At 71.7% G+C, this 55,865-nt stretch carries 62 protein-coding genes and 1 riboswitch (2 of these 63 cut by a window edge); of the genes, 9 read left to right on the top strand and 53 right to left on the bottom strand.

From position 1 onward, the window contains the following. Window positions 1–143, top strand: partial view of an ABC transporter substrate-binding protein gene (locus ACVCAH_RS04255; protein WP_447134686.1) — the final stretch only. 1,039 nt of this gene lie to the left of the window's left edge; the window shows 143 of its 1,182 coding nt (coding positions 1,040–1,182); the start codon falls outside the window, past its left edge; its stop codon occupies window positions 141–143. Window positions 144–503: 360 nt separating this feature from the next. Next, window positions 504–911, top strand: coding sequence for a peptidoglycan-binding domain-containing protein (locus ACVCAH_RS04250; protein WP_447134685.1), 408 nt, complete (start codon window positions 504–506; stop codon window positions 909–911). Between the two features lie 187 nt (window positions 912–1,098). Here ACVCAH_RS04250 and ACVCAH_RS04245 read toward each other — a convergent pair whose 3' ends face one another. Together ACVCAH_RS04245 and ACVCAH_RS04240 are read right to left on the bottom strand one after the other, a co-directional pair. Then, window positions 1,099–1,992, bottom strand: coding sequence for an ABC transporter permease (locus tag ACVCAH_RS04245; protein ID WP_447134684.1), 894 nt, complete (start codon window positions 1,990–1,992; stop codon window positions 1,099–1,101). Window positions 1,993–2,092: 100 nt separating this feature from the next. After that, window positions 2,093–3,124, bottom strand: a complete 1,032-nt coding sequence (locus ACVCAH_RS04240; RefSeq protein WP_447134683.1) for an ABC transporter substrate-binding protein — start codon at window positions 3,122–3,124, stop codon at window positions 2,093–2,095. A 267-nt stretch (window positions 3,125–3,391) separates the two neighbouring features. Between ACVCAH_RS04240 and ACVCAH_RS04235 the strand changes: the two genes are divergently transcribed. From ACVCAH_RS04235 to ACVCAH_RS04220, 4 genes are all read left to right on the top strand, one after another. Then, a complete protein-coding gene (locus ACVCAH_RS04235) occupies window positions 3,392–4,177 on the top strand; it encodes an ABC transporter ATP-binding protein (RefSeq protein ID WP_447134682.1) in 786 nt (261 codons plus the stop codon). Between the two features lie 49 nt (window positions 4,178–4,226). Continuing rightward, complete coding sequence (locus ACVCAH_RS04230) at window positions 4,227–5,177, top strand: LLM class F420-dependent oxidoreductase (RefSeq protein WP_447134722.1); 951 nt, start codon at window positions 4,227–4,229, stop codon at window positions 5,175–5,177. Next, window positions 5,174–5,482: a cupin gene (locus tag ACVCAH_RS04225; RefSeq protein WP_447134681.1), complete on the top strand. Its 309-nt coding sequence runs from the start codon at window positions 5,174–5,176 to the stop codon at window positions 5,480–5,482. Before ACVCAH_RS04230 ends, ACVCAH_RS04225 begins: the two co-directional genes overlap by 4 nt. Before the next feature lie 77 nt (window positions 5,483–5,559). Further along, window positions 5,560–8,397, top strand: coding sequence for a hypothetical protein (locus ACVCAH_RS04220; RefSeq protein ID WP_447134680.1), 2,838 nt, complete (start codon window positions 5,560–5,562; stop codon window positions 8,395–8,397). Window positions 8,398–8,474: 77 nt separating this feature from the next. Here the strand turns inward: ACVCAH_RS04220 and thiC are convergent, their stop codons facing one another. From thiC to thiE, 7 genes are all read right to left on the bottom strand, one after another. After that, complete coding sequence (gene thiC / locus ACVCAH_RS04215; RefSeq protein WP_447134679.1) at window positions 8,475–10,067, bottom strand: phosphomethylpyrimidine synthase ThiC; 1,593 nt, start codon at window positions 10,065–10,067, stop codon at window positions 8,475–8,477. Window positions 10,068–10,084: 17 nt separating this feature from the next. Beyond that, window positions 10,085–10,873: a bifunctional hydroxymethylpyrimidine kinase/phosphomethylpyrimidine kinase gene (gene thiD, locus ACVCAH_RS04210; RefSeq protein WP_447134678.1), complete on the bottom strand. Its 789-nt coding sequence runs from the start codon at window positions 10,871–10,873 to the stop codon at window positions 10,085–10,087. Then, a complete protein-coding gene (locus ACVCAH_RS04205) occupies window positions 10,870–11,553 on the bottom strand; it encodes a thiamine phosphate synthase (RefSeq protein WP_447134677.1) in 684 nt (227 codons plus the stop codon). Before ACVCAH_RS04205 ends, thiD begins: the two co-directional genes overlap by 4 nt. Window positions 11,554–11,657: 104 nt before the next feature. Beyond that, the gene (locus tag ACVCAH_RS04200) at window positions 11,658–12,428 is read right to left on the bottom strand and encodes a thiazole synthase (RefSeq protein ID WP_447134676.1); all 771 of its coding nucleotides are present in this window, start codon (window positions 12,426–12,428) and stop codon (window positions 11,658–11,660) included. Further along, window positions 12,425–12,625: a sulfur carrier protein ThiS gene (gene thiS, locus ACVCAH_RS04195; RefSeq protein ID WP_447134675.1), complete on the bottom strand. Its 201-nt coding sequence runs from the start codon at window positions 12,623–12,625 to the stop codon at window positions 12,425–12,427. The genes ACVCAH_RS04200 and thiS overlap by 4 nt, the downstream gene beginning before the upstream one ends. Then, the gene (gene thiO, locus ACVCAH_RS04190) at window positions 12,616–13,896 is read right to left on the bottom strand and encodes a glycine oxidase ThiO (RefSeq protein WP_447134674.1); all 1,281 of its coding nucleotides are present in this window, start codon (window positions 13,894–13,896) and stop codon (window positions 12,616–12,618) included. Before thiO ends, thiS begins: the two co-directional genes overlap by 10 nt. Further along, window positions 13,890–14,516, bottom strand: a complete 627-nt coding sequence (thiE, locus tag ACVCAH_RS04185) for a thiamine phosphate synthase (protein WP_447134673.1) — start codon at window positions 14,514–14,516, stop codon at window positions 13,890–13,892. Before thiE ends, thiO begins: the two co-directional genes overlap by 7 nt. Next, a riboswitch (TPP riboswitch) is annotated at window positions 14,511–14,620 on the bottom strand. Its footprint overlaps the gene before it by 6 nt. A 313-nt stretch (window positions 14,621–14,933) precedes the next feature. Here thiE and ACVCAH_RS04180 point away from each other — a divergent pair. Beyond that, a complete protein-coding gene (locus ACVCAH_RS04180; RefSeq protein ID WP_447134672.1) occupies window positions 14,934–20,759 on the top strand; it encodes a ThuA domain-containing protein in 5,826 nt (1,941 codons plus the stop codon). Window positions 20,760–20,830: 71 nt separating this feature from the next. Then, on the top strand, window positions 20,831–21,373 hold the full coding sequence (locus ACVCAH_RS04175) for a hypothetical protein (protein WP_447134671.1): 543 nt from the start codon (window positions 20,831–20,833) through the stop codon (window positions 21,371–21,373). A gap of 17 nt (window positions 21,374–21,390) precedes the next feature. Here ACVCAH_RS04175 and ACVCAH_RS04170 read toward each other — a convergent pair whose 3' ends face one another. The 3 genes from ACVCAH_RS04170 to ACVCAH_RS04160 are packed head-to-tail and all read right to left on the bottom strand — an operon-like array spanning window position 21,391 to window position 24,718. Further along, window positions 21,391–22,335, bottom strand: coding sequence for an aldo/keto reductase (locus ACVCAH_RS04170; RefSeq protein WP_447134721.1), 945 nt, complete (start codon window positions 22,333–22,335; stop codon window positions 21,391–21,393). A gap of 56 nt (window positions 22,336–22,391) precedes the next feature. After that, on the bottom strand, window positions 22,392–24,071 hold the full coding sequence (locus ACVCAH_RS04165; protein ID WP_447134670.1) for an ABC-F family ATP-binding cassette domain-containing protein: 1,680 nt from the start codon (window positions 24,069–24,071) through the stop codon (window positions 22,392–22,394). A 41-nt stretch (window positions 24,072–24,112) separates the two neighbouring features. Beyond that, a complete protein-coding gene (locus ACVCAH_RS04160; RefSeq protein WP_447134669.1) occupies window positions 24,113–24,718 on the bottom strand; it encodes a class I SAM-dependent methyltransferase in 606 nt (201 codons plus the stop codon). A gap of 298 nt (window positions 24,719–25,016) precedes the next feature. On the opposite strand from ACVCAH_RS04160, the gene ACVCAH_RS04155 reads away from it, so the two are divergent. After that, window positions 25,017–26,072 carry a hypothetical protein gene (locus ACVCAH_RS04155; protein ID WP_447134668.1) on the top strand — a complete coding sequence of 352 codons (1,056 nt, stop codon included), beginning with the start codon at window positions 25,017–25,019 and terminating at the stop codon, window positions 26,070–26,072. Between the two features lie 66 nt (window positions 26,073–26,138). Here ACVCAH_RS04155 and truA read toward each other — a convergent pair whose 3' ends face one another. The 41 genes from truA to rpoB all read right to left on the bottom strand — a co-directional run. Beyond that, the gene (gene truA, locus ACVCAH_RS04150) at window positions 26,139–26,969 is read right to left on the bottom strand and encodes a tRNA pseudouridine(38-40) synthase TruA (RefSeq protein ID WP_447134667.1); all 831 of its coding nucleotides are present in this window, start codon (window positions 26,967–26,969) and stop codon (window positions 26,139–26,141) included. A 69-nt stretch (window positions 26,970–27,038) separates the two neighbouring features. Further along, entirely contained in the window at window positions 27,039–27,602 is a 564-nt protein-coding gene (rplQ, locus tag ACVCAH_RS04145) for a 50S ribosomal protein L17 (RefSeq protein ID WP_447134666.1), read from the bottom strand. Window positions 27,603–27,636: 34 nt separating this feature from the next. Further along, window positions 27,637–28,659: a DNA-directed RNA polymerase subunit alpha gene (locus ACVCAH_RS04140; protein WP_447134665.1), complete on the bottom strand. Its 1,023-nt coding sequence runs from the start codon at window positions 28,657–28,659 to the stop codon at window positions 27,637–27,639. Window positions 28,660–28,755: 96 nt separating this feature from the next. After that, complete coding sequence (gene rpsD / locus ACVCAH_RS04135) at window positions 28,756–29,382, bottom strand: 30S ribosomal protein S4 (protein WP_447134664.1); 627 nt, start codon at window positions 29,380–29,382, stop codon at window positions 28,756–28,758. A gap of 14 nt (window positions 29,383–29,396) precedes the next feature. Continuing rightward, window positions 29,397–29,804, bottom strand: a complete 408-nt coding sequence (gene rpsK, locus ACVCAH_RS04130; RefSeq protein ID WP_020513613.1) for a 30S ribosomal protein S11 — start codon at window positions 29,802–29,804, stop codon at window positions 29,397–29,399. Between the two features lie 18 nt (window positions 29,805–29,822). Next, the gene (gene rpsM / locus ACVCAH_RS04125) at window positions 29,823–30,203 is read right to left on the bottom strand and encodes a 30S ribosomal protein S13 (RefSeq protein ID WP_091290326.1); all 381 of its coding nucleotides are present in this window, start codon (window positions 30,201–30,203) and stop codon (window positions 29,823–29,825) included. Between the two features lie 261 nt (window positions 30,204–30,464). Further along, window positions 30,465–30,578 carry a 50S ribosomal protein L36 gene (gene rpmJ / locus ACVCAH_RS04120; RefSeq protein WP_012184307.1) on the bottom strand — a complete coding sequence of 38 codons (114 nt, stop codon included), beginning with the start codon at window positions 30,576–30,578 and terminating at the stop codon, window positions 30,465–30,467. Between the two features lie 91 nt (window positions 30,579–30,669). Further along, a complete protein-coding gene (infA, locus tag ACVCAH_RS04115; RefSeq protein WP_007073013.1) occupies window positions 30,670–30,891 on the bottom strand; it encodes a translation initiation factor IF-1 in 222 nt (73 codons plus the stop codon). 336 nt (window positions 30,892–31,227) lie between these two features. Continuing rightward, the gene (locus ACVCAH_RS04110) at window positions 31,228–31,782 is read right to left on the bottom strand and encodes a DUF1707 SHOCT-like domain-containing protein (protein ID WP_447134663.1); all 555 of its coding nucleotides are present in this window, start codon (window positions 31,780–31,782) and stop codon (window positions 31,228–31,230) included. A gap of 356 nt (window positions 31,783–32,138) precedes the next feature. Next, window positions 32,139–32,990: a type I methionyl aminopeptidase gene (gene map, locus ACVCAH_RS04105; RefSeq protein ID WP_447134662.1), complete on the bottom strand. Its 852-nt coding sequence runs from the start codon at window positions 32,988–32,990 to the stop codon at window positions 32,139–32,141. Between the two features lie 83 nt (window positions 32,991–33,073). Beyond that, window positions 33,074–33,727 carry an adenylate kinase gene (locus tag ACVCAH_RS04100; protein ID WP_109905663.1) on the bottom strand — a complete coding sequence of 218 codons (654 nt, stop codon included), beginning with the start codon at window positions 33,725–33,727 and terminating at the stop codon, window positions 33,074–33,076. After that, a complete protein-coding gene (gene secY / locus ACVCAH_RS04095; protein ID WP_447134661.1) occupies window positions 33,728–35,056 on the bottom strand; it encodes a preprotein translocase subunit SecY in 1,329 nt (442 codons plus the stop codon). A gap of 234 nt (window positions 35,057–35,290) precedes the next feature. Beyond that, window positions 35,291–35,734, bottom strand: a complete 444-nt coding sequence (gene rplO / locus ACVCAH_RS04090; protein ID WP_447134660.1) for a 50S ribosomal protein L15 — start codon at window positions 35,732–35,734, stop codon at window positions 35,291–35,293. Further along, a complete protein-coding gene (gene rpmD, locus ACVCAH_RS04085; protein ID WP_012015110.1) occupies window positions 35,734–35,916 on the bottom strand; it encodes a 50S ribosomal protein L30 in 183 nt (60 codons plus the stop codon). The genes rplO and rpmD overlap by 1 nt, the downstream gene beginning before the upstream one ends. After that, window positions 35,916–36,530, bottom strand: a complete 615-nt coding sequence (rpsE, locus tag ACVCAH_RS04080) for a 30S ribosomal protein S5 (RefSeq protein WP_088997381.1) — start codon at window positions 36,528–36,530, stop codon at window positions 35,916–35,918. Before rpsE ends, rpmD begins: the two co-directional genes overlap by 1 nt. Window positions 36,531–36,563: 33 nt before the next feature. Next, window positions 36,564–36,953 carry a 50S ribosomal protein L18 gene (gene rplR / locus ACVCAH_RS04075; RefSeq protein WP_447134659.1) on the bottom strand — a complete coding sequence of 130 codons (390 nt, stop codon included), beginning with the start codon at window positions 36,951–36,953 and terminating at the stop codon, window positions 36,564–36,566. Continuing rightward, window positions 36,950–37,492, bottom strand: coding sequence for a 50S ribosomal protein L6 (rplF, locus tag ACVCAH_RS04070; RefSeq protein WP_447134658.1), 543 nt, complete (start codon window positions 37,490–37,492; stop codon window positions 36,950–36,952). The genes rplR and rplF overlap by 4 nt, the downstream gene beginning before the upstream one ends. 16 nt (window positions 37,493–37,508) lie before the next feature. Then, the gene (gene rpsH / locus ACVCAH_RS04065) at window positions 37,509–37,916 is read right to left on the bottom strand and encodes a 30S ribosomal protein S8 (RefSeq protein WP_013288624.1); all 408 of its coding nucleotides are present in this window, start codon (window positions 37,914–37,916) and stop codon (window positions 37,509–37,511) included. Window positions 37,917–38,012: 96 nt separating this feature from the next. Beyond that, window positions 38,013–38,198 carry a type Z 30S ribosomal protein S14 gene (locus tag ACVCAH_RS04060; protein ID WP_007465272.1) on the bottom strand — a complete coding sequence of 62 codons (186 nt, stop codon included), beginning with the start codon at window positions 38,196–38,198 and terminating at the stop codon, window positions 38,013–38,015. Between the two features lies 1 nt (window position 38,199). After that, complete coding sequence (gene rplE / locus ACVCAH_RS04055; protein WP_167179817.1) at window positions 38,200–38,769, bottom strand: 50S ribosomal protein L5; 570 nt, start codon at window positions 38,767–38,769, stop codon at window positions 38,200–38,202. After that, window positions 38,769–39,089, bottom strand: coding sequence for a 50S ribosomal protein L24 (rplX, locus tag ACVCAH_RS04050; protein WP_210406058.1), 321 nt, complete (start codon window positions 39,087–39,089; stop codon window positions 38,769–38,771). The genes rplE and rplX overlap by 1 nt, the downstream gene beginning before the upstream one ends. Continuing rightward, window positions 39,086–39,454 (bottom strand): 50S ribosomal protein L14, encoded by a 369-nt coding sequence (gene rplN / locus ACVCAH_RS04045; protein WP_007073026.1) that lies wholly within the window; start codon window positions 39,452–39,454, stop codon window positions 39,086–39,088. Before rplN ends, rplX begins: the two co-directional genes overlap by 4 nt. A gap of 97 nt (window positions 39,455–39,551) precedes the next feature. After that, the gene (gene rpsQ, locus ACVCAH_RS04040) at window positions 39,552–39,827 is read right to left on the bottom strand and encodes a 30S ribosomal protein S17 (RefSeq protein ID WP_091262798.1); all 276 of its coding nucleotides are present in this window, start codon (window positions 39,825–39,827) and stop codon (window positions 39,552–39,554) included. Then, window positions 39,824–40,060, bottom strand: a complete 237-nt coding sequence (rpmC, locus tag ACVCAH_RS04035; RefSeq protein ID WP_007073028.1) for a 50S ribosomal protein L29 — start codon at window positions 40,058–40,060, stop codon at window positions 39,824–39,826. The genes rpsQ and rpmC overlap by 4 nt, the downstream gene beginning before the upstream one ends. Continuing rightward, window positions 40,060–40,485 carry a 50S ribosomal protein L16 gene (rplP, locus tag ACVCAH_RS04030; RefSeq protein ID WP_073834927.1) on the bottom strand — a complete coding sequence of 142 codons (426 nt, stop codon included), beginning with the start codon at window positions 40,483–40,485 and terminating at the stop codon, window positions 40,060–40,062. The genes rpmC and rplP overlap by 1 nt, the downstream gene beginning before the upstream one ends. Before the next feature lie 3 nt (window positions 40,486–40,488). Next, window positions 40,489–41,343: a 30S ribosomal protein S3 gene (gene rpsC, locus ACVCAH_RS04025; protein ID WP_088997378.1), complete on the bottom strand. Its 855-nt coding sequence runs from the start codon at window positions 41,341–41,343 to the stop codon at window positions 40,489–40,491. Further along, window positions 41,343–41,801: a 50S ribosomal protein L22 gene (gene rplV, locus ACVCAH_RS04020; RefSeq protein WP_447134657.1), complete on the bottom strand. Its 459-nt coding sequence runs from the start codon at window positions 41,799–41,801 to the stop codon at window positions 41,343–41,345. The genes rpsC and rplV overlap by 1 nt, the downstream gene beginning before the upstream one ends. A gap of 40 nt (window positions 41,802–41,841) precedes the next feature. Further along, window positions 41,842–42,123: a 30S ribosomal protein S19 gene (gene rpsS / locus ACVCAH_RS04015; protein WP_007073032.1), complete on the bottom strand. Its 282-nt coding sequence runs from the start codon at window positions 42,121–42,123 to the stop codon at window positions 41,842–41,844. A 12-nt stretch (window positions 42,124–42,135) separates the two neighbouring features. Beyond that, a complete protein-coding gene (gene rplB, locus ACVCAH_RS04010; RefSeq protein ID WP_447134656.1) occupies window positions 42,136–42,975 on the bottom strand; it encodes a 50S ribosomal protein L2 in 840 nt (279 codons plus the stop codon). A 12-nt stretch (window positions 42,976–42,987) separates the two neighbouring features. Continuing rightward, window positions 42,988–43,290, bottom strand: coding sequence for a 50S ribosomal protein L23 (rplW, locus tag ACVCAH_RS04005; RefSeq protein WP_447134655.1), 303 nt, complete (start codon window positions 43,288–43,290; stop codon window positions 42,988–42,990). Further along, complete coding sequence (rplD, locus tag ACVCAH_RS04000) at window positions 43,287–43,937, bottom strand: 50S ribosomal protein L4 (protein WP_447134654.1); 651 nt, start codon at window positions 43,935–43,937, stop codon at window positions 43,287–43,289. Before rplD ends, rplW begins: the two co-directional genes overlap by 4 nt. Then, on the bottom strand, window positions 43,934–44,599 hold the full coding sequence (rplC, locus tag ACVCAH_RS03995) for a 50S ribosomal protein L3 (RefSeq protein WP_447134653.1): 666 nt from the start codon (window positions 44,597–44,599) through the stop codon (window positions 43,934–43,936). Before rplC ends, rplD begins: the two co-directional genes overlap by 4 nt. Window positions 44,600–44,610: 11 nt before the next feature. Then, window positions 44,611–44,919 (bottom strand): 30S ribosomal protein S10, encoded by a 309-nt coding sequence (rpsJ, locus tag ACVCAH_RS03990; RefSeq protein ID WP_007073037.1) that lies wholly within the window; start codon window positions 44,917–44,919, stop codon window positions 44,611–44,613. A gap of 350 nt (window positions 44,920–45,269) precedes the next feature. Next, on the bottom strand, window positions 45,270–46,463 hold the full coding sequence (gene tuf / locus ACVCAH_RS03985; protein WP_447134652.1) for an elongation factor Tu: 1,194 nt from the start codon (window positions 46,461–46,463) through the stop codon (window positions 45,270–45,272). Window positions 46,464–46,675: 212 nt separating this feature from the next. Next, window positions 46,676–48,772, bottom strand: coding sequence for an elongation factor G (gene fusA, locus ACVCAH_RS03980; RefSeq protein WP_447134651.1), 2,097 nt, complete (start codon window positions 48,770–48,772; stop codon window positions 46,676–46,678). Between the two features lie 75 nt (window positions 48,773–48,847). Next, on the bottom strand, window positions 48,848–49,318 hold the full coding sequence (gene rpsG / locus ACVCAH_RS03975) for a 30S ribosomal protein S7 (protein ID WP_076466673.1): 471 nt from the start codon (window positions 49,316–49,318) through the stop codon (window positions 48,848–48,850). Between the two features lies 1 nt (window position 49,319). Further along, the gene (gene rpsL / locus ACVCAH_RS03970) at window positions 49,320–49,640 is read right to left on the bottom strand and encodes a 30S ribosomal protein S12 (protein ID WP_447134650.1); all 321 of its coding nucleotides are present in this window, start codon (window positions 49,638–49,640) and stop codon (window positions 49,320–49,322) included. A 622-nt stretch (window positions 49,641–50,262) separates the two neighbouring features. Then, the gene (locus ACVCAH_RS03965; RefSeq protein ID WP_447134649.1) at window positions 50,263–50,643 is read right to left on the bottom strand and encodes a hypothetical protein; all 381 of its coding nucleotides are present in this window, start codon (window positions 50,641–50,643) and stop codon (window positions 50,263–50,265) included. A 680-nt stretch (window positions 50,644–51,323) separates the two neighbouring features. Further along, complete coding sequence (locus ACVCAH_RS03960; RefSeq protein ID WP_447134648.1) at window positions 51,324–51,692, bottom strand: hypothetical protein; 369 nt, start codon at window positions 51,690–51,692, stop codon at window positions 51,324–51,326. Between the two features lie 104 nt (window positions 51,693–51,796). Then, window positions 51,797–55,687, bottom strand: a complete 3,891-nt coding sequence (locus ACVCAH_RS03955; protein ID WP_447134647.1) for a DNA-directed RNA polymerase subunit beta' — start codon at window positions 55,685–55,687, stop codon at window positions 51,797–51,799. 80 nt (window positions 55,688–55,767) lie between these two features. Next, window positions 55,768–55,865 carry the 3' portion of a DNA-directed RNA polymerase subunit beta gene (gene rpoB / locus ACVCAH_RS03950; protein ID WP_447134646.1) on the bottom strand. It continues 3,334 nt past the right edge of the window, so only the last 98 of its 3,432 coding nucleotides appear in the window; the start codon falls outside the window, past its right edge; the stop codon is at window positions 55,768–55,770.

Genomic DNA, 55,865 nt, shown 5'->3' with positions numbered 1-55,865 from the left:
CGCTGCGCGACGTCCTGGAGACCGCGCAGCTCGACGGCCTCTCCGGGCCGATCCGGATGACGCCGGACAACCACTCCGGGCTGATGCCGCAGGCGCTGACGACGCTGGTCGCCCGTGCGGGCCGCTGGCGTCTGGCCGGCTAGTGGCGTCGCCAACCAGCGGGACGGCTGTCAGGGCGTGTTGATCAGCAGATGGAGAGCCACAGTTCTGGCAGCAGGGTTGCCGCTGCGAGACGCCCTGAGCAACCCGGAACTCCGTTCGAGGATCAGATTGCCACAACCCAGGGGAACAAGGCAGCATCTCGTTACGGGGTGTAAATATGTACATCCCTCACTCTAATCCATGAGGTGGGACGGCATATGCGACATGCGAAAAGAGCCGGGCGTAGGTGGGCGCGGGTTGCCGCCGCCGGCGTGGCTGCAACGGCGCTGACCGCCGGGCTGGTCAGCCCCGCACCAGCGCGGGCTTCGGCCGCCCAGGGCGTCATCTCCGGATCTGGTGCCGTGACCGACGACTTCGGCGACGAGGCCACGCTGAGCCGATACGGTTCATATCGCTACAGCACGGCTGTCGCGCTGTGGCAACGGATCCTGGTCGCCGAGGGCTACCTCGCCACCTCCGGCGTCGACTGCGACTTCGGGCCGGCCACCCAAGCCGCTACCGTGAAGTACCAGCAGCGGTACGGCCTGACGGCCGATGGTGTTGTCGGCACGCAGACTTGGAGCAAGGCGGACAACTTTCTGGTCAACGAGTACCAGACCGTAGGCTACGAGTCGATCGTGTACAAGTCGCCGAACAGGGTCGAGGAGATCTCTTTCCGTCGCGGGGGCAACGGTTACTACGAGACATTCCTGCCGGGGGGCAGGGTCTGGGCAACCGCCTGGAACACCTCCGCGTCGCCGTACTGCTGACCGACCGGAGACGAGCGGCAGCGTGGGGCGAGCCCCGGACCTTCATGGTCCGGGGCTCGTCGCTGAGCAGCTGACCCGACCTGCTGCGACGCAGGCAGCACTCTGTCGGGCAACGCGGAGAAGCGTTGCACCAGCGGCTTGCCCGGCCGTTGCGGACCGAGCTGCCCCCGGCGGGTGGCAGGGGTCGTCACCTGGCCGAGGTGGTTTCGCGGACCCAGGGCAGAGCGAGGCGTTCGACCAGGGAGAGAGCGCTGTAGAGCACGATGCTCATCGCCGCGATCAGCACGATCGCGGCCCAGGCCGTCGCCGTGTCCCCGATGCCGTTGTACTGGAGGATCTGGTAGCCCAGCCCCGGCAGGTCCGAGTAGAACTCGCCGATCACCGCGCCGATCGCGGCCAGCGGCATGGCCACCTTGAGCCCGACGAAGATCTGCGGCAACGCGGCGGGGAAGCGCACCTTGCGGAACGCCTGCCACCACGAGGCGTTCAGCGACCGGGCCAGCTCGGCCAGGTCCGCCGGGGTGGTGGTGAGCCCGGTCGCCGTGGAGAGCACGATCGGGAAGAAGCAGAGCAGGAAGACCATGGTCAGGATCGGCTTCTCGCCCCAGCCGACCGAGACCACCAACAGCGGACCGAGGGCGATCTTCGGCACCGCGTTGACCGCCACCAGCAACGGGGCGAACATCCGCTCGACCCGGCGGGAGGCGGCCAGCGTCATCCCGATCAGCACCCCGGCGACCGCCGAGAGCAGGAAGCCCACCAGCGTCATCAGGGTGGTGCGCCCCAGCGCCGGCAGCAGCACGTCGGCGGTCGAGGTCAGTGCGGTCCACACCGCCTGCGGCGGCGGCAGGGACGCCGGGTGCACCAGCTCCAGCACCGACGTGACCAGCCACCAGGCGGTCAGCGCGATCACCAGGCCGAGCAGCGGCAGGCCGACCGCCGCCGGGCGTACGTCCGGCCGGCGTCCGGCCGCGACAGCCGGCGGCGTGCCGGGCGTCGCCACCCCGGGTGCGCCGGTCGGGGCGTCGGCCCCTCGCTCCGCCCCCGCAGGGCCGGATCGGGTACCGGTCGTCTCCGTCACGGGTCCTCCTCTCCTGCCGGCCACCGCCGGCACGCGACGGGGGTGCGGCCCGCGGGTCATCCCGCTGGGTCGCACCCCCGTGGCACGGGTCGGCGTCGCCTCAGGCCTTCGGCGCGAGGTTGAAATCGATGATCTGGTCGGGGGTGAGGTTCTGCTTGAGGGAGCCGGCGCCCTGCAGGATCGCGATGCTCTTGGCGACCCGGCCGCTGTCCAGGGTGCCGAGCGCGGTGCCGGAGTTGCTGGACCGGACGTACCCGGCCATCAGCTGCAGCTCCGCGGCGGCGGCGTCGACGTTGGTCGCGTCGACGTTCTTCTTCAACAGCTCGGCCGCCTCCTTCGGGTTGGCCAGGCTGTACTCCAGGCCCTTCAGCAGGGCGGCGGTGAACCGCTTGACCATGTCCGGCTTCTCCTTGGCGATCTTCGCCGAGGTGATCAGCACGTTGCCGTAGAGGTCCTGCATCACGTTGCTGTACGGCAGCATGACGGCCTTCTTCTTGGTGACCGTCTCGATCGTCGGCTGCCCGACGACGAACTGGCCGATGCCGTCGACCTGCCCGCTGGCCAGGGTGCCCATCAGGGTCTGCGCCTCACCGTTGACCCAGGTCACCTTGCTGGCGTCCACGCCGGCCATCCGGGCGTACGTCGGGAAGAGGTTGCGGACCACGGAGCCGGGGGTGTCGGCGAGCTTCTTGCCCTCCAGGTCCTTCGGCGACGCGATGTTCTTGCCCTCGACGGTGGCGATCGCGGCCATGGTGCGCTGCTGGATCGCGGCCACCGCGACGAAGTCCTTCGCCTGGCCGTTGCCGAGCTGGAGCAGGCCGCCGGTCAGGTCGATCGGGCCGAACTGGGCCTGGCCGCCGACGATCGTCTGGATCACGGCGCCGGTGCCCTGACCCGGCTTGATCTCCACGTCGAAGCCCGCGTCCTTGAAGAACCCCTTCTCCTTCGCCACCCAGGCGTAGGAGTCGCGGCCGAAGTTGCCGAACGAGGTGAGGTAGGTCACCTTCTCCAGCGCCGCGCCCTCGGGGCCCTTGGCGTCGTCACCGGAGTCCGAGCCACCGCTGCATGCCGTGACCAGGGCCAGGGCGGTGGCCAGGGCGGCCGTGGCGACCGTACGGGTCAGCCTTCTCATCAGTGCACCATGTCCTTTCCGACCGGGGCCGGCAGGGCCACCGGAGGGGTTGTCTGGCGGGGTCGGCGGAGGGGGTGAAGCCGACACCACCGTCGTGAGGGGACTCTTCGCGCGCACAGCGTACGAGAAACAGACCTTTGTGATGCCAGGCGTACCGGGTTGCGGAACGGAAACAAACTGACGTCCACCCCGGACGGTGCGTGATGGGCACGAGCCGGATACCCTTTGCCGCGTTCCTGATCGCCCACTCAGGGGAGGCCGCCGGAGATGATCCGAGTGTCCGGGGTGTCTCGCACCTTCGACGGTCGCGGCGGCCGGGTCGAGGCGCTGCGCGGCATCGAACTTGACGTCGCCGAGGGCGAGTTCGTGGCCGTGCTCGGCCGCTCCGGCTGCGGCAAGTCCACCCTGCTGCGGCTGATCGCCGGCCTGCTCCCGGTGACCAGCGGCGAGATCACCGTGGCCGGTACGCCGATCACCCGCCCGCGCCGGGACATCGCGATGCTCTTCCAGCGGCCGGCCCTGCTCCCCTGGCGCACGGTGCTGGACAACGTCCTGCTGCCGGTGGAGATCTTCGGCTGGAAACGGGCCAGGCACCGGGAGCGGGCCCGGCAACTGCTCGACCTGGCCGGGCTGGCCGGCTTCGAGAAGCGCCTGCCGCACGAACTCTCCGGCGGCATGCAGCAGCGGGTCTCGCTGTGCCGTTCGCTGATCGGCGAACCGCGGGTGATGCTGATGGACGAGCCGTTCTCCGCGCTCGACGCGCTCACCCGGGAGGAACTCTCCGGCGAACTCCAGCGGATCCACATGGAGAGCTCGCCCACCGTCGTCTTCGTCACCCACTCGATCGACGAGGCGGTCCTGCTGGCCGACCGGGTGGTGGTGCTCAGCCCCCGCCCCGGCCGGATCCGCAGGATCGTCGAGGTGACCATCCCCCGGCCACGCACCCTGGGCCGCAACGCGCACCTGGCGGACGTCGCCCAGGTCAGCGCCGACCTGCACGAGCTGCTGATGGAGCGGGACGCGCCGGCGCCCGCCGGCGCGGAGGAACGATGAGCGAGCGCAGCGAGCGAATCAGCCAGCTCAACGGAGTGGCGTCATGAGCATGCGGGTCTGCGTCTTCACCGAGCCGCACCGCGGCGCCAGCTACGACGACCAGCTCCGCTTCGCCCGGCTGGCCGAGGCGGGCGGCTTCGAGGGCTTCTTCCGGGCCGACCACTACCAGTCGATGGGCGACGACCCGGGACTGCCCGGTCCCACCGACGCCTGGCTGACCCTGGCCGCGCTGGCCCGGGAGACCACCCGGATCCGGCTCGGCACGCTGGTCACCTCCGCCACCTTCCGGCCGCCCGGCCCGCTGGCCGTGATGGTGGCCCAGGTCGACCAGATGAGCGGCGGCCGGGTGGAGCTGGGCATCGGCGCGGGCTGGTACGAGCGGGAGCACACCTCGTACGGGATCCCGTTCCCCGCGGTGGGCGAACGGTTCGACCGGCTCGCCGAACAGCTCGAGGTGATCACCGGGCTGTGGCGCACCCCGCCCGGCGAGACGTACAGCTTCACCGGCGACCACTACCGGCTGCTGGACGCGCCCGCGCTGCCGAAGCCGGTGCAGACGCCCGGGCCGCCGGTGATCGTCGGCGGGCGCGGCCCGAAGCGCACCCCGGAACTGGCCGCCCGGTACGCGGACGAGTTCAACATGCCGTTCAAGTCCGTCGCCGAGACCGCCGAGGCGTACGAGCGGGTGCGGGAGGCCAGCGAGCGGACCGGCCGATCCGCCTCCGGGCGGCCGCCGCTGGTCCTCTCCGCCGGGATCGTGGTGGCGATCGGCCGGACCGACGCCGAGGCCCGGCGGCGGGCCGCTCCGCTGCACGTGAAGAGCGCCCTGCCGCCGGAGGACCCGGTGGTGGGCTCGCCGGCGCAGCTGGTCGACCGGATCGGCGAGTTCGCCGCCGCCGGCGCCACCCGGGTGCACCTGCGACTGATCGACTTCGCCGACCTGGACCACCTCGAGCTGATCGCCGCCGAGGTGCTCCCCCACCTGGACGGAGACCGATGACCGACGTGATCGACGAGCACGAGCTCGGGCCGGTGGGCCAGGAGATCGTGTACGAGAACGACCGGGTGCGGGTGTGGCACATCCGGCTCGAACCCGGCGAGCGCCAGCCGCTGCACCGGCACGACCACCCGTACCTGGTGGTGGCGATCCAGGGCGCGAAGAACGTGGTGCAGACGATCGACGGCACCCGGATCGACGCCGACGAGCCGACCGGCGGGGTGGTCTACCGGGACCCGGGCGCCGTCCACATGCTCACCAACGTCGGGGAGACCACCTACCTGGCCCGCCTGGTCGAACTCAAGTAGACCCGCCGCGAGCAGGGCCGGCACGCCGCACGGCGTGCCGGTGGCGATCGGGCGCACCGGACCGTAACGTGCCGGACATGGCCTTTCGGACCTGGAGCAGACTGCTGCTCACCGCGCTCGGGGTGAGCCTGCTGGCCGGCGCCGGTCAGCTCGGCCTCGCGTACGGCTTCGGCATCCTGCGGCTCACCGGCAGCTTCACCGGCGTCACCGTCAACCAGTGGCCGGCCCAGCTGGTCTGGGTCGGCTGGTGCGCGGCGAACGCCGCCGTGGTCGGTGCCGTCCTCACCGAACGGATGGCCCGGCGGGACGGTCCGCTCACCGGCACCGGGCGGCAGTTGGCCGTCGCGGCCGCCGCCGCGCTGGGCGCCACCGTGGTCGCGCCGCTGTGCATGCAGCCCGCGCGGGCCGCTGAGCTGGTCTCCGTCGACCCGGTCTGGGCGGTCGGCATCTGCGCCGTCCTCGGCGCGGTGGTGGGTGCGGGCGCCGCGCTGGCCGTACTGGTCAAGCCGCCGGTCGGCTGGAACATGGCGGCGGTCGCCGGCGTGCTCTGGCTGCTCGCGCTGCTGTCGGTCGCGCCGTCGCTCGCCGCCACCGGGCCGCTGCCGATGGTCCGGCTCGGGGTCCTCGAGCCGGCCTGGCTCGACGCCGACGCGGCGCAGCGCCTGGCGATGCTGGTCCTGCCGACGACCGCCCTGCTCGCCGGCGCGGCGACCGGGGCGGCGGCCCGCTGGCGCGGGCACCCGCCGCTGGTGGCCGGGGCCACCGGGGCGGCGGGGCCGGTGCTGGTGGCGTTCGCCTACCTGACCGCCGGTCCCGGCGACGTCGTCGACCGCTACCAGCTCGCGCCCTACTACGGCGCCCTGCTCGCGGTCGCCGCCGGCGCGCTCGGCTCGGCCGCCGCCGCGCTGGCGCGCTGGCCGCTCGGCGCGCACGCCGCCGGCACGCCGGCCCCCGGCACGCAGGCCATCGAACCGACCGACATCCTGCGACCGCTGCCCGCCGGTCCGGACCTGCCGACCGCCGGGGCGCCCGCCGAGGCCGGATCGGCGCGGACCGAGCCGGCCGCCGAACCGGCCGGCGCCGACCTGGCCGCCCGGACCACCGGCACGGACGCGATCGGCACCGTGCCCACCGCCGGCGGATCCACGGGCCGGGCCGCCCCGGCGCACTGGGACTGGCCGGCGGCCGGCCCGACCGGCGACCTGCCCCCGCGCGCCGGCGACCACCACCCGGCCGGCCGGGACACCACCGGCGCCCCGCTGACCGCCGCCGGGGTGGCGGACCGGCCACGCGGCGGCGGCACGACGGCGGCACCCGCCCCGCGGACCGCGTCGCCGGACCAGCCGGCGGAGAGCCGGGCGACCCTCGCCGAGCCGACGACGTTCCCCGCGACGCCCGGGGCGCCGGCCGGGTCCACCCGCGGCGCGGCGCGGTCCACCTCGCCCACCGAGCCCGCCCCGGCCGCGGCGACGTCGACCGTCGCCGGGACGACGGACCCCGCGGCGGCGACCGGCGGCGACCGGGCCGCGTCGGACGCGCGCCCGGAACCCGTCCCGGCGGACGACGCGGCCGAGCAGGCGAGCAGCGCCAGGAAGGCCCGGTCGTCCCGCCCCGCCGGCACCCCGGCCGCCGGCCGGACGAGCCGCCGCCCGGCCGCCTCCGGTCCGCGCGAGGAGTCGGTAGCCGCCGAGCCGGCCGACGGCGCCGCGGACGCCGCCGAACAGCCCGCCCCCCGACCCCGGCGGGCGCGCAAGGCGAAGGCCGCCACCAAGCGCGCCGACCCGCCCGCCCCGGCTGCCGCCCCGGCGACGCCCGCCACCGCTGCCGCCGGCGCTGCTGCCGAGCCAGTGGTGCCCGGCGGCACCCCGACCGGTCCGACCGCGCCCGGCAGCGTCTCGACCGGTCCGACCGCGCCCGGCAGCGCCTCGGCCCCTCCGACCGAGCCCGGCAGCATTTCGGCCCGTCCGACCGCGCCCGGCAGCGCCTCGGTCGCCCCGACCGGACCCGGCGGCGTTTCGGCCCGTCGGACCGGGCCCGGCAGCGTTTCGGCCGGCCCGGAAGCGGCCGCCGGCTCCGCAGCCACCGCCGGCCGCGATGCCCCCACCGCGGCCCGCACCCCGGGCGCCGCCCCGGCCCACGCCGGGGACACGGCCGCCACGCGCACGCCGGCCGCCGCAGCGGCCGTCCCGCCCGTGCCCACCACCGCGGACGCCAACGCTGCGCCCCCGCCCCCGATCGTGGACGCCACCGGCACACCGGCGACAGCCAAGGCTCCCGAGGTGGGTGAGCGGCACGGCGTGACGCCCGAGCCCGCCCGGCCGGTGTACAAGGCGGTGCCGGAACCCGCCACACCCACGCCCGACCGGCCGGCCGCGCCGCGCTCCACCGGGCCGGTCGCGCCGGCGTGGTCGGCGCCGCCCCGGCCCGCGCCCGCCGTCCGGGACGAGGCGACCGGACCGGCCCCGGTCGAGGAGACGCCCGAGCCCACCCGTCGGCCCCGGCACCGGGCTCCGCTGCCCGACCTGGATCGGGCCGCCAGTTGGGAGGCCCTCGCCACCGCCCGGCGCGCCGGTCCGGTGTCGCCGGCGGACGGCGCCTCGCCCGACGGATCCACCCCGGACGGAGCGGCCGACGACGCGGCCGAGACACCCGCCGACGCGGACCCGGGGTCGACGCCCGCCGGGACGGAGCAGAACGGCGGCCGGGTCCGCGGCCGGCTGGGGCTGTTCCGGCGCAACCGCGCCCGGACCGGCGAGGAGAGCCCCGACGAGGCGGACGAGGAGCCGCTGCCGGCGCAGGACGAGGAGTACGTCGACTGGGTGGCCGGGCTGGGCCGGCCCCTGGCGGACAACGAACCGGAGCAGGAGAGCGGCCGCCGCTCGCTGCGCTCCACCGGCCGCCACCACCGCGACTGACCGTTCTCCGGGTGCGGTTGTTGCTGCTCCAGCGACAACAACCGCACCCGAAGGAACGTCGCCAGCACCGCCGGGCGTCAGGCCAGCGGCAGGTAGACCCGGCCGCCGGAGGAGACGAACTCCGCGGACTTGTCCTGCATACCGCGCGCCGCATACTCCTTCAGCTCCTGGGTGATCTTCATGGAGCAGAACTTCGGCCCGCACATCGAGCAGAAGTGCGCGGTCTTCGCCGGCTCCGCCGGCAGCGTCGCGTCGTGGTACGACCGCGCCGTCTCCGGGTCCAGCGAGAGGTTGAACTGATCCTCCCAGCGGAACTCGAACCGCGCCTTGGACAGCGCGTCGTCCCAGGCCTGCGCGCCGGGGTGCCCCTTGGCCAGGTCGGCGGCGTGCGCCGCGATCTTGTACGCGATCACGCCGGCCTTCACGTCGTCCCGGTCCGGCAGCCCGAGGTGCTCCTTCGGGGTCACGTAGCAGAGCATCGCGGTGCCGAACATGCCGATCATCGCGGCGCCGATCGCCGACGTGATGTGGTCGTACGCGGGCGCGATGTCGGTGGTCAGCGGGCCGAGCGTGTAGAACGGCGCCTCGTGGCACCACTCCTGCTGGAGGTCCACGTTCTCCTTGATCTTGTGCATCGGCACGTGCCCGGGGCCCTCGATCATCACCTGCACGTCGTGCTCCCAGGCGACCTTCGTCAGCTCGCCCAGGGTGCGCAGTTCGGCGAACTGCGCCTCGTCGTTGGCGTCCGCGATCGACCCGGGCCGCAGCCCGTCGCCGAGCGAGAAGGTCACGTCGTAGCGGGCCAGGATCTCGCAGAGCTCGGCGAAGTTCGTGTAGAGGAAGTTCTCCCGGTGGTGCGCCAGGCACCAGGCGGCCATGATCGAGCCGCCCCGGGAGACGATTCCGGTCACCCGGTCGACCGCCATCGGCACGTACGGCAGCAGCACCCCGGCGTGCACGGTCATGTAGTCCACGCCCTGCTCGGCCTGCTCGACGACGGTGTCCCGGAACACCTCCCAGCTCAGCTTCACCGGGTCGCCACCGACCTTCTCCAGCGCCTGGTAGATCGGCACGGTGCCGATCGGCACCGGCGAGTTCCGGACGATCGCCTCGCGGGTCTCGTGGATCCGCTTGCCGGTCGACAGGTCCATCACCGTGTCCGCGCCCCACCGGGTCGCCCAGGTCAGCTTCTCCACCTCCTCGGCGACCGACGAGGTGACCGCCGAGGTGCCGATGTTCGCGTTCACCTTCACCAGGAACGCCTTGCCGATGATCGCCGGCTCGCACTCCGGGTGGTTGACGTTGAGCGGCAGCACCGCCCGCCCGGCCGCGATCTCGTCCCGGACGAACTCCGGCGCCATCCCCTCCCGGATCGCCACGAACTCCATCTCCGGGGTCACCACGCCGGCCCGGGCGTAGGCGAGCTGGGTGGGACGTCGGCCGTCCGCGCCCGCGAGCGGAGTGCCCGCGCCCCGCACCGGCGCGACGTCCCCGCGCTCGGCGATCCACGGTCCGCGCAGCGGCGGCAGCCCGACCGCCGGGTCGGAGCCGGGCCCGGAGGTGTCGTAGAGCCGCACCGGCGGGTTGTCACCGGTCAGCACCACCTCGGCGAACGGCACCCGGACGTCCGGCCGCGAACCCTCGACGTACACCTTGCCACGTGCCTGCATGACAGCCTCCCTGGTGATCAACCGGACCAACCGAAGTGGTCCAGCGGGCCGCGTCCCGCGCCCAACTCCCAGTCCCGCGCGCCGGTCAGCGCGCGGGTCACGTACTCCTTGGCGGTCCGCACCGCCGCCGGCACCGGATCGCCGAGGGCCAGCCGGACGGCGATGGCCGCCGAGAACGAGCACCCGGTGCCGTGGTTGTGCCGGGTGGCCACCCGGGGCGCCCGCAGCAGGGTCGTGACGCCGCCGCCGTGCAGCACGTCGACCGCCTCGCCGTCCGCGTCCACGTCGCCGCCGGTCACCACCACGTGCGCCGGGCCGCCCGCCGCGAGTGCCTCGGCCGCGGCGACCATCTCCTCGACCGTGGTCACCGGGCGTCCGGTGATGGCCGCGGCCTCCGCGCAGTTCGGCGTCACCACCTCGGCGTACGGCAGCAGCCGCTCGACGGCGGCGACCACGCCGAGCGCGTGTCCACTGGTGGCGACCAGCACCGGGTCGACGACCAGGTGCGGCAGCCGGCCGGCCCGGGCCGCGTCCGCGACCGCGTCGGCGACCGCCGGGCTGCCCAGCATCCCGGTCTTGACCGCGCGCACGGCGAAGTCGGCCAGCACGCTCTCCAACTGGTCGGCGACCGTGCGCGGGGGCAGCGGCAGGACCGCGTCGACGCCCCGGGTGTTCTGCGCGGTGACCGCGGTGAGCACGCTGGTCCCGTACGCGCCGAGGGCGGCGAAGACCTTGAGGTCGGCCTGGATGCCGGCGCCGGCGCCGGAGTCGGAGCCGGCGATGGTGAGGACGGTGGTGGGGGTCACGTCGCTCCTCGAGTGGTTGCGCTTGAGGGCTGCGGCCGACCGTGCGCGCTCGTCGTGGTTGCGGTTGGGGGCTGCGGCCGACCGTGCCGGGTGGTGGTCGCCGCTTGGAAGGCTCTGGTCAGCGTGGCGGCGGCCTTGGTGGGGTCGTCGGCGCGCATGACGGCGCCGAGGACTGCCACTCCTGCCGCGCCCGCCTTGATGCAGGCGTGTACCTGGTCGGGGGTTTCGATGCCGCCGAGGGAGAGGATCGGCACCGGGCTGCACCGGATCAGTTCGCTCAGCCGGTCGGGGTGCAGGGGTGGGCCGTAGCCGGGTTTGGTCCTGGTGGGGAAGACGGGCGAGAGGGTGGCGTAGTCCTCTGTGGTGAGTCTGGCCAGCTCGGCCCGGTCGTGGCAGGAGCGGCCGACGAGGTTGAGCGGCGGTGGCGGGTAGGGGCCGGCCGACGGCAGGTGGACGGCGTCGCCGTCGAGCGGGTCGGGGCCGGCGACGATCAGGGTGCCGCCGACCTCGGCGAGGATCGGCCGCAGTTCCGCCGCGAGCGCCGATCGTTCGGTGCGGGGCAGGTCCTTCTCCCGCAGCACCACCCACCGAACTCCGCCATCGACGGCCCTCGCCACCACCTCGACCAGCGGCCGCCGCGCCACCCGTCGATCGGTCACCACCACGACCCCGGCGGGCACCCGCGGGGTGCCCGACGAGATCTTGGAGGATTCCGGCCCCTCCAGGGGCCGTTTCCTTCCAAGATCGGCTTTGGCCTGAGTGGCGGCCGCCCCTGGAGGCGGGGTCACAGGGTGGGCCTGCCGTCGTCGGGGGTGGACGGGAGGGCGTGGAAGCGGCGGGCGATCCGGCCGGCGCCGGCGGCGAGCCGGCCGGCCTCGACCGCGTACCGCATCGCGGTGGCCATCGCCACCGGGTCGGCGGCCCGGGTCACCGCGCTGGCCAGCAGCACCGCGTCGCAGCCGAGCTCCATGGCCAGCGCCGCGTCGGAGGCGGTGCCGATGCCGGCGTCGAGGATCACCGGCACGTCCACGCTCTGCCGGATCAGCCGGATGTGGTGCGGGTTGGAGACCCCCAGGCCGGAGCCGATCGGGGCGCCGGCCGGCATGACCGCCGCGCAGCCCACGTCGGCCAGCCGGCGGGCGAGCACCGGGTCGTCGCTGGTGTACGGCAGCACGGTGAACCCGTCGGCGACCAGTTCCTCGGCGGCGCGGAGCAGTTCCAACCCGTCCGGCAGCAGGGTCCGCTCGTCGCCGATCACCTCCAGCTTGACCCAGTCGGTCTCGAACGCGTCCCGGGCCAGCCGCGCCACCTTGACCGCCTCACCGGCGGTGTAGCACCCGGCGGTGTTCGGCAGCAGCCGCACCCCGCACCGGTCGAGCAGCGCCAGCAGCCCACCGGGGGTGGTGTCCACCCGGCGCAGCGCGACGGTGACCAGCTCGGTGCCGGACGCCCGGATCGCCTGCTCCAGCACGTGCAGGTTGGCCGCGCCCCCGGTGCCGAGGATCAGCCGGGAGTTGAACGCGACGCCGCCCAGCTCGAAGGTCACCGCACTCACCCGCCCTGGGCGGCGCTGAGCACCTCGACCCGGTCGCCGTCGCGCAGCACGGTCGCCGGCCACCCGGCCCGCGGCACCACCTCGCCGTTGACCGCCACCGCCACGCCGCGCTGCTCCGGGGTGACCTCTCGCACCAGCTCGGCCACCGTGGCGCCGCCGGGCACCGTCCGCCCGGCGCCGTTCACCGTCAGTTCCACCTGTCCTCCTCCGTCGTCTGCTGGTCCGGCCGGGTGCGGGCGGACCGGCCTGGGCCGCCTGCCTCGGCCTGCGCGATCCGGTCGAGGTGCTCCGCCGGCGGGCCGCCCGGCCGCTGCGGCGCCGCCTGCCCGGGTCGGCGGGCCGGCACCGCCCGGTCCGGCCGCGGCGGCGTCGCCGGCTCGGGTGGGCGGGCCGGCCCGAACCGGTCGGGCGTGAAGGGGGCGAGCAGCGGGTCCGGCGCATCCCCGGCGGCCAGGCCGGCGATCAGATCGGCGGTGACCGGGGTGAGCACGATGCCGTGCCGGTGGTGGCCGGTGGCGGCGAGCACGTCCGGCCGGCCGGGCAGCGGGCCGAGGATCGGGGCGTTGTCCGGCGTGCCGGGGCGCAGCCCGGCCACCGCCTCCACCAGGTCGTACCCGGCCAGCTCGGGGAGCAGGTCGACGGCGGCGCGGAGCAGCCGCAGCACCGCCTCGGCGGTGACCGTGCGGTCGGCACGCTCCTCGACCGTCGCGCCGACCACCACCTCGCCGTCGGCGCGGGGCACGAGGTAGACGTGCTCGCCGTCGGCGTACCCCCGGATCACGTGTCGGAAGCCCGGCGCCTCGTCGCCGGGCGCGCGGAGCCGGAGCACCTGCCCCTTCACCGGCCGGACCGGAAGGCCGGCCAGCGCGGCGGCGCCGCAGCCGGCGGCCACCACGGTGACCCCGGCGTCCACCTCGGACAGCCGGCGCACCGCGCCGGGCACCAGCACCGCGCCGGCCGCCTCCGCGGCGGCCCGCAGCGCCGGCACCAGCAGCCGCGGGTCGACCTGGTGGTCGGTCGCGGCCAGCGCGCCGCCGCGCACCCGGGGCGCCAGCGCCGGCTCGCGGTCGCGAAGCTGCGAGGGGCGCAGCGGCGTCACCGGCAATCCGAGCCCCTGCTGGTACGCCCAGAGCCGGCCCGCCTCGGCCAGGTCGTCGGCGGTGAGCCCGACCATCAGGGTGCCCTCGGTCCGGTAGCCGATCGGCAGCCCGCTGGCCCCGGTCAGCTCGGCGGCGAACGCCGGCCAGCGCGCGGCGGACTCGCAGAGCAGCCCGGTCAGCTCGCGCTCGCCGAAGTACGCCTCGGCGACCGGGGCGAGCATCCCGGCGGCCACGGCCGACGCCCCGGACCCGGGGGCCGGGTCGTGCACGACCACCCGCAGTCCCCGCGCCGCGCACCGCCAGGCGACGGCCAACCCGATCGGCCCCGCGCCGACCACCGCCACGTCCGGCCGGCCGGCGGTCAGCACGTCAGCGCCCCGAGCAGGTCGGCGGTCGCCCGACCCGGGTCGGCGGCGCCCGACAGCGCACCGACCACCGCCACCCCGTACGCCCCGGCGGCCCGCAGCGCCGGCACGCTCGCGGCGGTGACCCCGCCGATGGCGATCACCGGCACGTCCACCGCGGCGGCGACCGCCCGCACCCCGGCCGGGCCGATCGGGTCCGGCAGGCCCTCCTTGGTGGCGGTCGGGTGGCAGGGGCCGACGCCCAGGTAGCTGGCCCCGGCGGCGACCGCTTCGGCGGCGGTGCCCGGGTCACGCGCGGTGGCGCCAAGCACGGCGGCGGAGCCGAGCACCCGGCGGGCCGCGCCGACCGGCAGGTCGTCCGCGCCGACGTGCCCGCCGCCGGCGCCCACCGCCAGTGCCACGTGCAGCCGGTCGTTGACCAGGCAGGTGGCGCCGTAGCCGGCGCAGAGCGCGACCACCCGGCGGGCCAGGTCGTACGCCTCCCGGTCGGTCGCGGAATCCTCCACCCGGACCTGCACCACCAGTTCGGCGCGGGCCACCGCGAGGGCGGCCCGGACCACGGTGAGCGGATCCCGCCCGGGTCGGGTGTCGGTGACCAGATGCAGTCGCCCAAGGGACGGCACGGCAACACTCCTCCCTGCGCCGGCATTACCCGGATCAGGTTCGACGGTCGGGGGCTCCCAGCCCCCCTCTCAGCCCGGTCAACCGGGCTCCCGTGGGTTACGTCGGTGTCACCGTACGACAGATCCGCCGGCCTGCCAAGGTGGTCCGGCCCACCCGGGGCGGCCCGCGGCCCGGGCCGGGCGGAGCCGGCCACCGCCGAGCACTTCGTACCGTCCTGTTCGGAATGTCGCCCGCCGTTGCGAAACCGTTACCGGCCGGCATCTTGCCCGATACGCATTCAGCGGGATTAATTTGTTCAGCGATTCGACAAAATGCCGGTGCGGACACCCTGGCACGGTGCCCCCGCCGGTCCACCTGGGACGGTCTTCGGCGAGCCGGCCCCCGCGATCCCTGTCCACCGCGACATAGGAGGCGGCGTGTCCCGATCTCGTCGTGCCCGCGTACCCGTCCTTGCCACCCTGCTACCCCTCGCGATCGCCGCGACCAGCCTGTTCGGCGTCCCCGCCGCGCAGGCCGCGCCCGCCGCGCCGCTGACCGCACCCGTCGCGCAGGCCGCACCGCTGGCCGCGCCGGCGCCGGCGGCCGACGAACCGTTCTCGGTGCTGGTGTTCTCGAAGACCGCCGGCTTCCGGCACGACTCCATCCCGACCGGTATCGCCGCCATCCAGCAACTCGGCGCGGCCAACGGGTTCACCGTCGACGCGACCGAGGACGGCGCCGCGTTCAGCGACGACAACCTCGCGAAGTACCGGGCGGTGATCTGGCTCTCCACCACCGGCGACGTCCTCGACGCCGAGCAGCAGGCCGCGTTCGAGCGCTACATCCGCGCCGGCGGCGGGTACGTCGGCATCCACGCCGCCTCGGACACCGAGTACAGCTGGGCCTGGTACGGCGACCTGGTCGGCGCCTACTTCGCCAGCCACCCGGCGAACCAGCAGGCCACGGTGAAGGTGGAGGACCACGCCCACCCGGCCACCGCCGGGCTGCCGGAGCGCTGGTCCCGGTTCGACGAGTGGTACAACTACCAGTCCAACCCGCGCCCCGACGTGCACGTGCTGGCCAGCCTGGACGAGACCAGCTACTCCCCCGGCGCCGGCGCGATGGGCCACGATCACCCGATCGCCTGGTGCCAGGACTTCGAGGGCGGCCGGGCCTGGTACACCGGCGGCGGGCACACCCGGGAGTCGTACGCGGAGCCGGAGTTCCTCGCCCACCTGCTCGGCGGCATCCGCACCGCCGCCGGGGTGGCCGACGCGGACTGCGGCGCCTCGCTGACCGGGAGCTTCGAGAAGGTCACGCTGGACAGCAACACCAGCAACCCGATGGAGCTGGACGTCGCCCCGGACGGTCGGGTCTTCTACGTCGAGCGCGACGGCCGGGTGCAGATCGTCAAGCCGGACACCGGCAACACGGTCACCGCCGTCGACCTGAACGTGTTCACCGGCAACGAGGACGGCCTGATCGGTATCCGGCTCGACCCGGACTTCGCCACCAACAACTGGGTCTACCTCTACTACGCCCCGAACGACGGGATCGCCCGCAACCTGCTCTCCCGGTTCACGGTGACCGGCGACACCATCGACCCGGCCAGCGAGAAGCAGGTGCTGCGGGTCGACACCCAGCGCAACACCTGCTGCCACGCCGGCGGGAGCATGGTCTTCGACCGGGCCGGCAACCTCTACCTGGCCACCGGCGACAACACCAACCCGTTCGAGTCCAACGCGTTCACGCCGATCGACGAGCGGCCGGGCCGGCAGGACTACGACGCCCAGCGCACCTCCGGCAACACCAACGACCTGCGCGGCAAGGTCATCCGGATCCACCCCGAGGACGACGGCACGTACACCGTGCCGGCCGGCAACCTCTTCGCCCCGGGCGCCGAGAAGACCCGGCCGGAGATCTACGCCATGGGCTTCCGCAACCCGTTCCGGATCGGCATCGACCCGGCCACCGACACGCTCTACGTCGCCGACTACGGGCCGGACGCCGGCGCCGCCAACCCGGACCGCGGCCCCGAGGGCACGGTCGAGTGGAACATCGTCGGCACCCCCGGCAACTACGGCTGGCCGTACTGCACCGGGGCGAACTACGCCTACAACGACTACCAGTTCCCCTCCGGCCCGAGCGGGCCGAAGTTCGACTGCGCCGCGCCGGTGAACAACTCCCCCAACAACACCGGCCTGACCAACCTGCCGCCGGCAATCCCGGCCACCGTCGACTACGACTACAGCGGCAACCCGCGCTTCCCGGAGATCGGCGGCGGCGGCGCGCCGATGGGCGGCCCGGTCTACCGGTACGACGCCGACCTGAACTCCGACCGGAAATGGCCGGCGTACTACGACGGCAAGGCGCTCTTCGGCGAGTGGAACCAGTCGAAGATGTACACGATGCAGGTGACCGCCGACGGCCGGTCGCTGGTGGACATCAACCAACTGCTCACCGGCATGAGCCTGATCCGGCCGATGGACTTCGAGTTCGGCCCGGACGGGGCGATGTACCTGATCGAGTGGGGCAGCGGCTTCGGCGGCAACAACGACAACTCGGGCGTCTACCGGGTCGACTACATCGCCGGTGACCGGGCGCCGATCGCGGTCGCCTCCGCCACGCCGACCTCCGGGCCGGCGCCGCTGACCGTGAACTTCTCCAGTGCCGGCTCCCGCGACCCGGACGGCGGCACGCTCAGCTACGCCTGGGCGTTCGGCGACGGGCAGACCTCCACCGAGGCGAACCCGACGCACACCTACGCCGCGGCGGGCAGCTACCCGGCGCAGCTCACCGTCACCAACCCCAAGGGCCGCACCGCGGTGGCGAACGTGCCGATCACCGTCGGCAACACGGCCCCGACCGTGACCATCGAGTTCCCGCCGGACGGCGGCTTCTTCGACTGGGGCGACCAGGTCCGCTACACGGTCAAGGTGACCGACCCGGAGGACGGGGAGATCGACTGCGACCGGGTCAAGCTCCAGGTGCTGCTCGGCCACGACGAGCACGCCCACCCGCTGGAGCAGCACACCGGCTGCACCGGCACCGTCCAGACGTCGCTCGCGTCCGGGCACGGCGCGGAGGCGAACGTCTTCGCCGTGTTCGAGGCGACCTACACCGACAACGGCGGCACCGGCGGCGCCGGCCCGCTCACCGGCCGGGCCATCGAGCAGCTCCAGCCGAAGCGCAAGCAGGCCGAGTTCTACACCGCCACCGGTCGGGCGCCGGTGAGCACCGGCGGCGGCGACCCCGGCGTGCAGAATGAGACCACCGGCGACACCGCGGGCGGCGCGCAGAACATCGGGTTCATCGAGGACGGCGACTGGTGGTCGCTCGCCCCGGCAGACCTGACCAACATCACCTCGATCCGGTTCCGGGTCGCCTCCGCCACCACGGGCGGCCGGCTGGAGGTCCGCGCCGGCGCGGTTGACGGGCCGCTGGTCGCCACGGCCACGGTGCCGGGTACCGGTGCGTGGCAGACGTACACGGACGTGACCGCGCCGGTGACCGGCACGGCGAGCGGCACGTTGTACTTCGTGGCCCGGCACCCGAGCGGCGGCGCGGGTTCGCTGTTCAACGTCAACTGGATGGACTTCCTCGGCCGGGGCGTCACCGAGAACGCGCCGCCGGCGCTCACCGCCACCGCCACCCCGGCGACGGGCACCGCGCCGGTCACCATCGCCTTCGACGGCACCGCCACCGACGCCGAGGGGGACACCCCGCTGACGTACGCCTGGGACTTCGGTGACGGCGGCACGGCGAGCACCCTGGACGCCAGCCACACCTACACCACGCCCGGCACCTTCACCGCCACCCTGACGGCGACGGACAGCCGGGGCGCCCGGTCGTACGTGACCGTCCCGGTGCGGGTGGACGCGCCGAACACGTCCTGCTTCGGGGCGCGCTCGGACGACTTCACCGGCACCGAGCTGGACCGGGCGCGCTGGAGCGTGGTCCGGGAGAACCAGTTGCACTCGGTCTCCGGCGGGGCGCTGCGGCTGCCCACCTCGGTCGGCGACCTCTACGGCGGGCGCAACGACGCCACCAACCTGGTGCTGCAGCCCGCGCCGGCCGGGGCCTGGCAGGCCACCACCCGGGTGACCCTGCCGGTCACCGCCAACTACCAGCAGGCCGGCCTGCTGGTCTACGGCGACGACGACAACTACGCCAAGCTGGACCTGCTCTACGGCGGCAGCCGGCGGGTGGAGTTCATCCGGGAGACCGCCGGCGCACCGCGCAACGAGGCGGGCGACAGCATCGCCGCGCCGGCCGGCGACACCCTGCACCTGCGGGTCACCAGCGACGGGACGAACCTGACCGCGGCCGTGTCGGCCGACGGGCAGACGTTCACCCCGGTCGGCCGGTCCGCCGCGCTGGCCGGGATCACCAACCCGCGGATCGGGCTGTTCGCGCTCAACGGCGGCACCGACGCGCCGGTGGTGGACGCCGCGTTCGACTGGTTCCAGGTCTCGCCAGACGAGCCGGCCGGGCCGGTCGACCCGTCGGACGAGTTCACCGGCGACGCGCTGGACAAGTGCCGGTGGGATGCGATCCTGCGGGAGGACCCGACGGGCTACCGGGTGACCGGGGGCGCGCTGCGGGTCGACGTCCCCAACGGCGACATCTACGGCTCCGGCAACTCGGGGCCGAAGAACTTCATCCTCCAGAACGCCCCGTCCGGTGACTGGACGCTGGAGACGAAGGTCGACGGCAGCCTGCTGAACGAGCAGTACCAGCAGGCCGGGCTGATCGTGCACGCCGACGACGACAACTACCTGAAGTTCGACTACATCGTCGACAACCAGCCCGGCCAGCCGGTGACCCGGCGCATCGAGTTCCGCAGCGAGATCGGCGGCGCGGTGCAGAACCCGCAGCCGGAGGCGGCCAACCTGACCGGTTCGGTGTGGCACTTGCGGCTGGCCCGCAGCGGCGACACCTTCACCGCGTCGTACTCGGCCGACGGGACGGCTTGGACGCCGTTGACGGCGCTCGCCAACAATGCCGTCGGGGCGACGCCGAAGGTGGGGCTGTTCACCCTCGGCGCCAACCAGACGGCGTCGAAGAGCGCGGCGTTCGACTACTTCCGACTCACCACCGAGGCGGCCGACCGGACCGCCCCGGTGACCGGGGCCGCCGTCTCCGGCACCCCGACCGAGGGCTGGCACACCGGCCCGGTCACCGTCACGCTGACCGCCGCCGACGAGGACGGTGGCAGTGGGCTGGCCGGCACGGCGTACCAGTTGGACGGGGCGACCGCCTGGACGGACTACACCGGCCCGGTGCAGGTCACCGGTGACGGCGAGCACGAGCTGCGGTTCCGCTCGACCGACCGGGCGGGCAACGTGGAGTCGACGAAGACCGTCGCGGTGAAGATCGACACCACCGGGCCGGTCACCTCGGCGACGTTCGCGCCGGCGAACGACGAGGGCTGGCACGACGGGACCGTCCCGGTCGTGCTCACCTCGACCGACGCCGGGTCCGGGGTGAAGACGGTGGAGTGGTCGCTGGACGGCGGCGCCTGGACGCCGTACGCGGAGCCGGTCGAGGTGACCGGCGACGGCCAGCACGAGCTGCTGTTCCGCTCGACCGACCGGGCCGGCAACGCGGAGACGCTGAAGTCGGCGGTGCTGCGCATCGACGGCACGAAGCCGACGCTGCTGGTCTCCGGGATCGCCGACGGCCAGCTCTACGGCGACAGCCAGGACGTCCGGGTGTCCTGGCAGGCGGTCGACCCGACCTCCGGCATCGCCGGCGTGGTGGGCGAGCTGGACGGCCGGCCGTACGCCAGCGGCACGCTGCAGGCCATGTACGAGCTGCCGCTCGGCCTGCACGAGCTGACCGTCACCGCGACCGACAAGGCGGGCAACCAGACCACCTCGGAGGTCCGGTTCTTCGTCACCACCTCGTTCCGGGACATGCAGAACCTGCTGGACCGGTTCAAGGCGACCGGGCGGCTCTCGACCAAGGCGCACAAGCAGCTGTCGGCGAAGCTCGGTGAGGCCCGGACGGCCGAGGCGGCCGGCCGGGACGACCGGGCGATCAAGGCGCTGACCGCCTTCCGGGCGCTCGCGGCCGACGCCACGCTGGTGGCCGAGGCGGAGATCCGGGACACTCTGGTCCGGGACGCCGACGCCATGATCGTCCGGCTCGGCGGCACGGCCAGCCGGGCGGGCCTGCGGGCGAACGACGGCGAACCGGTCGACGGCGCCGGCCGGCTCGGCGGCGATCCCACCCGGATCGCCCCCGGCCGCCGGCTCTGATCCGCGGGGCCCCTTCCCGCCGCTCCGGTGGCGGGAAGGGGCCCTCCCGCATCCGCAGTGAGGAGACGTCCGTGACGCGTACCTGGAAGGCGCTCGCCACCGTGTTCGTCGGGCTGGCCCTGGCCCTCCTGTCCGCGGCGCCGGCCGCGGCGCACACCGGGAAGCTCAGGCTGACCGTGGCCGGGGACGGGGCCGAGGGGGTCACCGTCCAGGCCACGTACGCCGACGGGCACCGGCTGGACAAGGTGGTCCGGTTGACGCTCACCGCCACCGGGCCGGACGGGCGGAAGGTCGGTCCCCTGCAACTGGAACCGGCGGCCGAGGGGCAAGGCTTCTATGTCAGCGGCCCGATCCTCTCCGCCGGCCGCTGGCGGGTCACGGTGAGCGCCCCGGCCCCGCACCGGGGCCAGGCCACCGCCGAGCTGCAGTCCCGCGCCGCCCAGTCGCCCCCGCCGGCCCCGGCGCCCGTCGCGGTGACCGGGCCGGCGGCCGACACCGCCGGGCGCGGGGCGGACGCCGGGTGGTGGCCGGTCGCTATGGCCGGCCTCGTGCTCGCCGCCGTGGCGGTGGCGATGGCGGTGCTGCTCAGCCGCCGCCGGACCAAGGCAGGGTGAGCGGTCTCGTCGCAGGGTCAGAGGATGGCGCGCAGGGCGTCCAGGTCCTCGTCGGAGGGCTGCCACGAGCCCGCGGCGGCGTTCGCGCGGACCTGCTCCGGCGTGGTCGCGCCGGCGATCACCGAGGTCACCGCCGGCTGGGCCGCCAGCCCGCCGATGGCCACCTGGAGCATGCTGAGCCCGCGCTCGTCCGCATACCGGCCGATCGCCTCGATGGTGTCCCAGTCGGCGGCGGCGAGGCGCTGCGCGTACCGGCCGCCGCCGGAGAGCCGGCTGCCGGGCGGCGGGGCCTGGTTCCGCTGGTACTTGCCGGTGAGCAGCCCGTTGGCCAGCGGGAAGAACGGCAGCAGCCCGAGGCCGAACCGCTCGCAGGCCGGCACCACCTCGGTCTCCACCGAGCGCTCCAGCAGGCTGTAGTGGTTCTGCGCGCTGATGAACCGGGTCCGGCCGGCGGACGAGGCCACCCAGTCGGCGTCCGCGATCTGCCAGCCGGCGAAGTTGGAGTTGCCCAGGTAGCGCACCTTGCCCGCGCGGACCAGGTCGTCCAGCGCGGCGAGGGTCTCGTCGATCGGGGTGCCCGGGTCGGGCTCGTGCATCTGGTACAGGTCGATGTGGTCGGTGCCGAGTCGGCGCAGCGACGCCTCCACCGCCCGCGCGATGTAGCGGCGCGCGCCCCGGGCGCCGAAGTCCGGCCCGTTCATGCCGTGCATGTCCATGCCGAACTTGGTGGCCACCACCACGTCGTCCCGGCGGCCCTTGAGCGCCTGACCCAGCAGTTCCTCCGAGCCGCCCTGCGGCTCGCCGTAGATGTCGGCGGTGTCGAAGAAGTTGATCCCGGCGTCCAGCGCGGCGTCGACCACCGCCCGGGTGCCGTCGAGGTCGAGCTTGCGGCCGAAGTTGTTGCAGCCGATGCCGACGACGGACACCACGAGCCCGGAGTCGCCCAGCCGGCGGTAGGTCATCTCAGTCACGAGATCAACCCTATGCCGGCCGGGCGTTCCGCCGCCTGGCGGACGGCTCAGCCGACGTCCCAGACCGGCTCGGTGGTCTCCACCACCTCGCCGTCGCCGCGGAAGAGCACGAACCGGTCGAAGGAGCGGGTGAACCACCGGTCGTGGGTCACCGCGACCACCGTGCCCTCGAACGCGGCCAGCCCGGCCTCCAGCGCCTCCGCGCTGGCCAGGTCCAGGTTGTCGGTGGGCTCGTCGAGCAGCAGCAGGGTCGCCCCGGAGAGCTCCAGCAGCAGCACCAGGAAGCGCGCCTGCTGGCCGCCGGAGAGGGTGCCGAACCGCTGGTCGCCCTGCCCGGCCAGCTCGTACCGGGACAGCGCCGCCATCGCCGCGTGCCGGTCCATGCCGGCCCGGTGCTCGTCGCCCCGCCAGAGGATCTCCACCAGGGTCTTGGCCATCAGCTCCGGCCGGTCGTGGGTCTGCGAGAAGTGGCCGGGCCGCACCCGCGCGCCCAGCCGGGCGACCCCGTCGTGCACGACCGGCGCGAGCGCCGCGGCGCCGTCGACCGGGCCGTTGGCCGGGTCCGGGTCGGTGCCGCCCCGGGCCAGCAGCCGCAGGAAGTGCGACTTGCCGGTGCCGTTCGCGCCGAGCACCGCGACCCGGTCGCCGTACCAGATCTCCAGGTCGAACGGGTAGGTCAGGCCGTCGAGCTCCAGCTTGTCGCAGATCACCGAGCGCTTGCCGGTCCGCCCGCCGGTCAGCCGCATCCGGATGTCCTGGTCCTTCGGCGGTACGGGCGGCGGCCCGGCCTCCTCGAACTTGCGCAGCCGGGTCTGCGCGGCCTGGTAGCGCGAGGCCATCCCGTCGTTGTACGCGGCCTTCTGCTTGTACATCAGCACCAGGTCCTTCAGCTTCTGGTGCTCCTCGTCCCAGCGCCGGCGCAGCTCGTCCAGCCGGGCGTGCCGGGCCACCCGGGCCTCGTGCCAGCTCGCGAAGCCGCCCGGGTGCACCCAGGCGCTGCCGCCCTCTACCGCGATCACCCGGTCGGCGGTGTGCGCGAGCAGCTCCCGGTCGTGCGAGACGTAGAGCACGGACTTGGCCGACTCGCGCAGCCGGGCCTCCAGCCAGCGCTTGCCGGGCACGTCGAGGAAGTTGTCCGGCTCGTCGAGGAGCAGCACCTCGTCGGGGCCGCGCAGCAGCAGTTCCAGCGCGAAACGCTTCTGCTGGCCGCCGGAGAGGGTCCGTACCGGGCGCTCCCGGGCGGTCTCCCAGGGCAGGTCCAGCACGATGGTGGCGACGGTGTCGAAGAGCACCTCGGCGTCGTACCCGCCGGCCTCCCCCCAGACGGCGAGGGCGTCCGCGTACGCCAGCTGCGCCTTGCCGGCGGCGGTGCTGTACTTGCCGCGCACCTCGGCCGCCCGCATCGCCGCCTCGGTCTCGGCCAGCCGGCGCCCGGCGTCGCGCAGGGCCGGCGGGGCGAGCGACAGCGCCAGGTCGGCGAGCGTCGACTCGTCGCCGATCATCCCGATGAACTGGCGCATCACGCCCAGCCCTCCGGTACGCGCGATCGCGCCGGTCTTCACCGGCAGGTCGCCCGCGACCATCCGCAGCAGCGTGGTCTTGCCGGCGCCGTTCGGCCCGACCAGTGCCACCTTGGCGCCCTCACCGACCCGGAACGAGACGTCGGTGAAGAGCTCCCGGCCGTCGGGAAGGATGTGCCCGACCGCTGCCACGTCCACGTATCCCACGCGGGCATCCTGCCCGAGGGGCGGGCGCGGGCGACACTCGATTACCGGGTGACCCGGAGCACCCGGTAGCCCTTCTGGCTGGCGCGCCGCTCGACCTGCCAGCCCTGCTCGACCAGCCAGCGGTGCAGCGAGTCGCCGCCGAGGTTCCGTGCGACGACCAGCCAGGCGGTCCCGTCCGGGGCGAGCCGGGGCAGCCAGCGCCGCAGCACCTCGTGCAGCTCCGCCTTGCCGATATGGATCGGCGGGTTGGACCAGATCTGGGCGAAGTTGAGGTCGGCAGGCACGTCGTCCGGCGCGGCCACCCGGACCCGGTCGGCGGCCCCGACCCGGGCGGCGTTGGCCGCGGTGAGGTCGCGGGCCCGCTGGTTGACGTCGACCGCCCAGACGGTGGCGGCCGGCGCGCTGGTGGCCAGTACGCAGGTGATCGGCCCGAAGCCGCAACCCACGTCGAGCAGCGGGCCCGCGGCGTCGCCCGCCGGCAGGTCGGCCTTGCGCAGCAGCACCGCCGTGCCGGGATCGAGCCGGGCGGCGGAGAAGACACCACTGGCCGAGGCGAGGGTGTAGTCGCGCCCGGCGACGGAGAACTCGACCTCGCGCGGCTGGGCGGGGGTCGTGGGTTCAGCGGTGAAGTAGTGGTCGCCGGTCACGCCGGCAATTCTCGCACCGCCGTCACCCGGCGCCGGCCGGGGCCGCCGGGCGTCGGCGAAGCACGCGGTCGGCACGACACGAAACGCCCCGCGTCACAATTTCCCATTATTATCCCCTAAAGGGACAATGCCTCCTACTCTGGGCGGCATGGTGTATCGGTACGAGTCCGATGAGGACGCATACGTTGAGTACCCGGAGCCCGGGTCCGACCGGTCGGTGCTCGGCGCCGGTCCGCCACCTCCGGCCGGGCCTTCCCCATCCCGCTTCCCGACCCCGTCGCTGCCGCGAGCCACCCGGATGGCGCCGCCTCCCGAGCCGGTGTCGCCCCGCGACCCGGTGCCGGCGGTCGAACCGCCCCGCGCCGAGACGTACGCCCCGGCGGCACCGGTCGACCCGCCCGGCGGCTACGCCCCGGCCCCGCCGGTCGACCCGCCCGGCGGCTTCACCCCGGCCGCACCGGTCGACCCGCCCGGCAGCTACGCCCCGGCCCCGCCGGTCGACCCGCCCGGCAGCTACGCCCAGTCCCAGCCGGCCGAGCCGCCCCGGGCCCGACGCGGCGGCGGTCGCATGTGGCAGGTGCTGATCGGGGGCGCCGCCGTCCTGGTGCTGCTCGCCCTCTGCGGCCTCGGCGCCGCCGCCCTGCTGATGGACCGCACCGGCGGTGACCCGCAGCCCGAGGCGAGCAACCAGCCCGGCGTCGCCCAGTCCGCCGCACCCGAGGCCGACCACCTCGACTCCCGGGACACCGACCAGGCCCCGCTGACCGCCAAGGAGCTCTTCCCGGGCAAGCAGCTCGTGCTCGGCGAGGGGCAGCCCGCCTACCAGGTGCTGAAGACCCACTCCAGCGCCAGCTGCGCGGTGGCGGCCACCGACGAGATCGCCGACCTGCTGGTCCGGCTCGGGTGCAGCCAGGTGGTCCGGGCGACGCTGCGGACGCCCGACGGCGACCACCTGGTCACCACCGGCCTGTTCAACCTGACCGACCGGGCCAGCGCCGAGCGGGCCCGGGACCAGATCCGGCAGATGCTCGACGAGCAGCAGGGCCGGTTCCGTGGCATGGCCGCCGATGCGGGCACCGAGGCCATGGCCAGCGCCCCGGCCCGGGTGGGCTGGCAGGTACGCGGCCACTACCTCGCCTACGCGGTGGTGGCCCGGGCCGACGGCGAGGCCATCAGGTCCGGCGACACTGCGGTCCGCGAGATCCTCTTCGACGTGATCGAGCTGCACCTGAACCAGGGCGTCCTGGAACGGCGCGCCGACGGCGGCGTGGCCGGCCAGCCGACCGCGGGTGGGACCGACGACGGAACCGGGGCCGACAACGGCGCCGGTCAGGACGAACTGCCGGGCGACTGACCGGGTGGACCCGACGAGACACGGGTGCGCGGCCACCGGTCGCGCACCCGTGGCCTGTCCGGGGGGTCAGGACTCGGTGGGCATCCGCAGCCGGCGGGTCAGCTCGGCGCGGCGGGCGTACTCGGCCGGGTCGTCCGGGTATCCGACCGCCACCAGGGTGAGCCCGTGCGCCGGCGCCACGGTCACCTCGCTGGACCGCTCCCGTCGGGTCAGCAGACCGGCGGGCCAGTCGACCGGCCGGCGGCCGTCCCCCGCCACCAGCATCGCGCCGACCAGGCTGCGCACCATCGCCTGACAGAACGCGTCCGCCTGTATGGTGGCCACCAGCACGCCGTCCGGGTCGCGCCGCCAGTCCAGCCGGGTCACCTCGCGCAGCGTGGTGGCGTTCTCCTTGCGCCGGCAGTACGCGGCGAAGTCGTGTTCCCCCACCAGCCCGGCCGCCGCGGCGTTCAGCGCGGCCAGGTCCAGGTGCTTCGGCCAGGCCAGGATCTCGTGCCGGCGCAGCGGCTCGGCGCCGTGCGGGGCGTCGGTGACCCGGTACTCGTAGCGGCGGAAGGTGGCCGAGAACCGGGCGTCGAAGTCCGCCGGCACCTCGGTCATCGCGCGTACCCGCACGTCGGTGGGGAGCAGCCGGGCCAGCCGGCGCAGCAGCGTGCCCTCGCGCTCCCGCCAGACCGCGGTGGGCAGGTCGAGGTGGCAGACCTGGCCGGTGGCGTGCACCCCGGCGTCGGTCCGGCCGGCCACGGTCAGCCCGGTCGCGACGCCCGCGCCGAGCACGAGGTCGAGGGTCTGCACGAGCACCCCGGCGACCGTACGACGGGTCGGCTGGGCGGCCCAGCCGGAGAAGTCGGTGCCGTCGTACGCGACGTCCAACCGCAGCCGGGTGCGCTCGTCCACTCGTACCTCCCCCTCACGGGTCGGGCCCGGCACCCCGTGAGGGATGCCGGGCCCGACGGTGGCCCTGGATCAGGCCTTGTCGTTCTCGCCGGCCTCGTCGCTGTCCTCGCGAGCGGCCGCGGTGTCACCGGACGCCGACACCGGCGCCTCGGCGTCCTGGTCGCCCGAGTTGTTCGCCTGCGGGGTCTCCTCCGCCGGCGCGAGCGCCTCGACCTTGTCCTGCTGCGCGGCCTTGCGGGCGGCCGCCTTCTTGTTCGCCTTCGGCTCGGCGACCTGCAGCTCCTCGACCAGCTCGATGATCGCCATCGGAGCGGCGTCACCCTTGCGCGGACCGGTCTTCACGATCCGGGTGTAACCGCCGTTGCGGTTGGCGTACCGCGGCGCGATCTGGTCGAACAGGGCGTAGACCACGTCCTTGTCCTTGACGACGCCCAGCACCCGCCGGCGGGACGCCAGGTCGCCGCGCTTGGCCTTGGTGATGAGCTGCTCGGCCAGCGGACGCAGCCGCCGGGCCTTCGTCTCGGTGGTCTGGATCTTGCCGTGCTGGAACAGCGCGGTGGCCAGGTTGGCCAGCATCAGCCGCTCGTGCGCGGGGCTGCCGCCGAGGCGGGGGCCCTTGGTGGGCGTGGGCATGCTTGGTGCTCCTCAGGTGTGGCGGCAGCGCGGACTAGAGCTGCTCGGTCTCGCGGTAGTCGTCGGTGTCGTAGTCGGCCTCGCCGAAGGCGTCCACGACGTGCGCCGGATCGAAGTTCGGAGCCGAGTCCTTCAGCCCCAGCCCCATCCCGGCGAGCTTCATCTTGACCTCGTCGATCGACTTCTGGCCGAAGTTGCGGATGTCGAGGAGGTCGGCCTCGGTACGCCCGATGAGCTCACCAACGGTGTTGATGCCCTCGCGCTTGAGGCAGTTGTAGGAGCGGACGGTGAGGTCCAGCTCCTCGATCGGCAGGGCCAGGTCCGCCGCCAGCTGGGCGTCCTGCGGGGACGGCCCGATGTCGATACCCTCGGCGGTCTCGTCCAGCTCCCGGGCCAGCCCGAAGAGCTCCACCAGCGTCGAACCGGCGGAGGCCAGCGCGGTACGCGGACCCATCGACGGCTTGGTCTCGACGTCGATGATCAGCCGGTCGAAGTCGGTCCGCTGCTCGACACGGGTGGCCTCGACCCGGTAGGTGACCTTCAGCACCGGCGAGTAGATCGAGTCGACCGGGATCCGGCCGATCTCGGCGCCGGCCTGCTTGTTCTGCGCCGCCGTGACGTAGCCCCGGCCCCGCTCGACGGTCAGCTCCATGTCGAGCCGGCCCTTGCCGTTCAGGGTGGCGAGCTTCAGGTCCGGGTTGTGCACCGAGACGCCGGCCGGCGGCTGGATGTCACCCGCGGTCACGTCGCCCGGGCCCTGCTTGCGCAGGTACATGCTGACCGGCTCGTCGTGCTCGGAGCTGACGCAGAGCTCCTTGATGTTCATGACGAGCTCGACCACGTCCTCCTTGACCCCGGGGATCGTGGTGAACTCGTGCAGCACCCCGTCGATCTTGATCGAGGTGACCGCCGCACCCGGGATGGACGACAGCAGCGTACGCCGCAGCGAGTTGCCCAGGGTGTAGCCGAAGCCCGGCTCCAGCGGCTCGATGGTGAACCGGGAGCGGGTGTCGTTGATCGACTCTTCGGAAAGAGACGGTCGCTGGCTGATGAGCATGTCTTCTCTTCTCTTCCGGGGCGCCCGCTATATGACGCCCACGACACAAACTGTTCCGGTGGCCCGCCCCGGAGGGCGGGCCACCGCAACGAGCCCTTACTTGGAGTAGAGCTCGACGATCAGCTGCTCCTGGACCTGGGTGTCGATCACCTGGCGGGACGGGAGCGAGTGCACGAGGATCTTCATCTGGCTCGGGATGGCCTCCAGCCACGCCGGAACCGACCGCGAACCGGCCTGAGCCTGCGCCACCACGAACGGGGTGAGCTCCTTGCTCTTGCCCCGGACCTCGATGATGTCGTGCTCCTTGACGCGGTACGACGGGATGTCGACCTTCTTGCCGTTCACCGTGAAGTGGCCGTGCTTGACCAGCTGGCGGGCCTGGTCACGGGAGCTGGCGTAGCCGGCCCGGTAGACCACGTTGTCCAGCCGCGACTCGAGGATCTGCAGGAGAACCTCGCCGGTCTTGGCCTTCTTGCCCACGGCCTCTTCGTAGTAACCGCGGAACTGCTTCTCCAGCACGCCGTAGACACGACGGGCCTTCTGCTTCTCACGGAGCTGGAGCAGGTACTCCGTCTCCTTCGTGCGGCCGCGGCCGTGCTGCCCGGGCGGGAACGGCCGGGACTCGAACGGGCACTTCGGGCCATCGCACTTGCTGCCCTTGAGGAACAGCTTCATCTTCTCCCGCCGGCAACGGCGGCAGTCAGCACCGGTGTAACGAGCCATCTCTCTCTAACCTCTCAGACCCGGCGACGCTTCGGCGGACGGCAACCGTTGTGCGGCTGCGGGGTGACGTCGGCGATCTGACCGACCTCGAGCCCGGCTGCCTGCAGCGAACGGATGGCGGTCTCCCGGCCGGAGCCGGGGCCCTTGACGAACACGTCGACCTTGCGCATGCCGTGCTCCATCGCCCGACGCGCGGCGGCCTCGGCGGCCAGCTGCGCGGCGAACGGGGTCGACTTGCGGGAGCCCTTGAAGCCCACCTGGCCCGAGGAGGCCCAGGAGATGACCGCACCGGTCGGGTCGGTGATCGACACGATGGTGTTGTTGAAGGTGCTCTTGATGTGCGCCTGCCCGTGGGCGACGTTCTTGCGTTCCTTGCGCCGGACCTTCTTGACGGCGGCTCCGGCACGAGCCTTCGGTGGCATAAGTCTGTGCGCTCCTAGTTACTTCTTGCCGGGCTTCTTCTTGCCGGCGACGGTCCGCTTCGGGCCCTTGCGGGTCCGCGCGTTGGTCTTGGTCCGCTGGCCACGCACGGGCAGGCCCCGGCGGTGCCGGATGCCGGCGTAGCAGCCGATCTCGACCTTGCGGCGGATGTCAGCGGCGACCTCGCGGCGCAGGTCGCCTTCAACCTTGTAGTTGCCCTCGATGTGATTGCGGAGCTGGACCAGCTCCTCGTCAGTGAGGTCCCGAACGCGCTTGTCCGGCGAGATGCCGGTGGCGGCGAGCGTCTCCAGGGCGCGGGTGCGACCCACGCCGAAGATGTAGGTGAGCGCGATCTCCATCCGCTTCTCGCGGGGAAGGTCGACGCCGACTAGACGTGCCATGTGCGGGCGTACTCCTCGTGGTGTTGTGCGGAGGTGTGGACCCGTCCCACCCCGCTACCGACCATCCCGTCCTTCCGGCGCTTTCCGCGCCGGCGACCGGGTCGGTCGCTGCCCGAGCGGGCCCCGGCCTCCGACCGGGGGTCAACCACGAGGGAGTACGCGCTGCGTACCGCTCGCGGCTGGGACGAGCTAGGTGATGTGTTGTCTGGATCTGCGGCCCGGACCGATCCGACCGGCCGTGTCACGACCGGTGGGACTGGTTCAGCCCTGGCGCTGCTTGTGGCGCGGGTCGGTGCAGATGACCATGACCCGGCCGTGCCGGCGGATCACCCGGCACTTGTTGCAGATCCTCTTGACGCTCGGCTTGACCTTCACGGTTGCCTTACTTCCCATCTGGCCCGGACTCGCGACGAGGCGCGACCCGGACGTCGAAGACGGACACGGGACGTTCCGGCCGTCGTCAGGCTTACTTGTAGCGGTAGACGATGCGCCCGCGGGTCAGGTCGTACGGCGAGAGTTCGACGACGACCCGGTCCTCCGGCAGGATGCGGATGTAGTGCTGCCGCATCTTGCCGCTGATGTGAGCCAGCACCTTGTGACCGTTCGCGAGCTCCACCCGGAACATGGCGTTCGGCAGGGGCTCGATGACCCGACCCTCGATCTCAATGGCTCCGTCTTTTTTCGGCATGTCCTCCGCTGTCCTGACGTCGGTTGCTCCGGACGGCCCACAACGTCTTACACGGGTGACTGACCATGATCAGAAAGCCCGCGCCAGCCGCGGCTCCGAGTCCCACCGAAGCGCTAGGTGGGCATGCCGGAGTGGACGCTGTGCGCCGATCAGTCAGTGTACGCCCGCCCGCGCGCCGTCGCCAAACCGGCCACCAGCGGATTCACCGTACCGGGCGAAACCGGCATCAAGCCGACGAGGCGAGCCGGTTCGGGCCCAGGCTCTCGCCCGCCCGGGCCCGGCCGCTCCGGGTCCCTGGTCCGCTCCGGGCCCCGATCCGCTCCGGGCGCCGGGCCGCTACGCGTCCGGACCGCCGGTCTCCAGCGCCCGCCGCCGGGCCCGCTTCGCCAGCTTCCGCCGGCGCCGGCGCTCCCGCTCGGCCGTCCACCGCTGCGGCTCGCCCCCGACCCCCCCGGTGACGGTACGCACCAGCAGCACCGCGCCCCACGGCCCGGCCACCCAGCCGGGCCAGAAGTAGAGCAGGTCCCGGGCGAACAGGGACGTCACCGCCCAGATCGCCACGACGATCGGCACCACCTGGAGGTACGGCAGCCAGACCTCGGCCAGCCAGCGGGCGGTCGCCGGCCGGGCGGCGACCGGTCCGGTCGGCGCGGAGGTGGCGTCGGGCTCCGCGAGCGCGTACGCGACCGGCGGCGCGACCGGCGGCGCGACCGCCGGCAGATCCGTCACCAGCGCGTCCAGTTCCGCGTACGTCCGGGCGGCGTACGCCCGCTGTAACCGCTCGTCGTACTCGTACAGGCTCAGCCGGCCCTCGTTGAGCGCCACCCGCAACCGGTCGGCCACCGCCTCGCGGTCGGCGTCGGCGGCCCGCATCCCCTCGCGCCCCTCCATGCCCGCAAGCATGCCACCACCCCACCACCACCAACTCCCCGACAACCCACCCCGATCCGACCCGCCGGTCCCAGCAGCCGTGATCATGGACTTCGCGTCACGATTGACCGGTCCGGTGACGCCAAGTCCATGATCAACGGACTGGGACGGGCCGGGGCTGGGCGGTTTGGTGGGATTGGGCTGAGCCGAGGCTCGGCTCGGCCGGGCCGAGGGCCGGGCTGGGCCGGGCGCAGGGGGCTGGGCTGGGGCAGCCGGGACCGCTCCACCTGGAGCGAGTACCCAGCGGAGCGGGCGGGGCGTCGACCTCAGCGGCGCAACGGCTGGGCCGGGGCGAGGGCTGGGCTGAGCTGGGGAGGTCAGGGGGCTGGGGAGCCGGCGGGTTGCCGGGCGGTGACCAGGTCGCCCAGGCGGGCACGGCCGCCGTCCTCGGCGGTCAGCACCCACACCCCGTCGGGGAGCAGCGCCATGGTGTGCTCGACGTGCGCCGCGACCGACCTGTCCCGGGTCACCACGGTCCAGCCGTCGGCCAGCTCCGTCGTCCGGGGCGAGCCCATGGTGATCATCGGCTCGATCGCCAGCGCTAGGCCGGGCACCAGGCGCGGTCCCTTGCCCGGCCGCCCGTGGTTGAGCACGTGCGGGTCCTGGTGCATCTCGGTGCCGATGCCGTGCCCGCCGTAGCCGTCGACGATGCCGTACCGGCCACCCCGGCGGACCGCGTCCTCCACGGCGTGCGAGATGTCGGTCAGCCGGCCCCTGCCGCTGGCCGCACCGCGCGCCGCCACGGCGATCCCGGCCCACATGGCGTCCTCGGCCACCTTGGCCATCCGCAGCAGGGCCGGGTCGACCTCGCCCACGCCGACCGTGATGGCGGCGTCGCCGTGCCAGCCGTTCAGCACCGCACCGCAGTCGATCGAGATCAGGTCGCCCTCGCGGAGCACCTGCTCGGGTGCCGGGATCGCGTGCACCACCTGTTCGTTGACCGAGGAGCAGATGGACGCCGGAAAGCCGTGGTAGCCCTTGAACGAGGGGACGGCCCCGGCCTCGCGGATGGTCGACTCGGCGATCGCGTCCAGGTCGGCGGTGCTGACCCCGGGGGCGACCGCCTCCCGCATCCGGCGCAGCGCCTCGGCGACCACCAGACCGGCGGCGCGCATCTTTTCGATCTGTTCGGGGGTCTTCAGCTGGATGTCCAGCTGGGGACGACGCATGGAGCCGTTACCTTTCGTTGCCGAACAGCAGGGCAGGCCGGGCGTACCCCGCTGTTCGCACTCTATCCGCCGTGGGCGGGACGTCAGCCGCCGTACGAGCGCAGGGCGTCGATGGCGCGGACGGTGACGTCCTCCACCGGGCCGGTGGCGTCGATGCCGACGAGCTTGCCCTGGGCGCCGTAGTAGTCGACCAGCGGCGCGGTCTTCTCCGCGTACTCCCGCAGCCGGGCGGCGATGGTCTCCGGCTTGTCGTCGTCACGCTGGAACAGCTCGGCGCCGCAGCGGTCGCAGATGCCGTCCCGGGTGGTCGGGTCGAACTCGACGTGCCAGATCTTGCCGCAGCCCCGGCAGGTCCGCCGGCCGGAGAGCCGGCGGATCACCTCGTCGTCGTCGACGACCAGTTCCAGCACCAGGTCGAGCGCGGTGCCCAGGTCGGCCAGGAGCTTGTCGAGCGCGGCGGCCTGCGGGGTCGTCCGGGGAAAGCCGTCGAGCAGGAAGCCCTCGCTGGCGTCCGGCTCGGCGAGCCGGTCCCGGACCATGTTGATGGTGACCTCGTCCGGCACGAGCTTGCCAGCGTCCATGTAGCGCTTCGCCTCGACGCCGAGCGGGGTCCCCTGCGACACGTTGGCCCGGAAGATGTCCCCGGTCGAGATCTTCGGCACCGAGAGGTGCGCGGCGATGAACTCGGCCTGCGTGCCCTTGCCCGCGCCCGGCGGGCCAACCAGAACGAGTCTCATCTACCGCAGGAACCCTTCGTAGTTCCGCTGCATGAGTTGGCTCTCGATCTGCTTGGTGGTCTCCAGACCGACGCCGACCATGATCAGCACAGCGGTACCGCCGAACGGGAAGTTCAAGTACTGCTGCTTGTCCAGCCAGATGAAGAAGAAGTTCGGCAGGATCGAGATGACGCCCAGGTAGAGCGCGCCCGGCAGGGTGATCCGGCTGAGGATGAAGTCCAGGTAGTCGGCGGTCGGCTTGCCGGGACGGATGCCCGGCACGAAGCCGCCGTACTTCTTCATGTTGTCCGCGACCTCGGTCGGGTTGAACGTGATCGAGACGTAGAAGTACGTGAAGAAGATGATCAGCAGGAAGTAGACCGCGATGTAGATCGGGCTGGTCGGGTCGACCAGGTTGTTCTGGATCCACGCCTGGGTCTTGCCCGGGTTGGTCTGGTCGAAGAACTGCAGCGCCAGCTGCGGCAGGTAGAGCAGCGACGAACCGAAGATGACCGGGATGACGCCCGCCTGGTTGACCTTCAGCGGGATGTAGGTCGAGGTGCCGCCGTACATCCGCCGGCCGATCATCCGCTTGGCGTACTGGACCGGGATCCGGCGCTGCGCCTGCTCGATGAAGGTGACCGCGGTGATGACCACCAGAACCAGCGCGATGACCAGGAAGAACTTCCACCAGCCCTGGCTCTGCTTGATCTGCCAGCCCTCGCTGGGGAGCCGGGCGGCGATCGAGGTGAAGATCAGCACGGACATGCCGTTGCCCACGCCGCGGTCGGTGATCAGCTCGCCGAGCCACATGACCACGCCGGTGCCGGCGGTCATCGTCATGACCAGGATGGTCAGGGTCAGCCAGTCCGGGATGCCGGTGCCCACGGGGATGATCGGGAACTGGTCGCACTGGTTGTTGAACAGCTGCCCGGAGCGGGCCAGCGCGACGAACGCCGAGGCCTGCAGGACGCCGAGGCCCAGGGTCAGGTAGCGGGTGTACTGGGTGATCTTCGCCTGGCCGGCCTGGCCCTCCTTGCGGAGCTGCTCCAGCCGCGGGATCACCACGGTCAGCAGCTGCAGGATGATCGACGCGGTGATGTAGGGCATGATGCCCAGCGCGAAGACCGAGAGCTGCAGCAGCGCGCCGCCGGAGAAGAGGTTGAGCAGGTTCAGGACGCTCGTGGAGTCGCCCTGGATGGTGTCGAGGCACTTCTGCACGTTGCCGTAGGACACACCGGGGCTGGGCAAGGTGGCGCCGAGCCGGTAGACCGCGATGATGCCTACTGTGAACAGCAGCTTCTTGCGCAGGTCAGGCGTACGGAACGCACTGAGAAAGGCGGACAGCAACTTCTTCCTCCTGCGCGAGGCGGGCCGCCGGGATCCCTGGCGGGTCGGGGTGGGTGCCGGGCGAGCGCCCGATATCCATAGCTGGGAAGGGACTCTAACAGCCCGATCCCGGTCCGGGCAGATGTGCCCGGCTACATAAACCGAGTTTGATGTTACCCGGCGCACATGGGCCAGGTAGACCATGGCGCCCGCCAGTTGGGAGCAACTGGACGGGCGCCACGGGTCGTTCAGTCCTTACAGCTCGGTGACCGAGCCGCCGGCCGCGGTGATCTTCTCCTTGGCCGACGCGCTGAACGCGTGCGCCGACACCTGGAGCGCCACCCCGCCGAGGTCACCGGTGCCGAGCACCTTGACCGGCTGGCCCTTGCGGACCGCGCCGGCCTCGACCAGCTCCAGCGGGCCGACCTGGCCGCCGTTCGGGAACAGCTCGGCGAGCCGGTCCAGGTTGACCACCTGGAAGACCACCTTGAACTTGTTCTTGAAGCCCTTCAGCTTCGGCAGGCGCATGTGGATGGGCATCTGCCCACCCTCGAACGCCGCCGAGATGTTCTTGCGGGCCTTCGAACCCTTGGTACCGCGACCGGCGGTCTTGCCCTTGGAGCCCTCACCGCGACCCACACGGGTCTTCGCGGTCTTGGCACCCGGCGCCGGACGCAGGTGGTGGACCTTGATCGTCATTACTCGACCTCCTCGACCTTTACGAGGTGGTTCACAGTGAAGATCATGCCGCGGATCTCGGGCCGGTCCTCCTTGACCACCACGTCGTTGATCCGCTTGAGACCGAGCGAACGCAGCGAGTCACGCTGGTTCTGCTTGGTCCCGATCTCGGACCGGACCTGGGTGACCTTGAGACGTGCCATCAGGAAGCCACCCCCGCCCGCGACGCCAGCATGGCGGCCGGCGCGACGTCCTCCACCGGCAGGCCACGGCGCTGGGCGACGGCCTCGGGGGACTCGAGCCCCTTCAGCGCCGCCACGGTGGCGTGCACGATGTTGATCGGGTTGGACGACCCGAGGCTCTTGGAGAGCACGTCGTGGATGCCCGCGCACTCCAGCACGGCACGCACCGGCCCACCGGCGATGACGCCCGTACCGGCGGAGGCCGGCTTGAGCAGCACCACGCCGGCGGCGTCCTCGCCCTGCACCGGGTGCGGGATCGACTGACCGATCCGCGGCACCTTGAAGAAGTGCTTCTTGGCCTCCTCGACACCCTTGGCGATCGCCGCGGGCACCTCCTTGGCCTTTCCGTAGCCCACGCCGACCGTGCCGTCGCCGTCGCCCACGATCACCAGGGCGGTGAAGCTGAAGCGACGACCACCCTTCACGACCTTGGCGACGCGGTTGATCGCGACGACCCGCTCGAGGTGCGGGGTCTTCTCGACGGGCGCGTTTCCGCGGCCGCCCTCACGGCGGTTGTCGCGGCGACCACCCTCGTTGCCACCGGACCCGCCGCCACGGCGCTGTTGACCTGGCATCAGCAGCCTTCCTTCTCTCTCGTGACGGGGTTGTTAGAACTCGAGCCCGGCTTCGCGGGCGGCATCGGCCAGCGCGGCGACCCGCCCCGCGTACCGGTTGCCACCGCGGTCGAAGACGACCTTGGAGATGCCGGCGGCCTTGGCCCGCTCGGCGAGCAGGGCGCCGACCTTGCCGGCCAGGGCGCTCTTGTCGCCCTCCGCACCGCGCAGCGACGCGTCCAGGGTCGAGGCCGACGCCAGGGTGTGACCCTTGGTGTCGTCCACGATCTGGGCGACGATGTGCCGCAGAGAGCGGGTGACCACGAGGCGGGGACGCTCGGCGGTACCGCTGACGTTCTTGCGGACCCGGAAGTGCCGACGCGCACGCCCGACGGCGCGCTTGGCGGCAACGCCGCGGCGGCGCTTGAGCAGCGTGGCGCTCACTTCTTACCTGCCTTTCCAGCCTTGCGGCGGATGACCTCGCCCTGGTACTTGACACCCTTGCCCTTGTAGGGCTCCGGCGGACGGATCTTCCGGATGTTGGCGGCGACCTCGCCGACCAGCTGCTTGTCGATGCCGGCCACGTGGAACAGGGTCGGCCTCTCCACCGTGAAGGTGATGCCGTCCGGCGCGGGCACCAGCACCGGGTGCGAGAACCCGAGCGCGAACTCGAGGTCCTTGCCCTTGGCGGTGACCCGGTAACCGGTGCCGGCGATCTCCAGGCTCTTACGGTAGCCCTCGGTGACACCGACGATCATGTTGGCGACCAGGGTACGGCTCAGGCCGTGCAGCTCCTTGGCCTTGCGCTCGTCGTTCGGGCGGTTGACGTTCAGCTGCCCGTCCTCGGCCCGCTCGATGGTGATCGGCTCGGCCAGGGTATGCGACAGCTCGCCCTTCGGGCCCTTGACCTTGACGGTCTGGCCCTCGATGGTGATGTCGACGCCGGCTGGTACCGGGATCGACTTACGTCCAATACGCGACATTTCTACCTGTCTCCCGTTACCAGACGAAGGCGAGGACTTCCCCGCCAACGCTCCGCTTGCGGGCCTGCCGGTCGGTGAGCAGCCCCTGGGACGTCGAAATGATCGCCACGCCCAGCCCGCCGAGCACCCGCGGGAGCCCGTCCGACTTGGCGTACACCCGGAGACCGGGCTTGGACACGCGCTTGATGCCGGCCAGGCTCCGCTCCCGGTTCTGGCCGTACTTCAGCTCGACGACCAGTCGCTTGCCGACGGCGCCCTCCTCGGGCTCCTCGACCGACCAGGTGGCGATGTAACCCTCGGCCTTCAGGACCTCGGCGATGTTCGCCTTGATCTTGGAGTAGGGCATCGTCACCCGGTCGTGGTACGCCTGGTTGGCGTTACGCAGACGCGTGAGCATGTCTGCGATCGGGTCGGTCATCGTCATGAAATTCGTCAACCTTTCTCGCCGGGGTTCCCCGGGCCAGGCCCGGGGCCTACGGCGAAGAGACAGTTCAGCTGACGCGCGAAGCGCGCCGGGCTATTACCAGGAAGCCTTGGACACGCCGGGCAGCTCACCGCGGTGGGCCATCTCCCGGATGCACACCCGGCAGAGACCGAACTTGCGGTAGACCGCCTTCGGACGCCCGCACCGCTGGCAGCGGGTGTACGCGCGAACCGAGAACTTCGGCTTCGCGGCCGCCTTGATGATCAGCGCCTTCTTGGCCATCTCAGTTCTCCTTGAACGGGAAGCCCAGGAGCTTGAGCAGCGCCCGGCCCTCGTCGTCGGTCGTGGCGGTCGTGACCACCGTGATGTCCATGCCCCGCTGGCGATCGATCTTGTCCTGGTCGATCTCGTGGAACACCGACTGCTCGGTCAGACCGAACGTGTAGTTGCCGTGCCCGTCGAGCTTGCGCCCGTCCAGACCGCGGAAGTCACGGATACGCGGCAGCGCGATGGAGAGCAGCCGGTCCAGGAACTCCCACATCCGGTCGCCGCGGAGGGTCACCTTCGCACCGATCGGCATGCCCTCGCGCAGCTTGAACTGCGCGATGGACTTGGTCGCCCGCCGCACCTGCGGCTTCTGGCCGGTGATGGTGGCCAGGTCGCGCACGGCGCCGTCGATCAGCTTGGCGTCCCGGGCGGCCTCGCCGACACCCATGTTGACGACGATCTTGACCAGCCGCGGCACCTGCATGGGGTTGCCGTAGGTGTACTGCTCGCGCAGCTGGGCCACGATCTCGTTGCGGTACCGCTCCTTGAGGCGCGGCATGGTCTTGGTTTCGGTAGCCGTGCTCATCACAGGTCCTTACCGGTGCTACGCGCGATGCGGACCTTCTGGCCGTTATCGTCGATCCGGTAGCCGACGCGGGTCGGCTTCCCGTCGGAGTCCAGGACCTGCACGTTCGAGACGTGGATCGGGGCCTCCTGGGTGACGATGCCGCCGGTCTTGGCGCCACGCTGGGTGGTGCTGATGCGGGTGTGCTTCTTGACCCGGTTCACGCCCTCGACCAGGATCTTGTCCTGCCGCGGGTAGGCCGCGATGACCTTGCCCTTGGCGCCCTTGTCCTTGCCGGCGATGACGACGACCGTGTCGCCCTTCTTGACCTTCACGGTCACAACACCTCCGGCGCGAGAGAAATGATCTTCATGAACCGCTTGTCCCGCAGCTCCCGACCCACCGGGCCGAAGATGCGGGTGCCGCGCGGGTCCCCACCGTCCTTGATGATGACGGCGGCGTTCTCGTCGAAGCGGATGTACGAGCCGTCCGGGCGCCGCTTCTCCTTGGCCGTGCGAACGACGACCGCCTTGACGACGTCGCCCTTCTTCACACCGGCACCCGGGATCGCGTCCTTAACGGTGGCCACGATGACGTCGCCGATGCTCGCGTAGCGCCGACCGGAGCCACCGAGAACCCGGATGCACAGGATCTCCCGGGCACCCGTGTTGTCGGCGACGCGCAGTCGCGACTCCTGCTGAATCACGTCTATCTCCTATGTCTGCCGGTTCTCCGGCCGCACGAGGCGGCCGGAGCCTGGCGGAACCTGCGCCCGACCGATACCGGCCGAGCTCGAGCCTTCGCTACTTGGCCTTCTCGAGGATCTCCACGAGCCGCCACCGCTTGGTGGCGGAGAGCGGCCGGGTCTCCATGATCAGGACCCGGTCGCCGATGCCGGCCGAGTTCTGCTCGTCGTGCACCTTCAGCTTGCTGGTCCGGCGCATGATCTTGCCGTACAGCGCGTGCTTGACCCGGTCCTCGACCTCGACCACGACGGTCTTTTCCATCTTGTCGCTGACCACGAGGCCCTCACGCACCTTGCGGCGGGCCCGCGCGGCGGCGGTGGTGTTCTCGCTCATGATGCAGTCACCTCAGTCGGCGCGGCCGAGAGCCCCAGCTCGCGCTCACGCATGATCGTGTAGATCCGGGCGATCTCCCGACGGATGACCTGCAGCCGCCGGTTGTTGTCCAGCTGCCCGGTTGCGGCCTGCACGCGGAGGTTGAACAGCTCCGCCTTGGCCTCACGCAGCTTCGTGACCAGCTCCTCCTCGGAGAGCTCACGCAGCTCGGAGGCCTTAACGCCCGCTGCCATCAGGATTCACCCACTTCGCGCGTCACAATGCGGCACTTCATCGGGAGCTTGTGGATCGCGCGACGCATCGCCTCTCGCGCGATCTGCTCGTTGGGGAAGGACATCTCGAAGAGCACCCGCCCCGGCTTGACGTTGGCGACCCACCACTCGGGCGAGCCCTTACCGGAACCCATCCGGGTTTCCGCCGGCTTCTTGGTCAGGGCCTGGTCCGGGAAGATCGTGATCCAGACCTTGCCACCACGCTTGATGTGGCGGGTCATCGCGATACGCGCCGACTCGATCTGGCGGTTCGTCACGTACGCCGGCTCGAGAGCCTGGATCCCGAACTCGCCGAAGACCACCCGGTTACCGCCCTTGGACGCGCCGTGGCGGTCCGGGTGGTGCGGCTTGCGGAAGCCCTTCGGGGGCTTGCGCGGCATCAGCATCTGTCAGCCCTCCTGCTGCGTTTCTGCCGCGGCGGCGACGGCGGCGGGGTCCACCGCGTCACCACTCGGCGTCTCGGCCTGCTGCGCGAGCGTGGTCGCGGCGGCCCGGCCGGCCTCGGTGCCGCCGGCGGTCGTGCCGGACGAACCGGACCGACCACGGCGCGGCCGCTCGGGGCGGTCGCCGCGCTCACGGCGCGGGCGCGACGGCGCCTCGGCCGGGGTCTCCCGACCCGGCACCGCGTCGCCCTTGTAGATCCAGACCTTCACGCCGATCCGGCCGAAGGTGGTACGGGCCTCGAAGAAGCCGTACTCGATGTTGGCCCGCAGCGTGTGCAGCGGGACCCGGCCCTCGCGGTAGAACTCGGTCCGGCTCATCTCGGCGCCGCCGAGGCGGCCCGAGACCTGCACCCGGATGCCCTTGCAGACCGGGTTCTTCATCGCCGACTGCATGGCCTTGCGCATCGCCCGCCGGAAGCTGACCCGGCTGGACAGCTGCTCGGCCACGCCCTGGGCGACCAGCTGCGCGTCCGACTCGGGGCTCTTCACCTCGATGATGTTCAGCTGGACCTGCTTGCCGGTCAGCTTCTCGAGCTCGCCGCGGATCCGGTCGGCCTCCGCACCCTTCCGGCCGATGACGATGCCCGGCCGGGCGGTGTGGATGTCGACCCGGACCCGGTCGCGGGTGCGCTCGATGTCGACCTTGGAGATCCCGGCGCGCTCGAGGCCCTTGGACATCATCCGGCGGATCTTGACGTCCTCGCCGATGTAGTCCTTGTAGAGCTTGTCCGCGAACCAGCGGGACTTCCAGTCGGTCGAGATGCCGAGCCGGAACCCGTGCGGGTGAACCTTCTGACCCATTACTCCGCGCCCTCCGTGTTGCTCTGCGTCTCGGCCGGCGCGGCCTGCTTCGCCGGGGCCGCCTTCTTCGCCGCGGCCTTCTTCGGCGCGGCCGGCGCCACCGCCTCCACCGCGACCGTGATGTGGCAGGTCCGCTTGCGGATCCGGTAAGCCCGGCCCTGCGCCCGCGGCTGGAACCGCTTCATGGTCGGGCCCTCGTCCACGTACGCCTCGCTGACGAGCAGCGCGTCGGGGTCCAGCCGCTCGTTGTTCTCCGCGTTGGCGATCGCGCTCGCGAGCACCTTGTACACCTGCTCGCTCGCAGCCTGCGGCGCGAACTGCAGCACCGTGAGCGCCTCCTTCGCGGGCAGGCCGCGGACGAGGTTGACCACCCGGCGCGCCTTCATCGGCGAGATGCGCACGTGCCGCGCAACCGCCCGCGCGCCCGGAAGCACCGGAGCGTCGCCCTTTCCTGGCATCGCTGTAACCCCTTGTTCCTCTATCCGTATGCCCGCGGCGTCAGCGCCGACGGCTCTTCCGGTCGTCCTTCTCGTGACCCTTGAACGTGCGGGTCAGCGCGAACTCGCCGAGCTTGTGCCCGACCATCGCCTCGGTCACGAACACCGGGACGTGCTTGCGTCCGTCGTGCACCGCGATCGTGTGACCCAGCATCTCCGGGATGATCGTCGAGCGCCGCGACCAGGTCTTGATGACGTTCTTCGAACCCTTGTCGTTCTGCGTCTCCACCTTCTTGAGCAGGTGGTCGTCGACGAACGGGCCCTTCTTCAGGCTGCGAGGCATGTCTTATCTCCCTCAGCCGCGCTTACGCGTGGCGTAGCGGCGGCGGACGATCAGCCGGTCACTCGGCTGGCCCTTACGACGGGTGCGGCCCTCGGGCTTACCCTGCGGGTTGACCGGGTGGCGACCACCGGAGGTCTTACCCTCACCACCACCGTGCGGGTGGTCGACCGGGTTCATCGCGACACCACGGACGGTCGGGCGCTTGCCCTTCCACCGCATCCGGCCGGCCTTACCCCAGTTGATGTTCGACTGGTCGGCGTTGCCGATCTCGCCGACGCTGGCGCGGCAGCGCACGTCGACCCGCCGGATCTCACCGGAGGGCATACGCAGGGTCGCGTACGCGCCCTCGCGGCCGAGCAGCTGGATGCCGACGCCGGCCGAGCGGGCCAGCTTGGCGCCACCGCCGGGACGGAGCTCCACGTTGTGGATCGTGGTACCGACCGGGATGTTGCGCAGCGGCAGGTTGTTGCCCGGCTTGATGTCCGCGCCCGGACCCGACTCGACGGTGTCGCCCTGCTTCAGGTCCTTCGGCGCGATGATGTACCGCTTCTCGCCGTCGGCGTAGTGCAGCAGCGCGATCCGCGCGGTGCGGTTCGGGTCGTACTCGATGTGGGCGACCTTCGCCGGCACGCCGTCCTTGTCGACCCGCTTGAAGTCGATCAGACGGTACTGGCGCTTGTGACCGCCACCCTGGTGCCGGGCGGTGATCCGGCCGTGGGCGTTGCGTCCGCCCTTCTTCGGCAGCGGAACCAGCAGCGACTTCTCGGGCGTCGACCGGGTGATCTCGGCGAAGTCGGCGACGCTCGAGCCACGCCGGCCCGGCGTCGTCGGCTTGTACTTACGGATAGCCATTGTCTACACCCCTCAGCTGACCGGGCCGCCGAAGGCCTCGATACGGTCACCGTCAGCCAGCTTCACCATCGCGCGCTTGGTGGCCTTGCGCTGGCCGAACCCGGTACGGGTCCGCTTGCGCTTGCCCTCGCGGTTGAGCGTGTTGACCGTCAGGACGCGGACGTCGAAGATCTGCTGGATAGCGATCTTGATCTCCGTCTTGTTCGCGTCCGGGTGCACCAGGAAGGTGTACCAGTTGCGGTTCAGCTCGCTGTAGCTCTTCTCCGAGACGACCGGCGCCACGATGATGTCGCGCGGGTCGGCGATCGTGCTCACTTGCCACCCTCCTCGGTGGTCTCGGCGGGAACACCCAGGAACTCGTCCAGGGCGTCCTTGGTGAAGACCACGTCGTCGGCCACCAGCACGTCGTACGTGTTGAGCTGGCCGGCCTCGATCAGGTGCACCCGCGGCTCGTTGCGCAGCGACACCCAGTTCAGCTCGTCGGTGCTGCTCAGCACGACCAGCACCCGGCGGGCGTCGGTCAGCTTGGCCAGCGTGGCCAGGGCGGCCTTGGTCGACGGCTTCTCGCCCGAGACGAACGCCTCGACGACGTGCACCTGCCCGGCGCGGGCCCGGTCGGAGAGGGCGCCGCGCAGCGCGGCCGCCTTCATCTTCTTCGGGGTCCGCTGGCTGTAGTCGCGCGGCACGGGACCGTGCACCACGCCACCGCCGGCGAACTGCGGCGCGCGGATCGAGCCCTGCCGGGCACGACCGGTGCCCTTCTGCTTGTACGGCTTCTTGCCGCCGCCGGCGACCTCGCCGCGGGTCTTGGTCTTGTGCGTGCCCTGCCGGGCCGCCGCGAGCTGAGCCACCACGACCTGGTGCATCAGCGCGACGTTGGCCTGCGTGTCGAAGATGTCGGCGGGCAGCTCGACCGAGCCGCTCTTGGTGCCTTCGACCGTGAGGACGTCAACGGTGGTCACTTGGCCGCACCGCCCTTCTTCGCCTTGGTCTTGGCCGCACTGCGGACCAGGACCAGCGCGCCCTTGGGGCCGGGAATGGCGCCACGGACGAGCAGGAGGTTGTTCTCGGTGTCGACCGCCTGGACGGTCAGGTTCTGGACGGTGTAGCGCCCGCCACCCATCCGGCCGGCCATCCGCACGCCCTTGAAGACGCGACCCGGGGTGGACGCCCCGCCGATGGAGCCGGGCGAGCGGTGCTTGCGCTCGACACCGTGGCTGGCGCGCAGACCGTGGAAGCCGTGCCGCTTCATGACACCCGCGAAGCCCTTGCCCTTGGTCTTGCCGGTCACGTCGACCGACATGCCGGGCGGGAACTCCTCGACCGTGACCTCCTGGCCCAGCGAGTAGTCCGCGGCGTCCGCGGTGCGCAGCTCGACGATGTGCCGGCGCGGCGCCACGTCCGCCTTCGCGTAGTGCCCGCTGACCGGCTTCTTGACCTTGCGCGGGTCGATCGTGCCGTACGCCAGCTGGACCGCGGAGTAACCGTCCTTGTCGGCGTCACGAACCTGGGTGATGACGCAGGGGCCGGCCTGAACCACGGTCACCGGGACAACTCGGTTGTTGTCCCAGACCTGGGTCATGCCGAGCTTCGCGCCCAGGATCCCCTTAACTTGCCTGTCCATTTGTCCGGTCCCTACAGCTTGATCTCGATGTCGACGCCAGCCGGCAGGTCGAGGCGCATGAGCGAGTCGACCGTCTTCGGGGTCGGGTCGATGATGTCGATCAGCCGCTTGTGCGTGCGCATCTCGAAGTGCTCGCGCGAGTCCTTGTACTTGTGCGGCGAGCGGATAACGCAGAAACGGTTGATCTCCGTGGGCAGCGGCACCGGGCCTGCGACCTGCGCCCCGGTGCGCGTCACCGTCTCGACGATCTTCCGAGCCGAGGAGTCGACGACCTCGTGGTCATAGGCCTTGAGCCGGATGCGGATCTTCTGTCCCGCCATGGTGGCTTCTGTTCCTTCTCTCGATGCCGCTGTGTTGCGGGCGCCTGTACCGGCTGGTACAGGCCCACTTCGCCGACCCCCGCGGTCGGGCGTGTCGCGCCCTCGGGCCAGGCTCCGCCCCGGGGCTCCGGAGCGGTTCTGACCTCGCGGTGGGTCAAGGCGCCGATCGCACTACCGCGACCTGAACGCCGTGCGAGGGTGGTTGGCGGACGGGCCGCCAACCACCCTACGCCCGACTGTCCTACCGCTCGGAGGTTCGGCGAACGCCGAACACGAGCGACGAACTGTCGTTACGCAACCTGACTAGTATGCCGCACGACCGGCGGCGGGTCTAATCGGGGTTACCCAGCTCACTTGATGATCTTGGTGACGAACCCGGCGCCGACGGTGCGGCCACCCTCGCGGATCGCGAACTTGAGGTTCTCCTCCATGGCGATGGGCTGGATCAGCTTCACCGTCATGGTGGTGTTGTCACCCGGCATGACCATCTCGGTGCCCTCGGGGAGCGTGACGACACCGGTGACGTCCGTGGTCCGGAAGTAGAACTGCGGACGGTAGTTCTGGAAGAACGGGGTGTGCCGGCCGCCCTCCTCCTTGGAGAGGATGTAGACGGTCGCCTCGAACTCCGTGTGCGGGGTCGTGGTGCCCGGCTTGACGACGACCATGCCGCGCTCGACGTCCTCGCGCTTGATGCCGCGCAGCAGCAGACCGACGTTCTCACCCGCGCGGGCCTCGTCGAGCAGCTTGCGGAACATCTCGATGCCGGTGCAGACCGTCCGCTGCGACTTCTCGCGGATACCGACGATCTCCACCTCCTCGTTTGGCTTGAGGATGCCGCGCTCCGCGCGACCGGTGACGACGGTGCCCCGACCGGTGATCGTGAAGACGTCCTCGATCGGCATCAGGAACGGCTTCTCGGTCTCGCGCTCCGGCTGCGGGATCGCGGTGTCGACGGCCGTCATCAGGTCCATCAGCTTGCCGGTCCACTCGGGGTCACCCTCGAGGGCCTTCAGCGCCGACACGCGGACGACCGGCAGGTCGTCGCCCGGGTACTCCTGCGACGAGAGCAGCTCGCGGACCTCGAGCTCGACGAGCTCCAGGAGCTCCTCGTCGTCGACCATGTCGCTCTTGTTGAGCGCCACGACGATGTACGGCACGCCGACCTGGCGGGCCAGCAGCACGTGCTCGCGGGTCTGCGGCATCGGGCCGTCGGTCGCCGCCACCACCAGGATCGCGCCGTCCATCTGCGCGGCACCGGTGATCATGTTCTTGATGTAGTCGGCGTGACCGGGGCAGTCGACGTGCGCGTAGTGCCGCGCCTCGGTCTGGTACTCGACGTGCGCGATCGAGATCGTGATGCCGCGGGCCTTCTCCTCCGGCGCCTTGTCGATCTCGTCGAACGGCGTGTACGGGTTCAGGTCCGGGAACTGGTCGTGCAGGACCTTGGTGATGGCCGCCGTCAGCGTCGTCTTACCGTGGTCGATGTGACCAATGGTGCCGATGTTGACGTGCGGCTTAGTCCGCTCGAACTTCGCCTTCGCCACTGGTGTCCTCCTGTGGACTTCTTGGTTCGTACGCCCGGCGCGCCGGTCGGCGCTTAGGACTCTGTCGACAGCCTTTCCGGCCTGGCGGCCGGAGAGCTTGGTGGGTTCTGCGGCGGTGAAGCCTACAGGCCCGGTCTCACACAACCCGACCGTGGTGGCCGCGGGCGGGAGCACCCTCCCGCGACCGTCCACGGATCATCAGCTCAGGTGAGTCACTCACCCGTCGCCTTGGCGATGATCTCCTTCGCCACGCTGGCCGGAACCTCGGCGTAGGAGTCGAACTGCATGCTGTAGCTAGCCCGGCCCTGGGTCTTCGACCGCAGGTCGCCGACGTAGCCGAACATCTCCGACAACGGCACCAGGGCGCGGACGACGCGGGCACCGCCGCGCTCCTCCATCGCCTGGATGATGCCACGGCGGGAGTTGAGGTCGCCGATGACGTCACCCATGTTCTCCTCCGGAGTGGTGACCTCAACGGCCATCATCGGCTCGAGCAGCGCCGGGTCGGCCTTGCGGGCCGCCTCCTTCAGCGCCATCGAGCCGGCGATCTTGAACGCCATCTCGGACGAGTCGACCTCGTGGTACTGACCGTCCACCAGGGTCAGCTTGACACCCACCAGCGGGAAGCCGGCGAGAATGCCGTACTGCATGGCGTCCTGGGCGCCCGCGTCCACCGACGGGATGAACTCCCGGGGGATGCGGCCACCGGTGACGGCGTTCGCGAACTCGTAGGTCGGAGCGTCGTTCCCCAGCGGCAGCGGCTCCAGGCTGATGATCACCCGGGCGTACTGGCCGGAACCACCGGTCTGCTTCTTGTGGGTGTACTCGACCTTCTCCACCGTGCGGCGGATGGTCTCGCGGTACGCCACCTGCGGCTTACCGATGTTCGCCTCGACGTTGAACTCGCGGCGCATCCGGTCGACCAGGATGTCCAGGTGCAGCTCGCCCATGCCGGAGATGACCGTCTGGCCGGTCTCCTCGTCCAGCTTGACGCGGAAGGTCGGGTCCTCCTCGGCCAGCCGCTGGATGGCGGTGCTGAGCTTCTCCTGGTCGGCCTTGGTCTTCGGCTCGATGGCGACCTCGATGACCGGCTCCGGGAAGGTCATCGACTCAAGGATGACCGGGTTCGCCGGGTCGCACAGGGTGTCACCGGTGGTCGTCTGCTTGAGACCCTGGACCGCGATGATGTCGCCAGCCTTGGCGGAGCTGCGCTCCTCCCGCTTGTTGGCGTGCATCTGGTAGATCTTGCCGATGCGCTCCTTGCGGTCCTTGGTGGAGTTGATCACCTGGGACCCGGACTCGACCACGCCGGAGTAGACCCGGACGTAGGTGAGCTTACCGAGGTGCTTGTCGGTCTGGATCTTGAAGGCCAGGCCGGCGAACGGCTCCGTGGTGGACGGCTTCCGCTGCAGCGGGGTCTCGCCGTCGGTCGCGGTGCCCTCGATCGCCGGGATGTCCAGCGGCGACGGCAGGAAGTCGACCACGGCGTCGAGCATCGGCTGAACGCCCTTGTTCTTGAACGCGGAGCCGCAGAGCACCGGGTTGGCCTTGCCGGCGATGGTGGCGCGCCGGATGGCGGCCTTGATCTCCTCGACGGAGATCTCGTCGCCCTCCAGGTACTTCTCCATCACCGAGTCGTCGACGTCGGCCAGGGTCTCCATCAGCTTCTCGCGCCACTCGGCCGCGGAGTCGGCCAGCTCGGCCGGGATCTCCTCGATCGCGTAGTCCTCACCCTTCTGGGTCTCCCCGCGCCAGGTGAGGGCGCGCATGCCGATCAGGTCGACGACACCGATGTGGTCGCCCTCGAGCCCGATCGGGATCTGCAGAACCAGCGGGGTGGCGTTGAGCCGGTCGATCATCATCTGCACGCAGCGGAAGAAGTCGGCGCCGGTCCGGTCGAGCTTGTTGACGAAGCACATCCGGGGGACGTTGTACTTGTCGGCCTGGCGCCAGACGTTCTCCGTCTGGGGCTCCACGCCGGCGACACCGTCGTACACGGCGACCGCACCGTCCAGCACCCGCAGCGACCGCTCCACCTCGACCGTGAAGTCGACGTGGCCGGGCGTGTCGATGATCTGGATCGTGTGGCCCTTCCACTCGCACTTGGTGGCGGCGGAAGTGATGGTGATACCGCGCTCCTGCTCCTGCTCCATCCAGTCCATGACGGCGGCGCCCTCGTGGACCTCACCGATCTTGTACGTGATGCCGGTGTAGAACAGGATCCGCTCGGTGGTAGTGGTCTTACCGGCATCGATGTGCGCCATGATGCCGATGTTGCGTACGTTGGCGAGCGCGTCTGCGGCGGCCACTTCAATCCCTACTTATCGTCGTCTCGACACAACTGGTGGCGGTTCCGGCGCCCGTGGGGCGCCGGAACCAGGGTGTTACCAGCGGTAGTGCGCGAAGGCCTTGTTGGACTCGGCCATCTTGTGCGTGTCCTCGCGCCGCTTGACGGCGGCACCGAGGCCGTTGCTCGCGTCCAGCAGCTCGTTCATCAGCCGCTCGACCATGGTCTTCTCGCGCCGGGCGCGGGAGTAGGTGACCAGCCAGCGCAGGCCCAGGGTGGTCGCCCGGGCCGGGCGCACCTCGACCGGCACCTGGTAGGTGGCGCCACCGACTCGGCGGCTGCGCACCTCGAGGGTCGGCTTGACGTTGTCCATCGCCCGCTTCAGGGTGACGACCGGGTCGGTGCCGGACTTCTCGCGGCAGCCCTCGAGGGCCGCGTACACGATGCTCTCGGCGAGCTGGCGCTTGCCGCGCAGCAGAATCTTGTTGACCAACTGGGTGACCAGCGGCGAGTTGTACACCGGGTCAGCGACCAGCGGCCGCCGCGGAGCGGGTCCCTTACGCGGCATGTCAGCTCTTCTCCTTCTTCGCGCCGTAACGGCTGCGCGCCTGCTTGCGGTTACGGACACCCTGGGTGTCCAGCGAACCGCGGACGATCTTGTAACGCACGCCGGGGAGGTCCTTCACCCGGCCGCCGCGAACGAGCACGATCGAGTGCTCCTGCAGGTTGTGGCCGACACCCGGGATGTAGGCGGTCACCTCGATCTGGCTGCTGAGCTTGACACGAGCGACCACGCCGCGCCGCTGAGGGGAACCCTTCAGCGCCGGGGTCTTGGTCTTGCTCGTCTTCGCCTGGCGGCCCTTTCGGACCAGCTGCTGGATCGTGGGCACCGGGTTTCTCCGCTCCCTTCGGCCGCAGGTTGTGCGGCCGCGCCGTCTGCCGTAGCCGACCTGATGATCGGCCCTCCTACATTCCGACCAGGGCCCCGCAGGGAGGTCCCGGCACCCGCGGTCGGGCGTGTCGCCCAGATCACGGTCCCGGTGCGGACGCGCGCGCTCGTACCGGGGTCTGTCACCGGCACACGGCTCTCCGCGCACCGGGTCTTCTGGTCTCTGTCGTGCTGCCGGCCGCTCTCCGGCTTCACCGGAACCAGCGCACGCACGAGTTGCCCGGGCTGGCCCGGGCACAAGGGGAAAGAGTACCTACCACAGCCGCACAGGTCAAAACGGAATGGCTCGCCCGGCCGTGTCACCGCCCGTGGATCGTTCCGCCGCGCCCGCCCGCCCGTGATGGGCACCTACAGACACAAGTGTACCGGCTTCTCCGCAGCACGGCCCGTCGGCCCCGGGTCGGCCGGTCCCACCTGCTGGGCGTCGCTGTCAGACAGGTAGGTCGTCCGTGCGAAAACCGGGCACCGCGCCTCGCACGGGACACCGCCGGACATCGGTCCCTGCCGCGCCCAGCGGCGCCCGGCCCGCGCCGGCGGTGACCGGCGCATGGTCACCGGTCCGCTCAGCCGAGCGACAGCAGCACCGCCAGCGCCAGCCCGAGCAGGCTGAGCCCCAGCCCCGACGCGCCGCAACTGATCCCGGCCACGGCCAGGCCGCGGCCGGTGAAGCGGACGGCGGGCGGCGCCGCCGGGCGGCGGATCTGCCGCAGGCCGAGCAGGCCGGCCACCGCCGCACCCGTCCCGGCCAGCACGCCGAGCACGGTGAACGCGCCGGAGGCCCAGACGCCGCCGGTGGACGACCCGATCGCGCCGAAGCAGAAGACCAGCACCGAGACTCCGATCGCGGCGATCCCGGCCACCAGCGAGCCCACCGCCAGGCCGGAGGTGACCGGTGGCACGTCGAGGTGCACCACGGCGAACGGCGTGCCGGGCACCGGGTCCACCCGCCGGGGCGGGCGGGGCGTCTCCCGGGGCGGCGGGGGCAGGCCCGGCGGAGCAGCCTGGCCGGGCGACCCCCACGCGCCGGGGGACGGCTGGCCCGCCGGCGCTGGCCAACCGGAGACCGGCTGACCGGCCGGGGCACCCCACGGAGTCCCGGACGGCTGACCCGACGGAGACCCCCACGGAGTGGCGGACGGCTGACCCGACGGAGACCCCCACGGGCTCCCGGACGGCTGAGCTGACGCTGCGCCCCACGGGCTCACCGGCGGTTGGGCGGCCGGAGACCCCCACGGGATCACCGCCGGAGCGCCACCGGCCGGCGGCTGGTCCGCCGCGGGGACGGGCGCGCCGGGCGACGACGTCGGCGCCGGGGCGGGTCCCGCGGGCGGGGACGACGGCTGCGCCGGGTCCGGTGTGCCCGGCGGCGAGGACGGGGCGGACGGGTACCCGACGGGCGGCGCGCCGCCGGGCGCGGAATCGGGGCGGGCCCACTCGCTGCCGGTGGCCGGCACGGCGTCCGCGCCGCCGGCGGCGGACTGCCCGGGGTCACCGCCCGTGGGGCGCGCCGGTTCCGTCACGAACTCCTCCTGTCGGCCGTCCACCGCCGCGCGACGGACATCGGCCAGGCTACCGCCGCGGCGCCAGCCGGCCGCGCCCGGCGGGAGCCGTTCCCTCGCCGGCGTCAGTCCACGTTCGGCGCGAAGTCCTGCCCGAAGGGCGCGTCGGCCAGCCGGACCACGCCGACCACTACCGCGGCCACCAGACTGACCGCGACCAGCGCCAGGCCCGTCCAGGCCAGCTGCTCCCCCCGACGCAGCCAGGCCGCGCCGGTCAGGAAGCCGCCCGAGGCGTACGCCTCCCGGCGCGCCTGCCGGGCCAGCTGGAGCGCCACCGTGGCCGGCACCACCCCGCCCACGAAGAGGCCGGTGAGCGCACCGATCAGCCCCAGCGCGAAGACCGCCCTGGCCTTGGTGGCCCGGGCCGGGTCCGGGTCGAGCGGGTGGCGCAGCGTCTGCGGGGCGACGGGCACCTGCCCGGGTGCGGTCGTCATGTCCACCATCATGCCCCGGCGACCCGCCACCGGCAGGGCACTCCCCCGGCCCGGACACGACGAGGCCCCCGGCGGCTGCCGGGGGCCTCGTGCGTTCGTGCGGACTAGCGGTACGACCCGAAGTCGAAGTCGTCCAGCGGGACCGCCTGGCCGCTGGCCGGCCCGAAGCCGTAGTCGGTCTCCGGGTAGCCGGTCATCGAGTAGACCTTGGCCTTCGCCTCCTCGGTCGGCTCGACCCGGACGTTGCGGTACTTGCTGATGCCGGTACCGGCCGGGATGAGCTTACCGATGATCACGTTCTCCTTGAGACCGATCAGCGAGTCGCTGCGGGCGTGGATCGCCGCGTCCGTCAGCACCCGGGTGGTCTCCTGGAAGGAGGCCGCCGACAGCCAGGAGTCCGTGGCCAGCGAGGCCTTGGTGATACCCATCAGCACCGGGCGACCGGCGGCGGGCTCGCCGCCCTCGGAGACGAGTCGGCGGTTCTCCGACTCGAACAGCGCCCGGTCGACCAGCACACCCGGCAGGAACTCGGTCGAGCCGGAGTCGATGACCGTCACCCGCTTGAGCATCTGGCGGATGATGATCTCGATGTGCTTGTCGTGGATGAGCACACCCTGCGAGCGGTAGACCTCCTGGACCTCCTGGGTCAGGTGGACCTGGACCGCGCGCGGGCCGAGGATGCGCAGCAGCTCGTGCGGGTCGATGGTGCCCTCGGTGAGCTTCTCGCCGACCTCGACGTGATCGCCGTCGTGGGCCCGCAGCCGGACCCGCTTGGAGATCTTGTCGTAGACGATCTCGTCACTGCCGTCGTCCGGCACCACGATGATCTTCCGCGACCGCTCGCCGTCCTCGATCCGGATCCGGCCGGGGGTGTCGGCGATGGGCGCCTTACCCTTCGGGACCCGGGCCTCGAAGATCTCCTGGACACGCGGCAGACCCTGGGTGATGTCCTCACCCGCGACACCACCGGTGTGGAAGGTACGCATCGTCAGCTGCGTACCCGGCTCACCGATCGACTGGGCGGCGATGATGCCGACCGCCTCGCCGACGTCCACGGTCTTGCCGGTCGGCAGCGAGCGGCCGTAGCACGCACCGCAGACGCCCAGCTTCGACTCGCAGGTGAGCACGCTGCGCACCCGGACCGTCTCCACCCCGGCGGCGACGATCTTGTCGACCAGGATCGAGTTGATGTCCGAGCCCCGCTCGGCGACGACGGTGCCGTCCGGCCCCTTGATGTCGTCGGCCAGGGTACGGGCGTGCACGCTGGTCTCCGCGTGCTCGTGCACGATGAGCCGGCCGTCCTCGGTGCGCTGGCCGATCTGCATCGGGATCGCCCGGTCGGTGCCGCAGTCCTCCTCGCGGATGATCACGTCCTGCGAGACGTCCACCAGACGACGGGTCAGGTAACCCGAGTCGGCGGTACGCAGGGCGGTGTCGGCGAGACCCTTGCGAGCACCGTGCGTGGAGATGAAGTACTCCAGCACGGACAGACCCTCCCGGTAGCTGGCCTTGATCGGCCGCGGGATGATCTCACCCTTGGGGTTGGCCACCAGACCACGGATCGCCGCGATCTGCCGGAGCTGGAGCAGGTTACCGCGGGCACCCGAGTTGATCATCTTCCACAGCGGGTTCTCCTGCGGCAGCGCGGTGTCCATCTCCTTGGCGACCTCGTTGGTCGCCTTGGTCCAGATCTCGATGAGCTCGCCGCGGCGCTCCTCGGCGGTCATCAGACCACGCTGGTACTGCTTGTCGATCCGGTCGGCTTCCTTCTCGTACCGCTCCAGGATCTCCGCCTTGCGCGGCGGAGCGATGACGTCCTCCATGCCGATTGTCACGCCGGACCAGGTGGCCCAGTGGAAGCCGGCCTCCTTGAGCCCGTCCAGGGTGGCCGCCAGGGCCACCTTGGGGAAGCGCTCGGCGAGGTCGTTGACGATCGCGGAGAGCTGACCCTTGCGGATCTCGTAGTTCACGAAGCGGTAGCCCTGCGGCAGCGTCTCGTTGAACAGCACCCGGCCGAGGGTGGTCTCCACGGTCAGCGCCTCGCCCTCGACCCAGCCCTCCGGGGCGGTCCACGGCTCGGCGCCGGCACCGTTGTCGACCCCGACCACGCCGCGCAGCCGGATCTGCACCGGAGCCTGCAGGTGCAGCTCGCCGTTGTCGTACGCCATCCGCGCCTCGGCGTCCGAGCTGAACGCCCGGCCCGCACCCTTCTCGTCGGGCGTGAGGTGGGTGAGGTGGTAGAGACCGATGACCATGTCCTGGGTGGGCATGGTGACCGGCTTGCCGTCGGCCGGCTTGAGGATGTTGTTCGACGACAGCATCAGGATCCGCGCCTCGGCCTGGGCCTCGGCGGACAGCGGCACGTGCACCGCCATCTGGTCACCGTCGAAGTCGGCGTTGAATGCGGTGCAGACCAGCGGGTGGATCTGGATGGCCTTGCCCTCGACCAGCTGCGGCTCGAAGGCCTGGATGCCCAGCCGGTGCAGGGTCGGCGCCCGGTTGAGCAGCACCGGGTGCTCGCCGATGACCTCTTCCAGCACGTCCCACACGACCGGGCGCTGCCGCTCGACCATCCGCTTGGCGGACTTGATGTTCTGCGCGTGGTTGAGGTCGACCAGCCGCTTCATCACGAACGGCTTGAACAGCTCCAGCGCCATCTGCTTGGGCAGGCCGCACTGGTGCAGCTTGAGCTTCGGGCCGACCACGATGACCGAACGGCCGGAGTAGTCGACGCGCTTGCCCAGCAGGTTCTGCCGGAACCGGCCCTGCTTGCCCTTGAGCATGTCGGACAGCGACTTGAGCGGGCGGTTGCCCGGGCCGGTGACCGGCCGGCCGCGGCGGCCGTTGTCGAACAGCGCGTCGACGGCCTCCTGCAGCATCCGCTTCTCGTTGTTCACGATGATCTCGGGCGCGCCGAGGTCGATCAGCCGCTTGAGCCGGTTGTTCCGGTTGATCACCCGGCGGTACAGGTCGTTCAGGTCGGAGGTCGCGAAGCGGCCACCGTCGAGCTGCACCATCGGGCGCAGGTCCGGCGGGATGACCGGGACGCAGTCCAGCACCATGCCGAGCGGCGAGTTGCGGGTGTTGAGGAACGCCGCGACGACCTTGAGCCGCTTGAGCGCGCGGATCTTCCGCTGCCCCTTGCCGGAGCGGATGGTCTCCCGCAGGCTCTCCGCCTCGGCGTCGAGGTCCATGTTCTGGACCAGCGCCTTGATGGCCTCGGCGCCCATGCCGCCGGTGAAGTACTCACCGAACCGGTCCCGCAGCTCGCGGTAGAGCAGCTCGTCGGTGACCAGCTGCTTCGGCTCCAGCTTGCGGAAGGTGTCCAGCACCTCGTCCAGGCGGTCGATCTCGCGCTGGGCCCGGTCGCGGATCTGGCGCATCTCGCGCTCTCCGCCCTCCTTGACCTTGCGCCGGACGTCCGCCTTGGCACCCTCGGCCTCCAGCTCGGCCAGGTCGGCCTCGAGCTTGGCGGCCCGCTTCTCGATCTCCGAGTCGCGGCTGTTCTCGGCCTGCCGCTTCTCGGCCAGGATCTCGTTCTCGATGGTCGAGAGGTCGCGGTGACGCGCCTCGGCGTCCACGCTGGTCACGACGTACGAGGCGAAGTAGATGATCTTCTCGAGGTCCTTGGGGGCGAGGTCCAGCAGGTAGCCCAGCCGGCTCGGCACGCCCTTGAAGTACCAGATGTGGGTCACCGGAGCGGCCAGCTCGATGTGCCCCATCCGCTCACGGCGGACCTTGGACCGGGTCACCTCGACGCCGCAGCGCTCGCAGATGATGCCCTTGAACCGGACCCGCTTGTACTTACCGCAGTAGCACTCCCAGTCCCGCTGCGGACCGAAGATCTTCTCGCAGAAGAGCCCGTCCTTTTCCGGCTTCAGGGTGCGGTAGTTGATCGTCTCAGGCTTCTTGACCTCGCCGTGGGACCACTGACGGATGTCGTCGGCGGTGGCGAGGCCGATACGCAGCTCGTCGAAGAAGTTGACGTCGAGCACTATGTCCCCTATGTCGTCGTCTGTACTGCTAGCTAGTGGGTGGGGTCGGGAGCCGGCGAGCCGGCTCCCGACCGCTCACCTCAGACCTCTTCGACCGAGCTCGGCTCGCGCCGGGACAGGTCGATGCCCAGCTCCTCCGCGGCCCGGAACACCTCGTCGTCGGTCTCGCGCATCTCCA

The organism is Micromonospora sp. LZ34 (assembly GCF_052981855.1).
The sequence above is the reverse complement of the archived record's forward strand: the minus strand, read 5'-3'. Positions and strand labels throughout refer to the sequence as shown.

Coding starts and splice junctions, on each gene's coding strand:
- ACVCAH_RS04240 (WP_447134683.1), bottom strand. CDS start 3,124: ATGAGAAGGCTGACCCGTACGGTCGCCACGGCCGCCCTGGCCACCGCC.
- ACVCAH_RS04235 (WP_447134682.1), top strand. CDS start 3,392: ATGATCCGAGTGTCCGGGGTGTCTCGCACCTTCGACGGTCGCGGCGGC.
- ACVCAH_RS04230 (WP_447134722.1), top strand. CDS start 4,227: ATGCGGGTCTGCGTCTTCACCGAGCCGCACCGCGGCGCCAGCTACGAC.
- ACVCAH_RS04225 (WP_447134681.1), top strand. CDS start 5,174: ATGACCGACGTGATCGACGAGCACGAGCTCGGGCCGGTGGGCCAGGAG.
- ACVCAH_RS04220 (WP_447134680.1), top strand. CDS start 5,560: ATGGCCTTTCGGACCTGGAGCAGACTGCTGCTCACCGCGCTCGGGGTG.
- thiC (WP_447134679.1), bottom strand. CDS start 10,067: ATGCAGGCACGTGGCAAGGTGTACGTCGAGGGTTCGCGGCCGGACGTC.
- ACVCAH_RS04170 (WP_447134721.1), bottom strand. CDS start 22,335: ATGACCTACCGCCGGCTGGGCGACTCCGGGCTCGTGGTGTCCGTCGTC.
- ACVCAH_RS04155 (WP_447134668.1), top strand. CDS start 25,017: ATGGCGCCGCCTCCCGAGCCGGTGTCGCCCCGCGACCCGGTGCCGGCG.
- rplQ (WP_447134666.1), bottom strand. CDS start 27,602: ATGCCCACGCCCACCAAGGGCCCCCGCCTCGGCGGCAGCCCCGCGCAC.
- ACVCAH_RS04140 (WP_447134665.1), bottom strand. CDS start 28,659: ATGCTCATCAGCCAGCGACCGTCTCTTTCCGAAGAGTCGATCAACGAC.
- rpsD (WP_447134664.1), bottom strand. CDS start 29,382: ATGGCTCGTTACACCGGTGCTGACTGCCGCCGTTGCCGGCGGGAGAAG.
- rpsK (WP_020513613.1), bottom strand. CDS start 29,804: ATGCCACCGAAGGCTCGTGCCGGAGCCGCCGTCAAGAAGGTCCGGCGC.
- rpsM (WP_091290326.1), bottom strand. CDS start 30,203: ATGGCACGTCTAGTCGGCGTCGACCTTCCCCGCGAGAAGCGGATGGAG.
- infA (WP_007073013.1), bottom strand. CDS start 30,891: ATGCCGAAAAAAGACGGAGCCATTGAGATCGAGGGTCGGGTCATCGAG.
- ACVCAH_RS04110 (WP_447134663.1), bottom strand. CDS start 31,782: ATGGAGGGGCGCGAGGGGATGCGGGCCGCCGACGCCGACCGCGAGGCG.
- map (WP_447134662.1), bottom strand. CDS start 32,990: ATGCGTCGTCCCCAGCTGGACATCCAGCTGAAGACCCCCGAACAGATC.
- ACVCAH_RS04100 (WP_109905663.1), bottom strand. CDS start 33,727: ATGAGACTCGTTCTGGTTGGCCCGCCGGGCGCGGGCAAGGGCACGCAG.
- rplO (WP_447134660.1), bottom strand. CDS start 35,734: ATGACGATCAAGGTCCACCACCTGCGTCCGGCGCCGGGTGCCAAGACC.
- rpmD (WP_012015110.1), bottom strand. CDS start 35,916: ATGGCACGTCTCAAGGTCACCCAGGTCCGGTCCGAGATCGGGACCAAG.
- rpsE (WP_088997381.1), bottom strand. CDS start 36,530: ATGCCAGGTCAACAGCGCCGTGGCGGCGGGTCCGGTGGCAACGAGGGT.
- rplF (WP_447134658.1), bottom strand. CDS start 37,492: ATGTCGCGTATTGGACGTAAGTCGATCCCGGTACCAGCCGGCGTCGAC.
- rpsH (WP_013288624.1), bottom strand. CDS start 37,916: ATGACGATGACCGACCCGATCGCAGACATGCTCACGCGTCTGCGTAAC.
- ACVCAH_RS04060 (WP_007465272.1), bottom strand. CDS start 38,198: ATGGCCAAGAAGGCGCTGATCATCAAGGCGGCCGCGAAGCCGAAGTTC.
- rplE (WP_167179817.1), bottom strand. CDS start 38,769: ATGAGCACGGCTACCGAAACCAAGACCATGCCGCGCCTCAAGGAGCGG.
- rpsQ (WP_091262798.1), bottom strand. CDS start 39,827: ATGAGCGAGAACACCACCGCCGCCGCGCGGGCCCGCCGCAAGGTGCGT.
- rpmC (WP_007073028.1), bottom strand. CDS start 40,060: ATGGCAGCGGGCGTTAAGGCCTCCGAGCTGCGTGAGCTCTCCGAGGAG.
- rplP (WP_073834927.1), bottom strand. CDS start 40,485: ATGCTGATGCCGCGCAAGCCCCCGAAGGGCTTCCGCAAGCCGCACCAC.
- rpsC (WP_088997378.1), bottom strand. CDS start 41,343: ATGGGTCAGAAGGTTCACCCGCACGGGTTCCGGCTCGGCATCTCGACC.
- rplV (WP_447134657.1), bottom strand. CDS start 41,801: ATGCCAGGAAAGGGCGACGCTCCGGTGCTTCCGGGCGCGCGGGCGGTT.
- rpsS (WP_007073032.1), bottom strand. CDS start 42,123: ATGCCTCGCAGCCTGAAGAAGGGCCCGTTCGTCGACGACCACCTGCTC.
- rplB (WP_447134656.1), bottom strand. CDS start 42,975: ATGGCTATCCGTAAGTACAAGCCGACGACGCCGGGCCGGCGTGGCTCG.
- rplC (WP_447134653.1), bottom strand. CDS start 44,599: ATGGACAGGCAAGTTAAGGGGATCCTGGGCGCGAAGCTCGGCATGACC.
- rpsJ (WP_007073037.1), bottom strand. CDS start 44,919: ATGGCGGGACAGAAGATCCGCATCCGGCTCAAGGCCTATGACCACGAG.
- rpsG (WP_076466673.1), bottom strand. CDS start 49,318: ATGCCGCGTAAGGGACCCGCTCCGCGGCGGCCGCTGGTCGCTGACCCG.
- ACVCAH_RS03960 (WP_447134648.1), bottom strand. CDS start 51,692: ATGACGACCGCACCCGGGCAGGTGCCCGTCGCCCCGCAGACGCTGCGC.